The following is a 57,058-nucleotide window of genomic DNA, read 5'->3' on the forward strand; positions in this document are numbered from 1 at the left end:
ACCACACCGGCGACGCGCACGAGTGGTTCACCCGGGCCGCCTCCGACGTGTCCGCGCCCGAGCGGGAGCTGTACTACTTCGACGAGGTGACCGGCTGCGACCGGGAGCCGTCGTACGAGTCCTGGAACGGGGTCAGGTCGCTGCCGAAGCTGAACTGGGGCAGCGCCGAGCTGCGCCGGCGCTTCGCCACCGCCGACGACTCGCTGCTGCGCCGCTGGCTGCGGCCCCCGTACGGGCTGGACGGCTGGCGGGTGGACGTGGCGAACATGACCGGCCGGCGGGGGGCCGACGCGTACACCCACGAGGTGGCGGCGCTGCTGCGCGAGGTGGTGGCCGACACCCGGGCCGACGGGCTGCTGATGGCCGAGCACGGCCACGACCACACCGGCGACCTGGACCGCGGCGGCTGGCACGGCACGATGAACTACGTCGGCTTCACCGACCCGGTCTGGTCCTGGCTGCGGCACGGCGACGAACCGGTGCCGAACTTCCTCGGCACCCCGGGCGGGGTGCGGCGGCGGGACGCGGACGCGGTGCTCGCGACGATGGACACCTACCGGTCGCTGATCTCGTGGCGGTCGTACACCCACTCGTGGCAGTTGCTCGGCTCGCACGACTCGGCCCGGATCCGCACCGTCGTCGGGGACGCGGCCCGGCAGGAGGTGGCCGCCGGCCTGCTCGCCACCATGCCCGGCACCCCGGTGATCTTCGCCGGGGACGAGTTGGGGCTGACCGGCGCCAACGGCGAGGGCTCGCGTACCCCGATGCCGTGGCACCGGCCGGAGAGCTGGGACGCCTCGACGTTCGCCTCGTACCGCGCCCTGATCGCGTTGCGCCGCGCGGAGCCCGCGCTGCGCCACGGCGGCCTGCGCTGGCTGCACGCCGACGCGGACACGCTGGTCTTCCTGCGCGAGGCCCCGACCGGTGCGGTGCTGGTGCTGGCCCGCCGCGCCGCCGGTGATCCGGTCCGCCTGACCGGCCTGCGGCCGGCGGAGAACATCCACGGTGGCGCCCCCGCCCTACGCCCCGACGCGGACGGCACGATCACCCTCCCGGCCGACGGCCCCACCTTCCAGGCCTGGCGCCTAACCTGACCCACCCCATCCCCACCCCTACCCACCCCGCTCAGCCTTACCCCGTCCCGCCCCAGCTGCGGCGTCTTGGCACTCGCGGCCCCGACAAGATGCGCATTCCACCCAGATCGCGGGCACAAAGTGCACGATCGCGGAGCGGGGTGGCGGGGACGGGGTGGGGTGGTGGTGGGGTGGGGTGGGTGGGTAGGGGTTAGTTAGGGGGGAGGAGGGCGCGGACGCCTGCGAGGTAGGTGGCGCGGTCTGGGCGGCCGGTGAGCAGGCGCTGGAGGAACCAGCCGGGGACCAGGCCGAACAGCGCGGAGGCGACGGCCGCCGGGTCGGCGTCGGCGGGCACCTCGCCGGCGTCCTGGGCGCGCCGGACGAGCGCCTCGAAGTGCCGGCGGAAGCCGTCGTACTTGGCGGCGACGAGCTCGGCCAGCACCGGGTCCCGCTGTGCCTCGCCCCAGACCTGGACCGCGATCCGCAGGGCGCCGTCGTCGCCGACCTGGGTCTCCACGTACGCCAGCGCGCGGTCGAGCGCCTCGATCAGGGGCAGCGGCGGCTCCCGGTGGCGCAGTTCGTCGAAGACGATCTCGGCCCCGCCGACCGCCTCCTCGGCGATCGCGTTGATCAGATCCGCCTTGCTCGGGAAGTAGCGGTAGACGGCGCCCACCGAGAGGCCGGCCTCGGCGATCACGTCCTGCATCGTCGTGCGGTGGAAGCCCTCGCGCAGGAAGCACCTGCGGGCCGCGTCGACGATCTGGCGGCGGCGGGCGGCGAGGTGTTCCGGCGAGACGCGTGGCACGAAATACATCCTAAAGCGAACGTTCGTTCTTGACGTGGCGCGAGCGGAGGGGGAGCCTGAACTTAAAGAGAATGAGCGTTCGTTTTAGGAGTTGACCCCATGTCGGACCGCACCCGGCCGCCCCTGCCGACCGCCCTCGGGATCGCCGCCCTGGCAGCCGTCCTGATGGCGTTGCTCGTACCCCTGTTCGCGGGTCCGGCGGCCAACCTGGCGCCGCGCGACCTGCCTGTCGCCGTCGCGGGCCCGGCGCCCGCCGTCGACGAACTGGCCGGCCGGCTCGCCGCCGCGCGGCCGGGCGCATTCGAGGTGACCACGCTGCCGGACGCCGCGACCGCCGACCGGGCGCTGCGCGACCGGCAGGTGTACGGGGCCTTCGTCGTCGGTCCGCAGGGGGTGGCCCTGCACACCGCGGCGGCGGCCAGCCCGACGGTCGCCGCGCTCCTCACCGAGGCGGCGGCCCGGTTCTCCACCGGCACCGGCCGCCCGGTGCCGGTGGTCGAGGTTGTCCCGGCGGACCCGGACGACCCCCGGGGCGCCGGGTTCGCCGCCGGCTTCCTGCCGTTCGCGATGGCGGGCATGGCGGCCGGCGCGCTGCTCACCCTGCTGGTCGCGAGCCGGGTCGCCCGGCTGCTCGGCCTGGTGGCCTTCGGCGTCCTCGCCGGGGGAGGCGGTGTCGCCGTGCTGCACGGCTGGCTCGGCGTGATCGCCGGGAACCCGCTCGTCGAGGGGGCGGCCGTCGGGCTCTTCGCGCTGGCCGCCGCAGCCACGGTGGCCGGCCTCGGGGCGCTGCTCGGCCGGGCGGGAATCGGCCTGGGCGCGCTGCTGGTCTTTCTGGTCGGCAACCCGATCTCGGCGGTCGGCGCGGCCCCTGAGCTGCTGCCGCAGCCGTGGGGTGCCGTGGGTCAGTTCCTGCCGGTGGGCGCCGGCGGCACCCTGCTCCGCTCGGTGGCCTTCTTCGACGGTGCCGGCGCCGGCCGGCCCGTCGCCGTCCTGGCCGGGTATGCGCTGGTCGGGCTCGTGCTGGTGCTGGCCGCCCGCCGCCCGGCCGGCGGGGTGGCGCCCGATGACGGCGACGTGGCGGGGCCGGTCACCGACACGCGCTGATTCGCCCACTACTACGATCTGTCGTTGATAGGGGAGGATGGTCAGGTGGAAACTCTGAGACTGATCCTTCGCTACGCCCACCTGATCGGGTTCGCCCTGCTGCTAGGCGGCACGATCGCCCAATACGTCAGCGGCCGGCTGCGGATCAACGCGGCCATGCTCTGGGGGTCGGTCATCGGCCTGCTGACCGGAATCGGGCTGTCCGCCCCGTTGCGGGACGGCGACGAACCGGCCCCCGCAAAACTTGTTACCAAGTTGGTGCTCGCGCTGCTGATCTTTGTCATGGTCTTCTTCTCCCGTAAGCGGGAATCGGTCAACCGTGGCCACTTCCTCGCCATCGCGGGCTTGACCCTGGTCAACGCAGCGGTGGCAGTTTTCTGGCGGTAGCGTCCTGACCAGGGGACAGGCTGCGGGAAACGGACGTTCGCGACACCGATCGGCCACGGCCAGGGCGACAAGTGATCTGCCGCACCCGAAGGATCACGTAGGGGTAACAGGCGCTCAACAGTCGTGCACGATTGTCGGCCGGTGGGTGGACGCGGGCGTACGCTCCCGTCCGTAACGTGGGACGCCGGCGGCGCAGCGCAGGCCGGCTCAAGGGCTGCCACCGCGCAGAGCGGTGTGCAATGGGAAGGAGACGTCTTGCGCTCTGTGCGTGGGATGCGGATCGCCTCCGCCTTCGTGGCGGGTGGGCTCGTGCTGGGCGCCGCCGCGTGTGGTGAGGCCCCCGAGGACGACAAGGACGCCGGGAGCACCGGTGCCAAGAAATACAGCGCCTGCATGGTGACCGACGTCGGCGGCATCGACGACAAGTCGTTCAACACCTCGGCCTGGAAGGGCCTGCAGGAGGCCAAGAAGGCCAACGACAACATCGACATCAAGTACGTCGCGTCGAAGGCCGAGGCGGACTACGAGGTCAACCTGACCGGGTACGTCAACCAGAAGTGCGACTTCGTCCTGGCCGTCGGCGGTCTCATGACCGACGCCACCAAGAAGATCGCCCAGGCGAACCCGAACCAGCAGTTCGGCATCGTCGACTCGAACCCGGGTGTGGCCAACGTCTACCCGATGCAGTTCGACACCGCGCAGGCCGCGTTCCAGGCCGGCTACCTCGCCGCCGGGATGAGCAAGACCGGCAAGGTCGGCACCTACGGTGGCCTGCCGATCCCGCCGGTGACCATCTTCATGGATGGCTTCGCCGACGGCGTGGCGCACTACAACAAGGCCAAGAGCAAGAACGTCCAGGTGCTGGGCTGGGACAAGGCGACCCAGAAGGGTTCCTTCACCAACGACTTCGGCAAGCAGGACGAGGGCAAGAAGGTCTCCGACACGCTGGTCGCCCAGGGCGCGGACATCATCATGCCGGTCGCCGGCGGCGCGGGCCTCGGCACCACCTCGGCGGCCCAGGCCTCCGGCGGCAAGTACTCGGTCATCTGGGTCGACGCCGACGGCTGCGAGAGCACCCCGAGCTGCTCGGTGCTGCTGACCACCGTGGTCAAGAACATCACCGACTCCGTCAAGGAGGCCGTGGTCAAGGCCGCCGGTGGCGAGAAGCTCCAGGCCACCCCGGGCTTCGTGGGCAACCTGGCCAACAACGGCGTCTCGCTCGCCCCGTACCACGACTTCGAGAGCAAGGTCCCGGCGGACCTCAAGGCCGAGGTCGAGAAGCTCAAGGCGGACATCGCCGCCGGCACCATCACGGTCACCTCGAAGGCCCAGCCGACCAAGTGACCGCTCCGTCGGCCACCGCGGTGCGATCATCGACCGCGGGGGCCGGCGGGCCCCACGCCTGACGACCGGCCGCCTCGACGTACGCGGGGAGCACCCCGCGGAAGCGGGGCGGCCGGTCCGCGCCACCCGACGCCCGGCCCGGCCGGCGACCGGCCCCGCGGCGGCCCCGCCGCACCATCGCTCGCACTCCAGGAGGTTGCGCTGAAACTCGAACTGCGCGGCATCACCAAGCGGTTCGGTGATCTGGTCGCCAACGACCACATCGACCTGACGGTGGAGCCTGGAGAGATTCACGCCCTGCTCGGTGAGAACGGTGCCGGCAAGTCGACCCTGATGAACGTGCTCTACGGGCTCTACCAGCCCGACGAGGGCGAGATCCTGGTCGACGGGAAGCCGTTGAAGCTGAGGGGCCCCTCGGACGCGATCGCGGCCGGGATCGGCATGGTGCACCAGCACTTCATGCTGGTGCCGGTCTTCACCGTCGCCGAGAACGTCATGCTCGGCGCCGAGCAGGTCAAGGGCGGCATCGCCGGTTTCCTGGACCGGCGGCGGGCCCGGCGCGAGGTCGCCGAGGTCTCCGAGCGGTACAACCTCCGGGTCGACCCGGACGCGGTGATCGAGGACCTGCCGGTCGGCATCCAGCAGCGGGTGGAGATCGTCAAGGCCCTCACCCGCGACGTCGACCTGCTGATCCTCGACGAGCCGACCGCCGTGCTCACCCCGCAGGAGACCGCGGAACTGCTCACGGTCATGCGGTCGCTCAAGGCCGCCGGCAAGTCGATCGTCTTCATCACCCACAAGCTCGGCGAGGTCAAGGCCATCGCCGACCGGATCACGGTGATCCGGCGCGGGAAGACCGTGGGCACCGCCTCGCCGACCGCGAGCCGGGACGAGCTGGCCGCCAAGATGGTGGGCCGCAGCGTCCGGCTGACCGTGGAGAAGCCGCCGGCCACCCCGGGCCGGCCGATCCTGGAGGTCGCCGGCCTGGTCGTCGACGACGACCGGCAGATCCGCGCCGTCGACGGGGTCGACCTGACCGTGCGCGCGGGCGAGGTGCTCGGCGTGGCGGGCGTGCAGGGCAACGGCCAGACCGAGCTGATCGAGGCCATCATGGGCCTGCGTCCGGTCCTCGCCGGCACGGTCACCCTGGACGGCCAACCGGTGCACGGCTGGTCGACCAAGAAGGTGCTGCGCGCCGGGGTCGGCTACGTCCCCGAGGACCGCAGCGTCGACGGCCTGGTGAAGGAGTTCTCCGTCGCCGAGAACCTGGTGCTGGACATCTACGACCGCCCGCCGTTCGGCAAGGGGCTGTCCCTGAGGCCGGACGCCATCGCGAAGTCGGCGCAGGAGCGGATCGAGCAGTTCGACGTCCGTACCCCGTCGGCCGAGGCGGCCGTCGGCACCCTCTCCGGCGGCAACCAGCAGAAGGTGATCGTGGCCCGGGAACTGTCCCGGCCGCTGAAGCTCTTCATCGCAGCCCAGCCGACCCGTGGCGTCGACGTCGGCTCCATCGAGTTCATCCACTCCCAGGTGATCCGGGAGCGGGACGTGGGCACCGCCGTCATGGTGGTCTCCAGCGAGCTGGACGAGGTGATCGGCCTGGCCGACCGGATCGCGGTGATGTACCGGGGCCGGATCATCGGCATCGTCGGCCCGAACACCCCGCGCGAGGAGATCGGCCTGCTGATGGCCGGCATCACCCCCGACGCGGCCACCGAAGCCGAGGGCGCGGCCACCGGCAGCACCGCCCCGGCCGCCGGCGCGGCGATCGAAGCCACCGGCCCGACCGCCGGCGGCACCGCCCCGGCCGACGGCGCGGCGACCCCGGCCCCCGAGGGCCCCCGTAACGAGGACGAGGCATGACCAACCCCAACCCGGCGTCGGGCTCGCCCGACAAGGAGCCGGCGACCGAGGCGCAGGCCGCGCAGGTGGCGGCCGGTGGCGTCGACCGCGCCGCGACGGCGACCACGCCGAAGCGGGAGCCGGAACCGGACCGACCCACCCTGGGCCGGCTGTTCCTGGACAACCTGTGGGCGGCCAACACGGTCACCGTCACGGTGCTCGCGGTGCTGCTGGCGATGCTCGTCGGCGCCGTGCTGATCATCGTGTCGGACCCGGAGGTGCTGGCCACCTACGCCTACATCACCGCCCGCCCGGTCGACGCGCTGAACGCGAGCTGGACGGTGGTCAGCGAGGCGTACGCGAACCTGTTCAAGGGGGCGATCTTCGACCCGGAGGCGTCCGGGTTCACCGCGGCGCTCAGCCCGATCTCCGAGACGCTGACCTACACCGCGCCGCTGGTCTTCACCGGACTGTCGGTGGCGCTCGCCTTCCGGGGCGGCCTGTTCAACATCGGCGCGCAGGGCCAGGCCACCATCGGCGTCATCCTCGCCGCGCTGGCCGGCTTCCTGCTGCCGCTGCCCCCGGTGCTGCACCTGATCGTCGCGCTGATCGCCGGCGCGGCCGGCGGCGCGCTCTGGGGCTTCATCCCCGGCATCCTGAAGGCCCGCACCGGTGCCCATGAGGTGATCAATACGATCATGCTCAACTACGTCGCGGTGTACTTCCTGGCCTGGATCATCATTCAGAGCGGCGTGCAGAACCCCGACCGGGCCGACGCGATCAGCAAGCCCGTCGACTCCTCCGCCCAGTTCCCCCGGCTGCTCGGCGACGACCTGCGGGTACACGCCGGCATCCTGCTGGCCGTGCTGGCCACCTGGTTCATCGCCTGGCTGCTCAACCGCTCCACCTTCGGCTTCGAGCTGCGCGCGGTCGGTGCGAACCCGGACGCCGCCCGCACCGCCGGCATCAGCGTCGCGAAGACGTACGTGCTGATGATGGCGATCGCCGGCCTGCTCGCCGGGCTCGGCGGTAGCCAGATGGTGCTCGGCTCGACGGCGAACGCGCTCACCCCGCTGGTGGTCGCCCAGATCGGGTTCGACGGCATCCTGGTGGCCCTGCTGGGCCGGGTCAAGCCGTGGGGCGTGCTGCTGGCCGCGCTGCTGTTCGGCGCGCTCCAGGCCGGCGGCAACCGGATGCAGTCGTACTCGGGGATCTCGCTGGAGCTGGTCACCGTGCTCCAGGCGCTGATCGTCATCTTCATCGCCGCGCCGGCCCTGGTGAAGGCGATCTTCCAGCTCCGGGCCGCCCGTGCCGCCCGTTTGCAGACGAGCCTGGCGAAGGGCTGGTAACGCATGTCAACCATGGCTGTTCCGGACGTCGCCGTGGCCCAGGTCGACGAGGGCTTCTGGACCCGTACCCGCAAGATCGGCGGGGTGCTGCTGGCGCTCGGCGTGCTCGCGGCGGTGCTCTTCGGGGCGCTCGCCACCGACCGGCAGGCCCGCTTCACCCTCAGCGAGACCGAGGGCGGCGCGGCGCTGGAGATCCACGGCACCGTCGGCGCGATCCTGTTCGGCATCATCGCCGCGGCGGCCGGCGCGGCCCTGATGGCCGGGGTGCCGAAGCGCTGGTTCACCGTGCTGCTCGGCGTCGGGCTGGCCGCCTTCGTGCTGTCGTTCCTGTGCTGGCAGGTCTCCGCCGCCCCCGAGGGGCGGAACTTCATGCCCCTGGTCAACATGGTGCGCGGCACCTTCATCCTGGCCCTGCCGCTGATCTTCGGCGCGCTGGCCGGGGTGCTCTGCGAGCGCTCCGGCGTGGTCAACGTGGCCATCGAGGGACAGTTGTTGATGGGCGCGTTCAGCGGCGCGCTGTTCGGCAGCCTCTCCGGCAGCGTCTGGGTGGGCCTGGTCGCCGCCGCGATCGGCGGCGCGTTCATCTCGCTGCTGCTGGCCGTGTTCGCCATCCGCTACCTGGTGGACCAGGTCGTCATGGGCATCGTGCTGAACCTGCTGGCGGTCGGCATCACCGGCTTCCTCTACGAGCGGCTGATGCAGACCAACGCGGAGAAGTACAACTCCGCGCCCCGGTTCAGCAACTGGGAGATCCCGCTGCTCAGGGACATCCCGGTGCTCGGGCCGGCGCTGTTCCGCAGCAACATCTTCCTCTACCTCGGCCTGCTGCTGGTGCTGGTGATCCACATCGCGCTGTTCCGCACCCGCTGGGGCCTGCGCACCCGGGCGGTCGGCGAGCACCCCACCGCCGCCGACACCCTCGGCGTGAAGGTGCTGGGGCTGCGCTACCGCAACGTCCTGCTGGCCGGGGTGGTGGCCGGGATCGGCGGCGCGTCGTACACGCTGGCGCTCTACTCGTTCACCAAGAACATGATCGGCGGCAAGGGCTTCATCGCCCTGGCCGCGCTGATCTTCGGCCGGTGGAGCCCGACGGGAGCGCTGCTCGCGGCGCTGTTCTTCGGCTTCGCCGACCAACTCGGCACGTACCTCGGGGCGATCGGCAGCAGCATCCCCAGCCAGTTCCTGGCCATGCTGCCGTACCTGGCGACCATGCTGGCGGTGGCCGGACTCGTCGGCAAGGTCCGCGCGCCGGCTGCCGACGGCAAGCCGTACATCAAGGGCTGAGCCCGCTCGGATCCGTGCCCGGCGGGGCCTCCCCGCCGGGCAGGGCCGGCTTCGGAGCCGTGCCGCCTGGATGATCCGGCGGATGCGGCAGAATCACGGGATGACCGACATCGACTGGGAGCGGCTGCGGGCCGCCGCCACCGAGGTGATGCGACACGCGTACGTGCCGTACTCGAAGTTCCCGGTCGGGGCCGCCGCCCTGGTCGACGACGGCCGGATCGTGGTCGGCTGCAACGTGGAGAACGCCGCGTACGGCGTGGTGCTCTGCGCCGAGTGCGGGGTGGTCTCCTCGCTGCACGCCACCGGCGGGGGCCGGATCGTGGCGCTCTCCTGCGTCGACGCCACCGGCGAGCCGCTGATGCCGTGCGGCCGGTGCCGGCAGCTGCTCTGGGAGCAGGGCGGCCCGCAGTGCCTGGTCGAGGCCAAGGACGGCCCGCTGAGCATGGCCGAGCTGCTGCCGCACGCCTTCGACGTGGCCGACATCGAGGCGGTGACCGGCGAGCGGCCGGTGCCGGTGGTGCCGGACCGACTGGCTGCCTGGCGGGGGCGGGGCAGCGTCTTCGTGCACCCGGACCTGTCCGCCGGGCAGCAGGTGTGGACGGCGTACTGGGAGCGGTCGGCCGGGGACACGGAGGGCGCCGAGACCGGCGTGCTGGAGGAGGGCCCGAGCTGGGGCGACCCGGCCGAGGCGATCGCCTGGGGGCACGCCCGCACCCCGCGCGTGGTGGTGGTCGACGCGACCGGCACCATCTTCTGGGCCGGCGAGGGCGAGCCGCCGATGGAGGTGCCGGTCCGCTGGGCGGGCTGAGCCGGGTGCTGGCGGGCCGCGGTCCGGAAGCTGCGAGGACGAGAAGAGGAACTCAACGGTGAGTGCTTTCACGGCGGTCGACGTCATCCGGGCCAAGCGGGACGGCGGCGTGCTGAGCGACGCCCAGATCGACTGGGTGGTCGACGGGTACACGACGGGTCTGGTGGCCGACGAGCAGATGTCGGCGCTGGCCATGGCGATCCTGCTGCGCGGGATGAGCGCGCCGGAGATCGCCCGGTGGACCGCCGCGATGATCGCCAGCGGGCAGCGGCTGGACCTGTCCGCAGTCGACCGGCCGACCGTCGACAAGCACTCCACCGGCGGCGTCGGTGACAAGATCACCCTCCCGCTCACCCCGCTGGTCGCGGCGTGCGGCGGCGCGGTGCCGCAGCTTTCCGGGCGGGGCCTGGGCCACACCGGCGGCACCCTGGACAAGCTGGAGTCGATTCCCGGCTGGCGGGCCGCGCTGACCAACGACGAGTTCATCCGGCAGCTCCGCGAGGTGGGCGCGGTGATCTGCGCGGCCGGCGATGGCCTGGCCCCGGCCGACCGCAAGCTGTACGCGCTGCGCGACGTCACCGGCACCGTGGAGGCGATTCCGCTGATCGCCAGCTCGATCATGAGCAAGAAGATCGCCGAGGGGACCGGCGCGCTGGTGCTGGACGTGAAGGTCGGCTCCGGCGCGTTCATGAAGTCCGTCGACGACGCCCGGGAGTTGGCCCGCACCATGGTCGAGCTGGGCGGCGCGCACGGGGTGCGGACCGTCGCCCTGCTCACCGACATGTCCACCCCGCTCGGGCTGGCCGTCGGCAACGCGGTCGAGGTGACCGAGTCGGTCGAGGTGCTGGCCGGCGGCGGCCCCGCCGACGTGGTGGAACTGACCCTGGCCCTGGCCCGGGAGATGCTCGACGCGGCCGGGCTGCCCGACGCCGACCCGGCGGCGGCACTGCGCGACGGCCGGGCGATGGACTCCTGGCGGACGATGATCCGCGCCCAGGGCGGCGACCCGGACGCGCCCATGCCCACGGCGAACGAGATCGAGGTGGTCACCGCCGACGCGGACGGCTTCGTCTCCTCGGTCGACGCGTACGCGATCGGGGTGGCGGCCTGGCGGCTCGGCGCGGGCCGGCCCCGCAAGGAGGACCCGATCAGCGTGCCGTCCGGGGTGGTGCTGCACAAGCGCCCCGGCGACCCGGTGCGGGCCGGCGAGCCGCTGTACGAGCTGCGCGCCGAGCACGCCGCCCGGATCCCGGCGGCGCTGGCCGAGGCGGTCGGCGCGGTACGGGTCTCGGCCACCGCCCCGGCCACGAAGCCGCTGGTCATCGAGCGGATCGGCTGAGCCGGACGAGCGAAGGGGGCCGTGGTGCCGCCCACCGGGACCGGCTATCCTCCCAGGCCACGGGGGACGACCAGCGCTGAGCCGATGCGACTGACAGGGATCTGAGCCGTGCGCATACCCGCCCCTGACCCGCGAGAGGTCCGAGAGGCCAGCCTGGACGAGCTGTCCCGGTTGGGACTGCCCCTGCCCCCGAGCCAGTTCCCCCTGGTGTGGGAGCCGGGCGACGAGATCGAGCTGCGGCCGACCGTTGAGATCGAGGCCAGGATCGCGGTGCTGCACCTGATCCTGGCCCGGTGCTTCGGCATGCCGCCGCAGGCCGCGATGGGCTGGCTGCTCGCCTCGCACCTGGTCGACATGGTCACCCCGCCGGAGGGGCAGTTCGTGATGGGTGGCCGGGGCGACCACCGGTCGTTCGTGCTGCACCACGACGCGCTCTTCTCCCTGGCCTGGGTGCTCGGCCTGACCAAGCAGCTCGACCCGACCATGCCGGTGGAGGACCGGCTGGTGGAGCGGCTGCCGCAGATCGCCGCAGGGGAGACGTTCACCGAGTGGCGTTCCCGCATCCTCGCCGCGCCCCAGCACCCGGCCGACGCGGCGGCCCTGCTCGACCTGCACTACTGCCTCGACTGGGCGTACCTGGAGTCGGAGCGGTCCGGCCGGTCGCTGCCGGGGCTGGTCGACGCGAACGCCATCGGGCAGCGCCGGTGGGCGCTGGAGTGGGCGGTGGTCCTGCGGGGGCCGTACCACGACGAGCCGCCGGGCTGGGAAGAGGTCGACCTGTCGACCTGAGCCGCTCAGCGGGGGCGGTGCACGCTCAGCCGGACCGCGAGGGTCACCCCGACCGGTTCGGGCAACGCGGCGGTCCGCGCGGCGCGGGCTGCCGGGTCGGCGTGCCAGGCGCTGGGCCCCATCCCGACCAGGGTGGCCACCTCCGGGTGGGTCAGCTCCAGCCGGGCCCGCAGCACCGTCGTGGCGACCTCGTCGAACTGGCCGGCCAGGCTCCCGGCGACCCGATCGGCCTTGGCCGGGTCGACCCTCAGCAGGTCGAGCGCGTCGACCAGTTCGGTGAGGTGGTCCTCGGCCGGGGTGACCACCAGCAGCGCGCCGGCCGGGTGCAGCACCCGGCGGAACTCGGCCCCGTTGCGCGGGGCGAAGACGTCGAGCAGCACGGCGACGCTGCCGTCGGCCAGCGGTAGCCGCTGCCAGGTGTCGGCGAGGGCCGCCGCCGCGCGCGGATGCGCCCGCGCCGCCCGGCGCAGCGCCGGCTTGGACACGTCGAGGGCGAGGCCCACGGCGTCGGGCAGCGCCGCCAGCACCGCCGCGAGGTGCCGGCCGGTCCCGGCGCCGGCGTCCACCACCAGCGGGTACGCCCCGTCCGCCGCCCCCGTCGGCACGTCGCGGGCCGCCTCGGCGAGCGCGGCGGAGACCGGGTCGTAGTGGCCGGCGGCCAGGAAGTCGGCGCGGGCGGCCACCATCTCGGCGGTGTCCCCGACGTGCGGGGTGCGGCCGGCGAGCAGGTTGACGTACCCCTGGCGGGCCACGTCGAAGCTGTGCCGGCGCGGGCAGCGCAGCACCCGGCCGGTCCCGGCGGCGGCCTCCGCGAGTGGTTCCGCGCAGACCGGGCAGCGCAGCCGGTCGACGATGCGGGGATCGGTCACCGGGGTCACCGTACCGACCGGGCCTCGTCGGTCAGGTGGTCGACCACCCGGTGCGTGAGCGCGTCCAGCGCGGCGATCTCGTCGGGGGTCAGCAGGTCGATGAGGTGCCGGCGGACCGCCGCCACGTGCCCGGGGGCCGCCGCCTCGACGGCGTGTCGGCCCTCGGCGGTGAGCGCGACGATCGCGCCCCGCCCGTCCGCCGCGCACTCCTCGCGGGTGACCAGGCCACGCTGCTGCATGCGGGTCAGGTGGTGGGAGAGCCGGCTGCGCGACCAGAGCATCCGGTCGGCCAGCTCGCTGAGCCGCAGCCGCTGGTCGGGCGTCTCCGCCAGGTCGGAGAGGACGTCGTAGTCGGGCTCGGAGAGCCCCGCGTCCCGCATCAGCTCGCGGGCCAGCTCCAGGTCGAGCAGGCGGCGCATCCGCCGGTATCCGCGCCAGGCGCTCTGCTCCCGCTCGTCGAGCCAGCGTGGTCGTTCCATGCCGGCCATCCTAGCCATCTGGTTGACATGTCATCAATCCGCCTCCTAGGGTGGGTGACATGTCAACCAGATGGTCGAGCCGGCTGGCCGCCGCCCTCGCCCCGCCGCGGGTGCCGGCGTGAACGCCCGGCTGTGGGAGCTGTTCGGGGAGCGCGGCCGGGGCGTGCTGGTCACCCTGCGGCGCGACGGGCGGCCCCAGCTGTCCAACCTCGACTTCCTCGCCGAGCCCGGCATGATCCGCTGCTCCACCACCGCCGACCGGGCCAAGGTGCGCAACCTGCGTCGCGATCCCCGGGCCAGCCTGCACGTCACCACCGCCGACGGCGGGGCGTACGCGGTCGCGGAGGGCGTGGTCACGGCGACCCCGCCGGCAGTGGCCCCCGACGACGCCACCGTCGAGCAACTGGTCGAGGTCTACCGGCGGATCCGTGGCGAGCACCCTGACTGGGGCGAATACCGGGCGGTGATGGTCGCCGACGGTCGGCTGGTGCTCCGGCTCGCCGTCGAGCGGGTGTACGGCTGGCGTCCCTGACCGGGCATGGGGCCGGCCGCTCGTTTCGGCCGGGCGACCCGGGGCGCCCGGCCGGGCCGGACCACGGCGCCGGCCCCGCCCGGATCGGCGGCACGCCGACCGCCGATCCCCGCCCGTCCCATAGGCGGGCCCGGCGGGGCCGACTAGGGTCTCAGCATGGTCGCGACAATCCGTTACGAGGACATCGTCAAGGTCCCGAAGGCGCTGCTGCACGATCACCTCGACGGCGGCCTGCGGCCGGCGACGATCGTCGAGCTGGCCGCCGAGGTGGGTCACGAACTGCCCACCACCGACCCCGATTCGCTGGGCCGGTGGTTCGTCGAGGCGGCCGACTCCGGCTCCCTGGAACGCTATCTGGAGACGTTCGCGCACACCGTCGCCGTCATGCAGACCCCGTCGTCACTGCGGCGGGTGGCCAGGGAGTGCGCCCAGGACCTGGCCGCCGACGGGGTGGTCTACGCCGAGGTGCGGTTCGCCCCCGAGCAGCACCTGGAGCGGGACCTGACCCTGGACGAGGTGGTGGAGGCCGTCGTCGCCGGGTTCACCGAGGGCGCGGCACTGGCCGCGGAGGCCGGCACCCCGATCCGGGTCGGCACCCTGCTCACCGCGATGCGGCACGCCGCCCGGTCGCAGGAGATCGCCGAGCTGGCCGTCCGGCACCGGGACGCCGGGGTGGTCGGCTTCGACATCGCCGGTGCGGAGGCGGGCTTCCCGCCCACCCGGCACCTGGACGCCTTCGAGTACCTCCAGCGGGAGAACTTCCACTTCACCATCCACGCCGGCGAGGCGTTCGGGCTGCCGTCGATCTGGCAGGCCATCCAGTGGTGCGGCGCGGACCGGCTCGGCCACGGGGTACGCATCGTCGACGACATCACCCCCGGCGAGCGCCCGACGCTCGGCCGGCTGGCCGCGTACGTGCGGGACAAGCGGATCCCGCTGGAGCTGTGCCCGTCGTCGAACGTGCAGACCGGGGCGGCGGCGTCCATCGCCGAGCACCCGATCGGGCTCCTACGCGACCTGCGCTTCAGGGCGACGGTGAACACCGACAACCGGCTGATGAGCGGCACCTCGATGTCCCGGGAGATGGCGCTGCTGGTGGAGGCCTTCGGCTACGGCTGGAAGGAACTCCAGTGGTTCACCATCAACGCGATGAAGAGCGCCTTCATCCCGTTCGACGAGCGGCTGGCGATCATCGACGAGGTGATCAAGCCCGCGTACGCGAAGCTGCTGGGCTGATCAGTGGTGGTGCGGGTGGCCGGCGAGCAGGTCGGCCACCCGGCGCAGCACCTCGCCGGCCGGGGCCGGGTGCGCGCCGAGCCCCGCCTGCCGGCGCAGCACCGCAGGCTCGGCGCGCAGCAGGGCCAGCCCTCGGCGCAGCAGTACGCCGGGGGCCTTGCGCTGTTCGGCGAGGTCACGGGTCAACCGGCGGAGGAAGGTGGTCCCCCGCGGGCGGCGCAGCGCGTACGCCCCGGCGAGCAGCCCTCGGCGTCGACATTCCTCGACGATCTCGGCGGCGAAGATTCCTTCGGCGATGAAGAATGGCGACCCGGCGACCTCGAATGGCCGGGTGGCCACCCGGCGGTCCGCACCGATCGCATAAACCGGCACTTCGGCCTTTCCGTGCCGGGACAGTCTGGCAATCGTCTCCACGGCCGCCTCGGCGTCCCACGACCGCGGTGAGTCCCAGTCCACAAGGTTGTTCTGACGTGGCAACGTAGGGTCATCGCCGTCTTTGTAGAAGTCGTCGAGGCATAGCACCGGGAGCCCGGTTCGTTGCGCGATGTACGACTTTCCGGAGCCGGATGGGCCAGCGAGCAGGACGACGCGGTGGGGATGATCCATTACTTTGTGTGACTCCGGCCAGACGGATTGCGAGCAAATTGCATCAACATCTCATCACACCCCCGGCAACCGCCAACCTGGGCTTTCTCTTTGGAACACGGCGTGATGGAATCTCGGAGGTCCGACCCACCGGGTCGATCGCTGGGCGTTGCCCGGGGCAACGCGCGGACGCTGTGATCGCGAGGGCGGTGACGTGAGCAAACGGCCGAAGACGGCGGGCTCCTTCCTGTCGCGACTGCGTCGGCCGGCCGGCCGACTCCGCGACATGCCGATCTGGTCAAAGCTCGGTCTCATCATGATCGTGCCGACCATCGCGACGGTGGTCGTCGGTACCAGCGGCCTCGTCGACAACCTGGGCACCCTCAACAACGCCAACCGCTCCGGCGACCTGGCCAACCTCGTCGGCTACTCAGGCGAGCTGGTCAACAGCCTCCAGAACGAGCGCACCTCGGCGGTGCTGCTGCTCGGGGCCGACGGCGAGCAGTCCAGGGCCCGGTACCAGGAGTCGTACAACCGGGTCAACGGCCGGGTGGACCAGGACACGAGGCCCTACCTGCAACAGCGGAACAAGATCGAGGATCTGCCGGCCAGCCTGGACGGCCTCCTCGACGGGATCGACCAGAACCTGAAAGACCTGCCCGGCACCCGCAGCCAGGTGTTCAACGGCAAGCTGAAGATCATCGACGCGATGCAGGCGTACGAGGGTCTGATCAACGACCTGCTCGCCGTCCGCGACTCCGCCACCCAGCTCGCCGGCGACAACGACCTGAGCGACCGGATGCGGGCCTCGGCCGCCGTGGCCCGCGAGAAGGAATACCTCTCGGTCCGCCGGGTCGTGGTGCACCGCGCGCTGATCCAGCGCGAGTTGACCCCGGTGCTGCGCACCGACTACATCGCCAGCGGCACCGGCCAGCAGCAGGCGCTGCAGAGCTTCAAGGCGGTCGCCAACTCCGCCGAGGCGGACCTGCACGACCAGACCGTATCCGGCGGTGACCGGCGCGAGGCGCAGAACTACACCGGCTGGATCGACGGCAACATCAACGGCAGCATGAGCGAGGCGCCGTTCGCGGCGGACCAGTGGGACGCGGCCATGGTGGCCAACGCCGAGCTGATCCGCACCGTCGAGGCGAAGCTGGACGGCGACGTGGTCCGGCAGGCCGACGGGTTGCGCGCGGACGTACAGCGCACGGTGTTCCTCCAGACCGGTCTGCTGCTCAGCATGCTGCTGCTGGCCATCCTCTTCGCCTACCTCGTCGCCCGGTCGATGGCCCGCTCACTGCGCGACCTGCGGGAGGGCGCACACAAGATCGCCCAGCACGGGCTGCCCCAGGCGGTCGCCCGCCTGCGCGACCCGCAGCTCTCCAGCCATCTCTCCCCGGTCCAGTTGGCCAACCAGATCGCCGAGCCGCTGCCGGTCCGCAGCAAGGACGAGTTCGGTCAGGTGACCGAGGCGTTCAACGCGGTCCACCTGGAAGCCGTCCGGACCGCGGCCGAGCAGGCCGCGCTGCGCGCGTCCGTCGCGACCATGTTCGTCAACCTGGCCCGCCGCTCGCAGATCCTGGTCGACCGGCTGATCGGCCACCTCGACCGGCTGGAGCGCGGCGAGGAGGACCCGGACCGGCTGGCCGAGCTGTTCCAGCTCGACCACCTGGCCACCCGGATGCGCCGTAACGACGAGAACCTGCTGGTGCTCGCCGGTGCCGACTCCACCCGCGTGCAGCGCGAGCCTGCGGCGCTGATCGACGTGCTCCGGGCCGCCCAGTCCGAGGTCGAGCACTACACCCGGATCGAGTTCGGGGTGATCGACCGGGACATCGAGGTCGCCGCGCACGCCGTCAACGACCTGGTCCACCTGGTCGCCGAGCTGTTCGACAATGCGACCGCCTTCTCCCCGCCGGACTCGCAGGTGATGGTGGAGGCCCGCCGCGTCGGCGACCGCGCCTCCCTCTACGTCGAGGACCGGGGCATCGGCATCAGCGGCGACCAGCTCAGCGAGTTGAACGAACGGCTGGCCACGCCGCCGCAGGTGGACGTGGCCGTCTCCCGGATGATGGGTCTGGTCGTGGTCGCCCGACTGGCGTCCCGACACAGGGTCAAGGTCGAGCTGCGGCCCGGCGCCGACCGAGGCACCGTCGCCGACGTCACCCTGCCCACCTCGGTCCTGGTGCCCCGCGCGCTCTCCGGCCGGGTCCAGCAGCCGTCCGCGCTGTCGGCCGCCGGCCCGCAGCCGTCCGCGCTGCCCCCCGGCCCGCAGTCGGCCGGGGCGCCCCCGGCCCTGGGTGCCTTCGCCGCCTTCGGCGGCGGCCCGTCGGCTTCCGCGCCCACGCAGCGGCCGGGGCACTCCGGCAACCAGGTCACCCTGGGCGGCCGGACGTTCGACCCGGCCTCGCGCAACGGCCAGGGCACGCCCGCCCCGGCCGGCGGTTCCGCCCGGTCCATGCCGGCCTGGTCCGACCTGACGGGGGCCAGCGGGGTCAGCGGCGGTGACACCCGGGGCCCGCGCACCTCGAACGGGCAGCCGATCGACCCGCTGCCGCAACGGCGTGCGCCCGGCGACGCCGACCCGGACAGCACGGTTCAGCAGCCGGTGATACCTCGGCAACTGCCGAGCAGCCCGGAGGCCCGGGGTTGGACCCCGCCGCCGGTCTCCGCCCCTCCGGTCTCGGGCGCGCCGGTCTCCGGCCAGCCGATCTCGGCTGCCCCGTTCCCAGGCCAGCCGGTTTCCGGCCAGCCGTACTCCGCAGCGCCCGTCTCCGGTCAGCCGTTCTCCGCGCCGCCGCTGCCGAGCCGGCCGACGCCGCCGGCTCAGGGGCCGGCTGCTCCGCCGGCCTGGCCGCCGGTGGCCCCGCCGGCGCGGGAGCCGGCCACCCCGCCGGTGCCCGAGCGCCTCGCCGCCGCCCTGGACATGACCACGGAACTGCCGCGGGTGCCGCGCACCGACGTGCCGCCAGGGCCGTACGCCCCGGTCGCCCAGCCGGCCCCGGGCCGGCCAGGGCAGCCGCAGGCCCAGAACCAGCAGCGGTACGCCGACGAGACGATGGAGCTGCCGATCTTCCGGGAGCTGGAGTCGGCGTGGTTCCGCACCCGCCGGGCGGGCTCCGAGGAGGGCGCCGCCCAGCCGGCGCAGGCCAACGGAGCCACGGACCGGGCCAACAGCGCCGTGACCCAGCAGTTCTCCGCGGTCGACGTCGCCGACCGGGCCGTTCAGACATCAGGACCCCGGACGACAGGTAACGCACCGATGGCAGACATCCCGATGGCCGCAGGAATGTCCCGCGACAACGGGCTGACGACCAGCGGTGGCACCCAACGCGGTCCCGCCGTCGACCCGTCGACGGGCCGCCGGCCGGGCAGCGCCTGGCAGACCTCGGCCGACGACGGCTGGCGGGCCGCCTCGGCGGCCACCGAGGTTCCGGTCGCGGAGACCACCCGCCAGGGCCTGCCCAAGCGGGTGCCGATGGCCCAGTTGGTGCCGGGCGCGGTGGAGAAGCCAGCCGTCTCCGCCCAGCGCCGTACGCCGGAGGGGGTCCGTGGCCTACTCTCCGCCTACCATCGAGGCGTCCAGCGCGGGCGTACCGAGCCCGACGGTAACTCGACCAGCCCGGACGTGACTCCGGGAGGGCAGCAATCCTCGCAGTCTGGCTCAGGCCCGGTGGCCGGGAGCGGGCAGAAGGAGCAACAACGATGACAACTACGCAGGATCTCGGTTGGCTGCTGGCCAACTTCGCCGACCGGGTGCCCGGTGTCGCGCATGCGGTCGCCGTCTCCGCGGACGGCCTGCTCCTCGCGTCGTCACGAGACCTTCCGCGTGACCGGGCCGACCAGTTGGCCGCGATCGCGTCCGGTTTGGTCAGCCTGACCCAGGGAGCGGCCCGTTGCTTCGAGGGCGGCGCGGTGTTGCAGACAGTGGTCGAGATGGACAACGGCTTCCTGTTCCTGATGTCCATCTCGGACGGTTCGTCCTTCGCCGTGCTCGCAGCTCGCAGCTGCGACGTCGGGCAGGTCGGCTACGAGATGGCCCTCCTGGTCGACCGGGTGGGCGACGCGTTGACCCCGCAGCCGCGTGCGGCTGTGGGAATGATGGGCTGAGCTACGCGCTGACCGGTCGGTCAGGCGGGTGGCAAGGACAACGACGAGGGGTTCCGTTTAGGGACCAGCCGGTGTCAGGGACGAAGGGAGGTGAGCGGCGAGATGGTCGATCGTGACGAGCCGACCGGAGCGTTGGTCCGTCCGTACGCCGTGACCCGCGGTCGTACCCGCCCCCGGCTGGACATCGCCCTGGAAGCGCTCGTCGAGACGACGGTGCGCGGCCGTACGGCTGCCAGCAGCAATGGCAGCCAGGGTCGTGAACACCAGTACATCGCCGCGCTGTGTGACGGACGTGTACAGTCGCTCGCCGAGATCGCGGCGCGGCTGCAGCTTCCGCTCGGCGTGGCTAGGGTGCTCATCGCCGACATGGCGACGGACGGCCTGGTCGCGGTCCACGAGCCGACCATTTTGGGCGACTCCGACGACTCGGTGGGCACTGAACTGCTGGAGAGGGTGCTGAGTGGACTTCGCAGGCTCTGACATGTCGCACCGCCCGCCCGCGCCGAGCGGCCGGGTGACGTCGGCGAAGATCGTTATCGCCGGTGGGTTCGGCGTCGGCAAGACGACGCTGGTCGGCTCGGTCTCGGAGATCACTCCGCTGACCACCGAGGCCATCATGACCTCGGCCGGCGTGGGCGTCGACGACACCCGGCAGGTGCCGGGCAAGACGACGACCACGGTGGCGATGGACTTCGGTCGTATCTCAATCGACCGGGACCTGATCCTGTACCTGTTCGGCACACCCGGCCAGACCCGGTTCTGGTTCATGTGGGACGAACTGGTCCGGGGCGCCATCGGCGCGGTGGTGCTGGTCGATACCCGACGACTGGCCGACTGCTTCGCGGCCATCGACTTCTTCGAGCACCGGCGGCTGCCGTACCTGGTGGCCATCAACTGCTTCGACGGGATGCAGTACCACAACCCGCAGGACGTCCGGGACGCGCTGGCGATCTCTCGGGAGGTGCCGGTGGTGGCCTGCGACGCCCGGAACCGGGAGTCGACGAAGCACGTGCTGATCTCGCTGGTCGAGTACGTGTTGACGATGCGCCGCACGCGCGCCGTCACGCCGGCCTGAGATTGGCCCCAGGTAGCGCCCGGTGACCGGCACGCCGCCGGGTCACCGGGCGCTATCTGCTGTCCGAGAGCGCCCGCAGGCCAGGCCCGCAGCCTGCCCCGCAGGCTGTCCGAGACCCCCGCCCGCTCGCCGGCCGATCCGGACCGCCTCTCGGCGGGCCAGCGGGGTGGGGCCGGCTGCCCGGGCGACTTGCGGATCGGGTCAGGACACCCGGACCCAGCCGCCGTGGTCGACCCGGTAGATGCCGAGGGAGTTGCGGTCCATGCCGCCGTGCCGGATCGGCGCGAACGCGTACGCCCCGGCGATGCCCTCGGTGACCTGGTTCTGCAGGTACGCCCGCAGCCGACCCCGGTCCACGCTGGCCGCCGACCGGGCCGCGTTGGCGATCAGTTGCAGCGCGTCCGAGGCGTACGGGGCGAAGCCGCTGAAACCGCCGTGTCGCTGGATGTAGCGGTACACGAAGTCCCGCCGGGCCAGCGCCGCCGTGGTGGTGTTGGTGAGAGTGGACCCGCCCAGGCAGATCGGGTGCACCGCGTACGCGCCCTCCAGGGCGGCCACGTTGGCGTCGGCCAGGGTGTCCTCGGCGACGCCGCCCGCGTCCAGGTAGAGCGGCCCACGGTGGCCGGCCCGGCGCAGCGCCAGGACCGCCCCGCCGGTGTCGGGGGCCGTGCCCCAGACCACCACGGCGTCCGGCTCCGCCGCCACCACCCGCTGCGCGGCCCGCAGGAAGCTCTCGCCGGCCCGGGGCAGCCGGACGACCTCGACGGGCCGCAGCTCGACGGCCCGCAGGGCCGCTGACATCGCCCGTACGCCCGAGTTGCCGTGCAACCCGTCCGCCGACAGCACCACGACCCGTTTCCGCCCCTGCGAGGCGATGAGGCGGGCCAGCCGGCGGGCCACGTCGGAGGCGTCCGGGGTCAGCTTGTAGACGTACGTCCGCTGGGCCAGCGGCAGCACGATCCCGTCCCCGTACGCCAGCGAGACGTACGGGGTCCGGAGCCGCTGGGCGACGCCGACGATGGCGGCGGAGGTCTCGGTGACGGTCCCGCCGAGCAGGGCGTGCGCCCCGTCCCGCTGGATCAGCTCGGTGGCGTGCCGGGCGGCCAGGTTCGGGTCGCTGGCGTTGTCGCGTACCTCCAGCCGGACGGTCCGGCGCAGGTTGCCGACGGGCACACCGTCGGCGTTGAGCGAGTCCAGACTGATCCGCAGGGCCCGCTCCTGAAGCACCCCGAGCACCGCGCCGGCACCGGTCAGCTCCAGGCTGACGCCGAGCACGAGTTCCCTACCGTCGGTCCGGTCGGCGCCACTGGTGGGACCGTCCTGGGCCCCGGTCCGCCCGCAGCCGGCCAGCAACAGGACGCCCGCCGCAGCCGCGAGCACCCCCCGCCGGTTGGGTGTGGCCGGGTCGATCGCCGGTGTCGCCATGTTCCAGTCGCCTTCCCCACCCGGCGATACCTGCCGCCGGCCGTTACCGTCCGGTATGTTCCCGGCCGCCGCGACCCGGCGTCAACTTCTCCGGGTGTGGGCATGAACACGCAGGTGGGAGGCGGTTTTCGGGGGGGTCGACGGCGGTGCTGGCGGGGTCCTTCCCGGGTCGCTGCCGTCCGGCGTGCCGACTGACCCGCCACGGGGCGTGGCGGGTCAGGGGGCCGGCGTCGCACCGGCGCGTCGGGCCGCCCGGATCGGGCGTGCGGGTCTCAGGACCGGTATCCGGCGGACCGGTACTCGTACTCCCGGTCGTCGTCGCGGTCCCCGGTGTCCCGGGTGAAGTCCCAGCCGCCGGCCGCCTCCCGTCCCGGACGCCCGCCGACCGCGAAGCCGCCGATCTCCTGCCCGCGACGCCAGCCCCGGAAGTAGCCGGTGGTGTTCTCGGCCAGGCTGGCCGCATCGCGGACGATCCGTAGCGGACGCTCCTCGCGCAGCGGTGAGCCCGGGACCAGGTTGGCCTGCGGCACCCGCTTCGGCAGCCCGGCCTTCGTCTCGACGCCCACGGCCGGGCGGGCGGCCTGCTCGGCGGCCTGCCATCCGGTGTCCGCGGTGCTCGACCAGTCGACCTCGGCCTCTTCGTCCTGGCCCACGAACCAGGCCGACTTGGCGGCGGCGAAGATCAGCAGGTCGCCGTCGCCCTCGTCGGAGATCGGCGGAGTCCGCCGCTCCATCGGCGCGGCACGCGGCGGCTGGACCGGGGCCGGCCGGTGCTCCATGGCCGGTCGGTCCAGGCGGTGTTCCATGGCGGGACGCTCGGGCCGGTGCTCCATGGCGGGCCGCTCGGGCCGGTGTTCCATGGCCGGTCGCTCGGGACGGTGCTCCATCGCGGGCCGGTCCGGGTGGGGCTGCGGGGCCGGCCGGTCGGTGCGGACGGACTCCCCGCGGTCGACGAGCCGCAGCGGCGGTGTCTCCAACTGTGGGTCGCCGGACGGGGCCGACCCCCCGCGCAGCGCCCGGTCCGCAAGCGGCTGCGGCTCGACCAGCCGCAGCATCGGCGGCTCCTGAGGCAGGTCGTCGGCGAGCCAGGGCGGGGTGACCCGACCGTCGGTCGGCACCAGTTCCGTCGGCCCGTCGATCTGTCGCGGCCCCCGGTCCTCGAAGGACCGGACGACCGGGTTGTCGGCGGCGCTGTCGGACGGGTCCTCGGGGTTGTTGATCAGCGGCCAGTTCGCCCGCGAGCCCGGGGGAGCTGCCTCCTGGCCGGGCCGCGGGGTCGGGACCGGCACGCTCAGGTCGGTGGCGCTGAACCCGCCGGCGGGTCGGGCACCCTCGCCAGTGGTCTTCGGCCGGGGCGGGATGACGGTGCGTTGCCGCTCCGCCCGGGCGTGCTGGATCGCGGCGGTGGTCAGCGTCGGCCGGAACGGCTCGCCGGCCTCGGCCGGCGGCACCGAGCCGCGATCGCGCTGGGCCGGCGCGAACGGGGTCATCCCCGGCGGCGGTGGCGGCGGCGCGGACACCGGCCGGTTGGTCGGGCCGTCCACCATCCGGCGCGGCTCGCCGGCCGAAGGCGGTGCGGAGACGGGCGGGGTGGCGGTGGCGGCCGGGGCCATCGGGCGTGGGGCGATCGGCTCCGGTGCGATCGGCGGCGGGCCGAGGGGCCGGGGTGCGGGCGGCATTCCGCTGCCGGGAATCGGCTCGGGGCGGCTGCGGCGGCTGACGGGCTCGGGTTCGGTGGGCCGCAGCGCGCGCAGCCCGGTGCCGGTGCCGCCGAGGCCGGTCAGTTCGGCGACCGGCTCGCCCCGGCGAGCGGCGGCCCGCCGGCCGGGTGCCTGGGCCGGGTTGGTGACCCGGGCGCCGAGCGCGCTGACCAGCGCCTCACAGCCCGCGTCGCAGGCCCGCACCGAGGCGACCGCCTGGCGGACCGTCTCGGCCACGGCCGAGGTGAGCGCCCGGCTGACCGCCGCGCGGCGTGGCGTCTCGGAGATGGCGACCTGCAGGGCGGTCACCGCGTCGTTGATCTCGTCGGCGTCGGCCACCCCGTCGGCCGCGAGGTGGGCGGCGATGGCGTCCGCCGCCACCGACACCTCCCGGCCCCGGGCGATCGTGCCGCCCAGCATGCCGGGCTCGGGCAGGGCGTCGAGCACGGCCAGCGCGACCGGCTCGGCCGGGTCCGGGTACGCCCGCAGCGCGGCCGGGTAGAGCTCCCGCAGCACCTCACGCAGCGCCACGGCTGCGGAGTGCCTGCCGCTGGCGAGCGCGGCGTGGGCAGCGAGGACCTGCTTGTAGCCGGTGAGGTCCCGGGGCGCCGGCAGGGTGACCGCGGAGAGCGCCCCGGCCTGGAGGGCCCGGGCCAGCCCGACCGCCTGCCGCTCGGCCGGCGGGGACTGCATCTCCTCCAGCGAGTCGTCGTCGGCGAACCGTTCGGCGAAGTCGTCCACCGAGTCGTCGTCGGCGATGGCCAATGGACGACCGGCGGCGCTGAGCAGCGCGGTGACCGTGTGGTCATCGCTGTCGGCCGCGATCGCGGCGCCGCTCGGCCCGCCCGACCGCTCCACGAGCAGGGCGACCAGCTGGGCGTATCCGGCCGGGTCGTCGCCGATCTCGCAGACATGGAGCAGCCGGCCTGCGTCGTCGACGACAGCAGACATCAGCGTCGAACCGGCCGAAGTCGGTTGGTCGGCTGGATCCGCTGAGGCCAGACCGCAGTACACGCGCACGAGCGCCACGGCGTCGTCCTCCTCCCGGGACTGAGGTCTTTCTCTGCCAGTGACTGATGCTCCCTGGAACGCGTCAGTCGCGCCAGTCCACGATCGCAGAGATCTTGCCGACAATGGTGCGCCAACCGAGACTGGCCGTCTGCGCCCCGATCTTCTTCAGCCGCCGCCGGCCGAGGAAGCCGCCGATCCCGCCGTTGACCGTGGACCGCAGCGCTTCGTCCAGATTGTCCAGGCTGGAGCCGGCGGAGAGCATGTCCAGCACAGCGGGCAGACGCAGCGCGTACGCGACGTCCCGGGCCGCCTCGCCGGCCTCGATGAGCAGGGGAGCGTCCCAGGTGTCGTGTCCGCCGCGCAGGTTCTCCACCACCAGGTCGAGCTCGTAGGTGTCCTCGTCGAGGGGCGCGATGTCGGCCGGGGTCAGCCGATCGGACAGTTCATTCCAGCTGTCCAGCTGGGACATGTCGGTGGGTGCGCCGGACCGGACGAAGCTGACCAGCGACTCCGGCGTCTTGAACAGCAGCAGCTTGCCCCGGTGACTGAGGAAGACAGGAACCTCCTCGTCGCCCTCCTCGTCGGCCTCGTCCTCGTCCTCGTCCTCGGCGTCCTCGTCGGTCTCGGCGCCCTCGTCCCCGTCGGCCTTGGTCGAGGAGTCGTCGGTGTCCCGGCGTCGGGACTTCCCGCCGTTCTTCTCCTCCTCTTCGGCCTCGGCGAACTCGGCTGCCACCTCCTCGTCGAGGATCACGACCTCGTCGTCGTCCTCGTCGACCTCGATCGCCTGACGGCGGGCCAGGAACGGGTCGTCGGCGTCGCGGTCGGCGACGTCGGTGGGGGTCAGCTCCCGCGCCGGCCGGTACGCCCGCAGCGTGTAGCCGGTGCCGGAGGGCAGTGCGATCTCCACCGGGTCGATGCGCACCTCGTCCCAGAGCGAGCGGTCGGCGTCCCGCGCCGACGGGCGCTCGACCTCCTCCTCGACGTCTTCGACGGTGCCGTCCTCTTCGAGGGTGCCGTCGGTCTCGTCGAGCTCGGGCTCGTCGGCGTCGGGCCGTTGGGGCGACTGGCGGGCCACGCTGACCTCCGTGTGCTTCGGGTTGCCCACCCGGCGGCGTCTCCGGCCGCCGAGTGACTCTGGGCACATACCCTAGTGGGCGGCTCACGGGGACCGGTGCCCGCACCCCGGTGGCGGTCGGGCGGGCGGACAAGTAGCGTTGCTACCTATGAAGGCCCAGGCGCTGCACGGACACCTCGACGCGCTGCTGCTCGCGGTGCTGGAACGGGGCGCGCTGCACGGCTACGCGATCATCGAGGCGCTCCGGGCGCGCAGCGACGGCAGCCTCGATCTGCCGACCGGCACGATCTATCCCGCGCTGCGCCGGTTGGAGCGGGCCGGGCACGTGGCCAGCGCCTGGAGCACCGTCAACGGCCGGGAGCGCCGCACCTACGAGCTCACCGACTCCGGGCGTCGGGCACTGGCCGGTGAGCGGGCCGGCTGGCGGGAGTTCAGCGTCACCGTCGGCCGGTTCCTCGACGACACCCCCGCCGCCCCGGCCTGACCGCCGCGCGACCGTGACACCGGCCGTCCCCGCTCGGCCTGCCGGCCGTTCGGCCGCGACTCCGGTCGCCCCCGCTCGACCGGTCGCCGCGCTCCTCGTCAGCGAGCCGCGAGCAGCCAGGACCGGGCCGCCCGGCCGATCCAGAGGAAGCCGGCACCGGTCACCAACCCGCCCACGATCATGGGGGGCCAGGTGAGGGCCGCCTTCCACAGCCCGATCGACCAGCCGTACAGGGCCCCGCCACTCAGCACGCCGAAGGCGAGCGCGGTGGTGAGCCCGAAGCCGGTCAGCCGGGCAAGCCGGGGCAGGGCCGGGTGGGCCGACCGGGCCGAGGCGGCCACCAGTAGCAGCCCGGCTACCGCCAGCAGCGCGGTGACGATCCACAGGCCGTTCAGCGAGGCGGACAGGAGGCGGTAGCCGGCCGGCGGGACGGACCCACCACTCCAGCTCGACCCCTTCCAGGTCAGGTCGCCCGCCACGACCAGAACCCCGGCCACCGCCAGCACCCGCAGGGCCAGGCCGCGCAGCGAGCCGGCCGCCAGCTCCGCCTGGTAGGTCGGGACGAGCCGGGAGGCGTCGCCGAACTCGGCCACCGCCCGCCGCTCGGCCTCCGCCGCCGGCAGCCCCCCGTCCTGGTACGCCTCGACGGCGTCCTGCAACGCGTGCCGCGCCTCGGTCAGCAGGTCGGCCTTGAGCCGTGGCGGACCGTGCAGCCGGTCGTCCAGCTCGCGCAGCCGGTCCTCCACGCGTACGACGTCGCACCGGGACATGGGACCGAGCCTGCCACGGCGGTGCCCCGTCCGCGTCGGGGAGATTCCCGGAGCCGGCGCTCAGGGGCGGGGGGTCAGGGCCAGGTAGCCGCGTTCCGCCGCCTCCTGGAGCAGCCACTGGTCCCGGTACCAGCCCGGCACGGCGATCAGTTCGGCGTGCCGGCCGCGCTGCACCACCCGGCCGGCGTCGAGCACCACGATCTCGTCGAGACCGGCCAGCCCGCTGAGCCGGTGGCTGATCAAAAGCACCGAGTGCCCCGCCGGGGTGGCGGCCAGCGCCGAGGCGAGCACCGCGTCGGCCGCGGCCGGGTCGAGGCCCTCGGTCGGCTCGTCGAGCACCAGCACCCCGGGCGCGGCGAGCAGCGCCCGGGCCAGCGCGAGGCGTTGCCGCTGACCACCGGAGAGCTGCCCGCCCTCCTCTCCGACCACGGTGTCCCAGCCGGCGGGCTGGGCGCGTACCCAGTCGAGCAGGCCGGCGGCCCGGGTCGCTGCGGTCAGCTCGTCGGTGTCGGCGGCGGGCCGGCCGAGCAGCAGGTTCTCCCGCACCGTGGTGTGGAAGACGTACGCCTCGGCGAGCAGCCCGCCGACCGCCCGGGGCAGTTCCTGCGCCGGGTACGCCGACAGATCCACCCCGTCCAGGGTGGCCCGGCCGCCCTCGGGGCGCACCGTGTCGGTGAGGACGGCCGCGAGCGTGCTCTTGCCGGCGCCGCTCGGGCCGACCACGGCGACCCGGCGGCCGGCCGGCAGGTCCAGGGTGACCCGGTCCAGCGCCGGTGCCGCGCCCGCCCGGTACCGCACGGTCACCTCGTCCAGGCGCACGTCGTGCGGGGCGGCGGCGGTCACCGTGGCGGGGGCCTCATCGGTGCGGGCTTCCTCGTCGGGGGCCGGGGTGGGACCGGCCTCGGGGGCGGTCAGCAGGGCGGCGACCCGGACCAGGCCGGCCCGGAGTTGGGTGCGCTGCCGGGCGGCACCGACCAGGGCGAGCGCCACCTCGACGGCGGCCAGGGAGCCGACCGCCAGCACCCCGACCAGCACCCCGCCGACCCCGGCGCGCAGCGCGGCGACCACCACCCCGGCGGCGGTCGCCCCGGCGACCAGCACCCCGGCCGCGTCCACGGCGAAGCCGGTCGCGGCGAGCCGCCGCTCCAGCCGGGCCAGCCGCCGGGCCCGCCCCCCGGCAGCGGCCAGCGCCTGCCGGGTGGCGCCGAACGCGGCCAGGTCGGCCGCGCCGTGGGTCAGGTCGACCGCGTCCGTGGCGAGCGCGCCGCGCAGCGGGGCGACCTCGTCGGCGGCCCGGCGGGTCAGCGCCGTGGCCGCCAGCGGCAGCGCGACCCCGGCGACGAGCAGGCCCAACGTCAGCACCCCGGCCGCCGGCAGCGAGACGAGACCGGCCCCGGCCACGGCCAGCACACTGACTGCGGCGGCGGCCGACCCGGGCACGAGCACCCGCAGCAGCAGATCCTGCACGGCCTCCACGTCGGAGACCAGCCGGCTCAGCGCGTCCCCGGTGCGTCCCCGGGCGGCGTCACCCCGGGCCGCCAGCGTGGCGAACACCCGGGCCCGCACGTCGGTGATCATGCGCAGCACGGCGTCGTGGCCGGCCAGCCGCTCGGTGTAGCGGAACACGCCCCGACTGATCGCCAGTGCCCGGACCGCGACGATCGCCACGGTGAGCCGGTCCAGCGGCGGCCGGCCGGCGGCGCTCATCAGCAACCAGGTGGCGGTGGCCATCAGGGCCAGCCCGGCGAACTCGGTGGCGGCGGCGAGCAGCCCCGCCCCGACCAGCCGCCCCAGGTACGGCCGGGCCAGCCGGAGCACGGTCCGCTCGGCGGCCCGGACGCTCCGGCCGTCGGGCGGCGGGGCCGTAGCGGCGTCCGCGCCCGGGGTCGGCGGTGTGATGGGCGCGCCGTCGGCGGGACCGGTGCTCATCGGGCCACCTCCGCGACCGTCGCGCGGGTCAGCTCGGTGACCCGGCCGTCCTCGACCCGCAGGATCCGGTCGGCGTCCTCGAGCAACGCCGGCCGGTGGGCCACCAGCAGGGCGGTCCGCCCGGCGACGAGCCGGCGGGTGGCGGCCAGCACCACGGCCTCGCTGGCGGTGTCGAGCCGCGCGGTGGGCTCGTCGAGGAGCACCACCGGGGCGTGCCGGAGGAACGCCCGGGCCAGCGCCACCCGCTGCCGCTGGCCGCTGGACAGGCCGTGGCCGCGCTCGCCGAGCATCGTGTCGAGCCCGTCGGGCAGGGCGGCGACCACCTCGTCCAGCGCGGCGGCGGTGACCGCTGCGGCGAGCGCGTCGTCGTCGGTGTCGGGCGCGCCGAGCCGGATGTTGTCGGCCAGCGTCGCGGCGAACAGGTGGGCGCGCTGCGGCACCCAGGCGAGCCGGCTGCGCCAGCCGTCCGGGTCGACGCCGGCCAGGTCGACCCCGCCCACGGTGATCCGGCCCCGGGTCGGGGCGACGAAGCCGAGCAGCAGGTTGAGCAGGGTGCTCTTGCCCGCGCCGCTGGGCCCGACGACGGCGATCCGCTCGCCCGGCCGGATGGTCAGCGTGACGTCCCGCAGTGCGACCGTCCGCTCGTACTCGACGGTGACGCCCTCGAACCGGATCTCGCCCCGCCCGTCGGGGGCCGGCGACGGCTCCGCCCGGTCGGCGGCCGGCTCGACCGCGGAGAGGGTGAGCGCCTCGTCCAGCGCGGTCAGTCCCTCCATGCTGGCGTGGAACCGGCTGCCCGCCGCCCGCAGCGGCAGGTACGCCTCCGGGGTGAGCAGCAGCACCAGCAGCGCGGTGGAGAGGGTCAGCCCGCCACCGAGCAGCCGGATGCCCACCGGCACCGCGACCAGCGCCACCGACAGCGTGGCGACCAACTCCAGCACCAGCGCGGACAGGAACGCGATCCGCAGCGTCTTCATGGTGGCCGCGCGGTGTCCGTCGGCGATCCGGCGTACCACCTCGACCTGCCCCCGTACCCGGCCGAACGCGCGCAGGGTGGGCAGCCCGGCGACCATGTCGAGGAAGTGCCCGCCGAGCAGCGACAGCCGCCGCCACTGGCGTTCCGTGGCGGCCTGCGCCTGCCAGCCGAGCAGCGCGCCGAAGACCGGGATCAGCGGCAACGTCAGTGCGATGATCACCGCCGAGCCCCAGTCGGCGAAGACGATCCGGGCCAGCACGGCCACCGGCACGGTGACGCTGAGCACGAGCTGCGGAAGGTACCCGGTGAAGTACGCGTCCAACGCGTCGAGCCCGCGCCCGGCCAGGGTGGCGAGCTGGCCGGCCCGCTGGCCGGCGACCCAGCCGGGGCCGTGCCGGCCGACGGCCGCGAGAAGGTCCTCCCGGAGCGTGGCCTTGACCGTCGCGGCGACCCGCGCCGCCACGGTGCCCTGCGCCCAGGTGACCAGCGCCCGCCCGGCCACCGCGGCGAGGAACCCGGCCAGCGCCGGCCGGTCCAGCCGCCCGTCGATCGCGGTGGCCAGCAGCATGGCCAGCGCGGTCGCCTGCCCCACGACCAGCAACGCCGTCGCCCCGCCGAGCAGCGCGAGCACGGCGAGGTCGCGCCGGGCCGCAGGGACCCGGCGCAGCAGACGCGGGTCGAAGGGACGGCGGTTCACCAGTACACCGGTGCCCTGCCGTCGGTCCGTCCCCGGAACACCCACCAGCACATTGCCTGAAAGCCTAGTAGGGCCGGCAGGAGCGGCACCGTCAGCCAGCCCAGCAGGGCCAGGGTCGGCCCACTGGCCGCCCCTCCGATCACCGTCAGTGATGCCGCCGGATCGGTGGTGGAAACCAGCGCGTAGGGCCAGAGCGCCGCCCCGACCAGCGCCACCGGCAGCGCCAGCGCCGCCGAGGTGGCGGCGAAGGCCACCCCGGGCCGCCGCCGCGCGAGCGCCGCCCGCGCCACCAGAAGCGCCGTGACCAGCACGATCGGCAGCAGTGCGGCGAACAGCGGGCGCTGCGTCGCGGCGCGTACCCGATCGGAGAGGCCGCCCGCGACGGCGGCCAGCGCGACTGCGGCGAGCGCCACCGCGACCAGCCTGCGGGCGGTACGCGCCAGCGGCGCGGCGTCGGCGGCCGGGAGCCGGAGGGTGAGGAAGGTCGCACCGTGCACGGCCACCAGGGCCACCATCGCGACCCCGGCAGCGGCCACGAACGGGGTGGCCACGTGCCCGAGCCCCGCCACGTGCCCGGCGGCGGTCAGCGGCACGCCCTGGAGCAGACCGGCGAGCAGCCCGCCCCAGCCGAGCGCGGCGAGCAGGCTGCCGGCGACCACCACCCGGTCCCAGGCGGCCCGGGCCCGGACGTCGGTCGGGCGGCTGCGCAACTGCACACCGACGGTCACCGCGACCACCCCGGCCAGCGCGGCGGCGACGACCGGGTAGAACCCGGAGAGCAGTTCTCCCTCCAGGGTGGGGAACGCGCCGAACAGGATGCCGACCGCGGCCACCAGCCACACCTCGTTGCCGAGGAAGAACGGGCCGACGGCGGTGAGGGCGGCCCGGCGGCGTTCCGGGGAGTCGCCCCGGGCGAGCAGCAGCCCGACGCCGTAGTCGTAGCCGCCGAGGACCAGGTAGGCGGCGAAGAAGAGGCCGAGCAGGGCGTACCAGGCGAGTTCCACGGTGGCTCCCTCAGGCGAGGACGGACACGGGGCGGGTCGGCTCGGGGGCCGGGGCGGGCGGGCGGCCGAGCGGCGGGTCGGCGGCGCCCCGGGCGGCGTGCCGGGCGAACAGCATCCCGTTGGCGACGGCGAGCGCGCCGAGCAGCAGGGTGAAGCCGATCAGCGAGGCGAGCATCACGCCCGGCCCGACGGGGGAGACCGCCTGTCCGGTGGGGAGCAGGCCGTACGCGACCCAGGGCTGGCGGCCCACCTCGCGGGCGATCCAGCCGAGCAGCACCGCCGCGAAGGGCAGCGGCAGCGCCACCAGGGTGATCCAGAGCGGGACGCGGAGCCGGATGATCCAGTCCCGCCAGAGCAGCGGGAGCAGCAGCCAGACGCAGCCGAGCAGCATGCCAATCATGATCATGAAGCCGAGCCCGACGTCGGCCAGTACGGGCGGGGCGTAGTCGCCGGGCCCGAACCGGGCCGTCCACTCGGCGATCAGGGTGTCCCGGCCCGCGCCGCCGCCGAACTTGGTCGGCTGCGCCTGCCCGACCGGCCCGAACTGGGCGAAGCCGAACCCCTGCACCAGGCTGACCGCGAGCGCCGCGGTGACCAGCCCGATCCGCAGCGAGGTGCGGAACAGCGCGAAGTCGGGGGTACGCCGGAGCAGGTGCCAGGCGCTCACCGCGGCCATCAGCATCCCGCCGGTCAGCAGGGCGGCGGCGATCACGTGACCGAAGGCCATCCCGAGGGTGGGGTTGGTGAGCAGGGCGCCGAAGTCGGTCAGGTGGGCCACCCCGTCGCGCAGTTCGTAGCCGACGGGGTGCTGGAGCCAGGAGTTCGCCACCATGACCCAGAACGCCGAGGCGTACGCGGTCAGCGCCACGCCCCACAGCAGGGCGAGGTGCACGCCCCGGCGCAGCCGGTGCCACCCGAAGATCCACATGCCGAGGAACGTGGACTCCAGGAAGAACGCCACCATGGTCTCGATCGCCAAGGGCGCGCCGAACACGTTGCCGACGTAGCGCGACAGGCCGCTCCAGTTCAGTCCGAACTGGAACTCCATCACGATCCCGGTGGCGATGCCGAGCGCGTAGTTGATCACGTAGAGCTGGCCCCAGAACCGGGTCAGCCGCTCGTACGCCGGGTTGCCGGTGAGCACCCAGGCGGTCTGGAGCCCGACCAGCAGGGTGACCAGCCCGAGCGTGACGGCGACGAAGAGGAAGTGCAGCGAGGTGGTCGTGGCGAACTGCAGACGGGCGAGGAGCAGGGAGTCCATGGCCGCTCTCCGGGGGTAGGCTCGCTTTTAGTAGGGAGCCTACACGTAGACCGTCTACCTATTGAGGGGTGTGCGGCGGCGGTCGGATCAACGGGCGTCGGTCCGGTGGGCCGTCAGCTCAGGAAGAGGGAGATCGGCAGCGCGACCAGGGTGGCCGCCACCGCCAGCGCGGTGGCCCCGATCAGCCGGGGCGGCCGGTCGACGACCATCAGCCGCTGGACCCGGACGTCCAGGTCCCCCTCGCCCATGCCGAGCGTGCCGGCCGGGGTGACCCGGTGGCCGGCCTCGGCGAACCGCCGCAGCGCGCCCGCGAGAGGCGCCTCGGCGTGCAGCTCCCGGGCCTTGTCGTCGGCGCGCATCTCGACCAGCAGCGCGACCCGCTCGTGCGCGTCACGCACCCAGCGGAACCAGGGCAGCGCCCGACACAGCGCCGTGAACGGCAGCAACACGAGGTCGTGCCGCTCCTGCGCGTGCGCCCGCTCGTGGGCGAGCACCGCCTCCAGCTCGGCCCGGTCGAGCATGCTGAGCGTTCCGACGCTGACCACCACCCGGGGCCGCACCCCCGGCAGGCAGTACGCCGCCGCGCCCGGATGGTCCAGCACCAGCGCCCCCGGCACCTCGGGGTCCCGGCGGGCGACCAGGGTCAACAGGTCCCGGTGCCGGCGCTGGGCGCGGACGGCCGAGTGCAGGCTGCGTACCGTCGTGCCGAGCAGCACCGCCCCGATGCCGAAGCCGACGCCGACCAGCCCGAGGTGGATCGCGCCCATCCCGGCGGGAAGGGTGCCGTGGGCCAGGTCGGAGCCGAGGGCGAGCAGCGCGCCGCCCGTCGGCCGGTCGTACGCGGTCAGCCCGAGCGCCATGGGCAGGCCCATCGCGGAGAGGCCGAGTGCGAGCCCGACGGCCTGCCAGCAGACGATCGCCACCCGGGGGCTGCGCCACGTCCAGGTGGAGGCCGCGAGGACCTGGGCGGTCAGGTAACAGGCCAGGACCGTCGCGGCGAAGTGCGCGGCGTACGCCATGACGGCGCCCTACCGGTCCGTGGCCTCGTCGGCCAGGGCCGGCTGCCCGGCCCGGTCCGTACGCGGATTCTCGACCCGATCGGTCAGCGACCCGGCAGCCTCGGCGCCCAGGGCGGCCCGCAGCACGTCGGCCTCGGTCCCGGTGACCGAGCGGGCGAAGCGCACCAGCGCGGCGTCCCGGCTGCCACCGAGGTCCAGCGCGTCGAGCATGAGCTGGGCGATGTACGCCTCGCGGCTGGCCGCGGGCCGGTACCGCCAGGCCCGCCCCTCCCGCTGGCGCCGCACCATGCCCTTGCCCGCGAGCCGGTCCAGCACGGTCATCACTGTCGTGTACGCCAACTCGCGCCCGTCGAGCGCGTCGGCGACCTCACGCACGGTCACCCCGTCCGACGTGCCCGGGACGCTGTCCCACAGCACATCCATCACCGCACGTTCAAGATCACCAAGCCGAGTCACCCATCAATCCTACCCCCCGTAGTAGACCCCCCCGCCCCGGCCGCCCCCGCCGGCCAATCCCCGGCAGGGCAGGGCGTGGCGTGGGCGGAGGTGGGTTCGGCGGGTGGGGTCAGGTGCCCTTGGGGTGCCAGACCGTCTTCGTCTCCAGCAGAGCGGTCATCCGGGTGATGCCGGGGTCGGCGGACCAGTCGTGGTCGGCCGGGGCCGGCCGGAGCACCCGCTTCAGGTTCTCCGCCGCCTTCACCTCCAGCTCGGTGGCGAGCGAGGGGTCAGTCACCCCGGTCAGGTCGATCGCGTTGACGTCCATGTGGCCGGCGAGCGCCGGCGCGGTCTCGGTGATCTTCCCGGTGAGGATGTTGACCACCCCGCCGGGCAGGTCGGAGGTGGCCAGCACCTCGGCCAGGGTCACCGCCGCCAGCGGCTGCGCCGGGGAGGCGGCCACCACCACCGTGTTGCCGGTGACGATCGCCGGGGCGATCACGCTGACCAGGCCGAGCAGCGCAGGCTGATCGGGGGCCACCACCGCCACCACGCCGGTGGGCTCGGGCGCGGACAGGTTGAAGTACGGGCCGGCGACGGGGTTCGCGCCGCCGTACACCTGGGGGAGCTTGTCGGCCCAGCCGGCGTACCAGACCCAGCGGTCGATGGCCGCGTCGACCTCGTCGGCCGGCACACCGAGCCCGATGAACTGCTCGCGGCGGCCCTCCAGCATCTCGGCGACCCGGTAGAGGATCTGGCCCCGGTTGTACGCGGTCGCCCCGGCCCAGCCCTTCACGGCCGCGCGGGCGGCGACGACGGCGTCCCGGGCGTCCTTCCGAGAGGCAAGAGACACGTTCGCGGATTGCACGAGATACGACCGTCCCGACTCGCTGCGCGGGAACTTCCCGCCGATGAAGAGCTTGTACGTCTTGCGTACCGCGACCCGCTCAGCCATTGAGGTAGCCCTCCAGCCCGTGCCGGCCGCCCTCGCGACCGTAGCCCGACTCCTTGTACCCGCCGAACGGCGAGGTGGGGTCGAACTTGTTGAACGTGTTGGCCCAGACCACCCCGGCGCGCAGCCGGTCGGCCATCCACAGGATCCGGGAGCCCTTGTCGGTCCAGATCCCCGCCGACAGCCCGTACGGCGTGTTGTTGGCCTTCTCGACGGCCTCGGCCGGGGTGCGGAAGGTCAGCACGGACAGCACCGGGCCGAAGATCTCCTCCCGGGCGATCCGGTGCGCCTGGGTGACCCCGGTGAAGATCGTCGGCGCGAACCAGAAGCCGCGCTCGGGCAGCTCACACGGCGGCGACCAGCGCTCGGCCCCCTCGGCGGAACCGGCGTCGGACAGCTCGCGGATGCGGGCGAGCTGGGCGGCCGAGTTGATCGCCCCGATGTCGGTGTTCTTGTCCAGCGGGTCGCCGACCCGCAGCCGGGCCATCCGCCGCTTCAGCGACTCCAGCACCTGCTCGGCGACGGACTCCTGCACCAGCAGCCGGGAACCGGCGCAGCAGACGTGCCCCTGGTTGAAGAAGATGCCGTTGACGATCCCCTCGACGGCCTGGTCGATCGGGGCGTCGTCGAAGACGATGTTCGCCGCCTTGCCGCCCAGCTCCAGGGTGAGCTTCTTGCGGGTGCCGGCGACCGACCGGGCGATGGCCCGGCCGACGTCGGTGGAGCCGGTGAAGGCGACCTTGTCCACGCCCGGGTGCTCGACCAGCGTCCGGCCGGTGTCGCCGGCGCCGGTGACGATGTTGACCACGCCGGCCGGCAGGTCGGCCTGCTGGCAGATCTCGGCGAACAGCAGCGCGGTCAGCGGGGTGGTCTCGGCGGGCTTGAGCACCACCGTGTTGCCGGCCGCCAGCGCCGGGGCGATCTTCCACGCCAGCATGAGCAGCGGGAAGTTCCACGGGATGACCTGGGCGGCCACGCCGAGCGGCTGCGGGTCCGGGCCGAAGCCGGCGTGTGGCAACTTGTCGGCCCAGCCGGCGTAGTAGAAGAAGTGCGCGGCGACCAGCGGCAGGTCGACGTCCCGGGACTCCCTGATCGGCTTGCCGTTGTCCAGCGACTCCAGCACGGCCAGCTCGCGGGAACGCTCCTGGATGATCCGGGCGATCCGGAACAGGTACTTGGCCCGGTCCCGGCCCGGCATCGGGCCCCACACCTTCTCGTACGCCTTGCGGGCGGCGCGGACCGCGCGGTCCACGTCCTCGCTCCCGGCCTCGGCGACCTCGGCGAGCACCTCCTCGGAGGCGGGGTTGACCGACTTGAAGGTGCCGCCGTCGGTGGGGTCGACGAACTGCCCGTCGACGAAGAGCCCGTACGAGGGCTTGAGGTCCACCACCGAGCGGGACTCGGGGGCGGGCGCGTATTCGAACATCACTCTCAGTCCAGGGTGAAGTAGTCGGGACCGGAGTAGACGCCGGTCGTCAGCTTGGTGCGCTGCATGAGCAGGTCGTTGAGCAGGCTGGACGCGCCGAACCGGAACCAGTCCGGGTCGAGCCAGTCCGCGCCGACGGTCTCGTTGACCATGACCAGGTACTTGATCGCGTCCTTGGTGTTCTTGATCCCGCCGGCCGGCTTCACACCGACCTGCCGCCCGGTGGCGTCGCGGAAGTCGCGGACCGCCTCCAGCATCACCAGGGTCACCGGCAGGGTGGCGGCGACCGGGACCTTGCCGGTGGAGGTCTTGATGAAGTCCCCGCCGGCCAGCATGGCCAGCCAGGAGGCCCGCCGCACGTTGTCGTACGTGGCCAGCTCGCCGGTCTCCAGGATCACCTTGAGGTGGGCGTCCCCGCAGGCTTCCTTGGTGGCCACGATCTCGTCGTAGACCTCCTTGAAGCGCCCGGCCAGGAAGGCGCCCCGGTTGATCACCATGTCGATCTCGTCGGCGCCGGCCGCCACGGCGGCCCGGGTGTCGGCGAGCTTGACCTCCAGCGGCGCCTGCCCGGAGGGGAACGCGGTCGCCACGCTGGCCAGGTGCACGCCGCTGCCAGCCAGCACCTCGGCCACGTGCGGGACCATCGCCGGGTAGACGCAGACCGCGCCGACGTGCGGGCAGGACGGATCGGCCGGGTCGGGGCGCAGCGCCTTGGCCGCGAGTGCCCGTACCTTGCCGGGGGTGTCCGCCCCCTCCAGGGTGGTCAGGTCGACCATCCGGATGGCCAGGTCGATCGCCTGCGCCTTGGCCGTGGTCTTGATGGAGCGGGTGCCGAGCTGCGCCGCCCGCTGCTCCGCGCCCACCTGGTCCACGCCGGGCAGGCCGTGCAGGAAGGTCCGCAGAGCGGTCTCGGATCGTCCCAGCCCGGAGAGATCCGACCGGTCCGACGTCGCTGTCGCCGTCATGCCGGGGAGTCTACGCATCCACGGATGTTGTGAAACCGGTCACGGTACGGCCGCCGCGGGCGTCGCCGCGCCACCGCAGCGTCGTCGGGGTGCCGTCGAGGCATCGCCGGGGTGAGCCGGGTCGCTGCCGCGCCCGCTCCCGCACTGCGGGATCCGACCGTTCGGTAGGTTGAGCGATCGTGGACGTACACGTCATTGACCACCCGCTCGCCCAGTCGCGGCTGACCGCCATGCGGGACGCCCGCACCGACTCCTCTTCGTTCCGGGCCGCGCTGCACGAGCTCACCACCATGCTCGTGTACGAGGCCGCACGCTCCTTCCCCGTCGAGAAGTACCCGGTGCAGACCCCGGTGACCGGCGCCGAGGGCACCCGGCTGGCCAACCCGCCGCTGCTGGTGCCGGTGCTGCGGGCCGGCCTCGGCATGGCCGACGCGGCGCTCGGGCTGCTGCCCGAGTCGTCGATGGGCTTCGTCGGCCTGGCCCGGGACGAGGAGACGTACGAGCCGCGGGCGTACATGGAGTCGCTGCCCCGCGACCTGGCCGGCCTGCCGGTGCTGGTCCTGGACCCGATGGTGGCCACCGGCGGCTCCCTGGAGCACTGCTGCCGGCTGCTGGCCGACCGGGGCTGCACCGACATCACCGTGCTCTGCGTGCTGGCCGCGCCGGTCGGCATCCAGCGGCTTGAACAGTCCGGCCTGCCGCTGCGGCTGGTCACCGCCTCGATCGACGAGGGCCTCAACGACAAGATGTTCATCGTCCCGGGCCTCGGCGACGCGGGCGACCGCCAGTTCGGCGGCATGCCCCGCTTCTGACGGCGGTCCGGCGGTCGGTGCCGTTCGGGGTGCCACTCGGGAAGGCCCGGCCGTGCCGCTCGATGGGGCCCGGCCGGTGCCGCTCGGGAGGGGCGGGAAGGGCACCCTTCCCGCTCCTCAGGCATCGACCGGGGGCCTTCCCGCCACGCCGGGCGGGTTGGGGACACGCCGGGTACGCGCAGGCGCTACCGTCTCCGGCCATGACTGGTGTTGCGCTTGCCGAGGAGTTGCTGCTCCTCGCGTACGACGACGAATCCGGCAAGGCGACCATGCCGCGGATCAGCCTCGACCTCGGGATGGCCGCCGCGGTGCTGATCGAACTGGCCCTGGCCGGCCGGATCACGTACGCCGACGGGAACCTGGTGGTCGCCGACCCCACCGGAACGGGCGAGCCGACCCTCGACGAGGTGCTGGCCCGGATGGCCGCCGACACCCCGCACACCCCCTCCTCCTGGGTGCAGCGGCTGCGCCACGGCCTGCGCGACCGGATCCTCGGCGACCTGGTCGCCCGGGGCGCGGTGCGCGACGTCGAGGAGACCGAGCTGGGCTTCATCAACGTGCACCGCTACCCGACGGCGGACGCCTCCATGGAGGAGGACACCCGCCGCCGGCTCGCCGAGGCGCTGGCCGACGGGCAGCTCCCCGACGAGCGGACCGCCGCGCTGGCCACCCTGGTCGCGGTGCTCCGGATGGAGCCGGCGCTCGGCCTGACCGGCGACGCCGCCCGGGACGCCCGGGTACGGCTGGAGGAGATCGCCGGCGGCGCCGGCTTCTCCGGCACCGTCGGCCTGGACGACTCGGTGGTCCGCCCCTCGGTGGCGCTGGTCGTCACCGCACTGGGCGCCGCCGTGGACGCCGCCCTCGGCAAGCGCACCTGACCCCTCCGGCTGGGCCGGCCGGACGACGCGGGCGGCCTGTCCGCCCATCGGACCGCTCCGATCCCGCCTGCCGCCTGCCGCCTGCCGCCTGCCGCGTGCCGCGTGCCGCCCACCGCGGGCCGTCCGCCGGGCATGATCGCGCTCAAACATGGAAAGAGTGGCCTCGCAGCAGTTCGAGGCCACTCTTTCCATGTTTGAGCAACAAACCCGGTCCACCCCACCCCGCCTATCCCGCGTTGATCAAGAAGTTTGCGGCAGCGAGCGCGTCATCGGCGACGCAAGCTTCTTGATCAACTTTGCGGCGGGGTGGTGGGTCAGAGGTTCAGGGTGGTGGCGATCTCGGTGCGGAGGGTGGCTGCGGTTGTGGCCGCGCGGGTGCGGGCCGCCGGCACGTCGCCGTCCGTGACCGGCTCCACGACCTCCAGGTACGCCTTGAGCTTCGGCTCGGTGCCCGACGGGCGGATCACCACCCGGGCCGTGTCGGTGCGCAGGATCACCACGTCCGCCTCGGGGAGCAGGTCCCGCGCCTCGGTGACCGGGTGCCCGAGCAGCGTGGTCGGGGTGGCCGCCCGGACCCGGGCCATCGCGTCGGCGATCACCCGCAGGTCGTCCACCCGGACGGAGAGCTGGTCGGTGTGGTGCACGCCGAACTCGGCGGCCAGCTCGTCCAGCCGGTCGGTCAGCGTGCGCCCCTCCGCCTTGAGGCCGGCGGCCAGCTCGGCGATGGTCAGCGCGGCGGTGATGCCGTCCTTGTCGCGCACGTGTTCCGGGGCGACGCAGTAGCCCAGCGCCTCCTCGTAGCCGTACACCAGCGGCGCGGACCCGCCGCCGGCCCGGACGATCCACTTGAACCCGGTCAGCGTCTCGTCGTACGGCAGGCCCCGGGCGGCGCACATGGCCCGCAGCAGGGACGACGACACGATCGTGGTGGCGTACAGGCCCTGCACGCCCCGGCGCATCAGGTGGTCGGCGAGCAGGACGCCCACCTCGTCGCCGCGTAGCATCCGCCAGCCGCCGCGCTGCTGTTCGGCCGTGACCGGAGGGCCCGCAGGCGCACTCCTCGCACTCGCCGGGCCGCCGTCGCGGACGGCCACCGCGCAGCGGTCGGCGTCCGGGTCGTTGGCGATCGCCAGGTCCGCGCCGGTCCGCTCGGCGAGCGCCACGAGGCGGTCCACCGCCCCCGGCTCCTCCGGGTTGGGGAAGCTCACGGTCGGGAAGTCCGGGTCGGGCTCCGCCTGCTCGGGCACCACGCCGGGGATGCCGAACCCCGCGTGGGCGAAGGCGGCGGTCAGCACCGCCGCGCCCACCCCGTGCAGCGGGGTGTACGCCACCTTCAGGTCCCGGGGGCCGGCCGGGTCGATCACGGCGGCGGCCCGGTCCACGTACGAGGCGACCAGGTCGTCACCGAGCACCTGGCCGGCCGGGCCGAGCGGCACCTGGGCGAGCGGGCCGACCGCCCGGATGGCCGCCTCGATCCCGGCGTCGGCGGGCGGCACGATCTGCGCCCCGGCGCCCAACTCGCCGCCGAGCCGGGCGCCCAGGTACACCTTGTAGCCGTTGTCCTGCGGGGGGTTGTGGCTGGCCGTGACCATCACACCGGCCGCCCCGTCGAGCTGCCGCACCGCGTACGCCAGCACGGGGGTGGGCAGCGGGCGGGGCAGCAGCAGCGCCGGACGGCCCGCGCCGGTGGCGACCTGGGCGGTGCGCTCGGCGAACTCCCGGGAACCGTGCCGGGCGTCGTACCCGATCACCAGCGGGCCGGTCGCGCCCTGGGCGGCGAGCCAGCCGACCAGCCCGGCGGCGGCCTGACTGACCACGGCGAGGTTCATCCCGTTCGGGCCGGCCCGCAGCGGGCCGCGCAGCCCGGCGGTGCCGAAGGTCAGCGGCCCGGCGAACCGGTCGGCCAGCTCGGGCGCGCTCGCCGGCAGCCGGTCGAGCACGGCTCGCAGCTCCTCGCGGGTGGCCGGGTCGGGGTCGTCGTCGAGCCACCGCCGGGCCTGGTCGCGAATGTCGTCAAGGTCAATGGGTTCCGCCGCCATGCCTCTTGATAGCAGGCGGCGGATCACCACGTCTCGTCGGCCTCGCTCCGGTCGGCCCGGTGGGGCTCAGTTCGCCCCGCCGAGCTTGAACGACTCCACCATCCGGTCGAAGATCGGCTTGCTCTCCGCGAACCGGGCGTCGGTGGAGGAGAGGTAGAACGAGTAGACCTTCCCCTCGTGCACCACCCCGCGCCACACGCCGTGCCGCATGCTGTCGCCCTCGCCGCAGGTGTACTCGAACTCGGCCGCCGCCTGACCGTCCAGCTTCTGTTCGGTCATCGACACCCGGTTGTACGGCTTCGGGCAGGAGGTCGACTTGGTCCGGAGGCCCTTCTCGGCGACCTCAGCCCAGCGCATCGACGACGTGCCGCCCCAGTCCTCGGAGAGGATGCGCACCTTGCGGCCGCTGTCCTCCGGGTCGACGAAGTCGACCCACACGCCGGCGCTGTTGCGCTGCCAGCCCTTGGGCACCTGCACCGTGACGCCCCGGGCCGACTGCTCCTGCATCTCCACGGGCGCGGGGGCGGCGGCGGTGGGCTGCGCCGAGGGGGTGGTCGGCCGGTCCGGGTCGCCGCCGCCGAACAGGACGACCGCGCCGACCACCAGCAGCACGACGAGGCCGCCGGCCGCTACGAGCTGCACCTTGCGCGGCCAGCCCTTGACGGTGGCGACGAGACCGCCGATCCCGCCGGGTGCGCCGCCGCCGGCCGGGGCGGGCGCGGTGGCCGGGGTGGCCCACGGCTGGCCGGTGCCGGGCACCGACCACTGGCCGCCGCCGTACGTCCCGCCCATCCGCTGGTTCGCCTCGGGCGGGCCACCGAAGCCGGGCACCGCCTGGGTCGCCTCGGGCGGGCCACCGAAGCCGGGCACCGCCTGGGTGGCGTCGGGCTGGCCGACCCGCTGGGTGGCGTTCGCCCCGACGCCGAACGGGACCTGCTGGGTGGCGTCCGGGCGGGGCCCGAACGGGACCTGCTGGGTGGCGTCAGGCGATGTGCCGTACGTCACATTCTGGGTGGCCTCCGGCGCGCTGCCCGCGTCGACCCGCTGGGTGGCTTCCGAAGACCCGCCGTACATCCGACCGGCCGGCGACGTCGGCGCCTGCGTGGGCATCGCCCCGGTGGGGGTGTGCAGCGGGCCGGCGAGCGCGTCGGCGCTGGTGTCGTCCAGCGCGGCGGCGCTCGCGGCGGCGGCGGTCTTCTTCTTCGCCTTCTCGCCCCGGCGCAGCGCGGCCAGCCGGTCGGTCAGCGACTCCTCGGGGGAGAGCATCGCCCGGCCGCCGATCTGCCCGCTCGGCTTCGGCTCCGGGCCGGGCGGCGGTGGCGGGGCGACCACCGGCCGCTGCACCGGCACCACCGCGTACGGGTCGGTGACCGAGTTGACGGCGGTCGCGGTGCTGGTCAGCGGCCCGGCCAGCAGCTCACGCAGCATCGCCCGGGAGGTGTGCACGTCGAGCCGGCGGGACGGGTCCTTCTCCAGCAGGCCCATCAGGACCCGGGTCAGCGGACCGCTGCGCTGCGGGGTGGCCGGCGGATCCTCGACCACAGCGTGCATGGTCTCGATCGGGTCGCCCTTGTCGAACGGGGGGCGGCCCTCGACCGCCGTGTACAGCGTCACGCCGAGGGAGAAGAGGTCGCTGGGCGGCCCGAACTCCTGACCCATGGCCCGCTCGGGGGAGATGAAGTGCGGCGAGCCGAGGACCATGCCGGGGGTGGTGAGCTGCACGTCGGTGGGGAGCTTGGCCACCCCGAAGTCGGTCAGCACGCACCGGCCGTCGGTGCAGATCAGCACGTTGGCCGGCTTCACGTCGCGGTGCAGCACGCCGATCGCGTGCGCCACCTCCAGCGCGCCGAGCAGGGCGATACCGATCTTGGCGACCGCGCGGGGCGCGACCGGCCCGTCCTCGATCACCATGTCGGCCAGGCTGCGGGCGTCCAGCAGCTCCATCACGATCCAGGGGCGGCCACCTTCGGTGACCACGTCGTACACCTGGACCACGGCAGGGTGCTGGATGGCCGCGGCGGCGCGGGCCTCGCGCAGCGTCCGCTCGTACATCGAGTCGCGGTCGCTGGGGGCGAGGCCCGGCGGAAGGATTACCTCCTTCACCGCCACGTCGCGCCGCAACAGGGTGTCTGTGGCACGCCAGACCGTGCCCATGCCGCCGTTGCCCACTGCGGACCGGAGCGAGTAGCGACCACCGATGGTGGTGCCGGGCGCCGCGCGTCCGTGGGGTGGACTGACCGGTCCGCCGCTCCACGTCGGGATCTGAGTCACAGAAAAGCCACCGGGGGAAATCGAGGGGGCTGGGACACAACTCCCCTATCTTGCTGGTTCCGACGCCCGATGCGAAACCCGACGCGACGGACGTTTACCGAACTCCACGGTACGTGTCCGGTCGCTCACTATGAGGTCGCCGGAAGTCAAGGGCCCTGTGCGGAATCCCTCACCCGTCGATGCATCGGCGCGTCCTACCATCCGGGGATGAGCGAACGGCGGTCAAGCGAGTCCGGCTTCCCCATCAAGGGCCTCTACACGGCGGATGACCTGCCCGAGGGTCTGGACTCCCGGCTGGGCGCCCCCGGCGAGTTCCCGTACGCCCGCGGGGTCTATCCCACCATGTACACGTCGCGCCCGTGGACCATGCGCCAGTACGCCGGCTTCGGCACCGCCACGGAGTCCAACGCGCGCTACCACCAGCTCCTGCGGGCCGGCACGATGGGGCTGTCCGTCGCCTTCGACCTGCCCACCCAGATGGGGTACGACTCCGACGATCCGATCGCGCACGGCGAGGTGGGCAAGGTCGGGGTGGCCATCGACTCCGTCGAGGACATGCGGCTGCTCTTCGCCGGCATCCCGCTGGACAAGGTCTCCACCTCGATGACGATCAACGCGCCGGGCTCGGTGCTGCTGCTGCTCTACCAGCTCGTGGCCGAGGAGTCCGGGGTCGAGGGTTCGGCGCTCAACGGCACCATCCAGAACGACATCCTCAAGGAGTACATCGCCCGGGGGACGTACATCTTCCCGCCGAAGCCCTCGCTGCGGTTGGTCGCCGACACGTTCGCCTACTGCCGCAAGGAGGTGCCGAGGTGGAACACCATCTCCATCTCCGGCTACCACATGGCCGAGGCCGGCGCGACGCCCGCGCAGGAGATCGCGTTCACCCTGGCCAACGGCGTCGAGTACGTCCGGGCCGCGCTGGCCGCCGGGCTGGCCGTGGACGATTTCGCGCCCCGGCTGTCGTTCTTCTTCGTGGCCCGGACGACCCTGCTCGAGGAGGTCGCGAAGTTCCGCGCCGCCCGGCGGATCTGGGCCCGGCTGATGCGTGACGACTTCGGGGCGAAGAACCCGAAGTCGATGATGCTGCGCTTCCACACCCAGACGGCGGGCGTGCAGCTCACCGCCCAGCAGCCCGAGGTCAACCTGGTCCGGGTGGCGGTGCAGGGGCTCGCCGCCGTGCTGGGCGGCACCCAGTCGCTGCACACCAACAGCTTCGACGAGGCCATCGCGCTGCCCACCGAGAAGGCCGCCCGGCTGGCCCTGCGCACCCAGCAGGTGCTGGCGTACGAGACGGACCTGACCGCCACCGTCGACCCGTTCGCCGGCTCGTACGTGGTGGAGGCGATGACCACCGAGATCGAGGCGGCGGTGGTCGAGCTGATGGACCGGGTGGCCGATCACGGCTCGGTTGTCGACGCCATCGAGGCGGGCTTCCAGAAGCGGGAGATCGAGCAGTCCGCGTACCGGTTCGCGCAGGAGGTCGACTCGGGTGAGCGGGTGGTGGTCGGGCTCAACCGATTCACCATCGACACCGACGAGCCGTACGAGCCGCTGCGGGTCGACCCGGAGATCGAGGCGGCCCAGGCCGAGCGGCTGGCCACGCTGCGCGCGGAGCGCGACGGGGGCGCCGTCGAGCGGGCCCTCGCCGGGCTGCGCGCCGCCGCCGAGGGCACGGAGAACGTGCTCTTCCCGATGAAGGAGGCGCTGCGGGCCCGGGCCACGGTGGGCGAGGTCTGCGGGATCCTGCGCCAGGTCTGGGGGACGTACCGCCCGAGCGACCGGTTCTGACCCCTGCCGGCCGCCCGGGCACGCGTGTGCGGCCCGGGGGCGATGGGTAACCCGTCCGGGTGAACGGGACGGACAGCGTGTGCGCGAGCGTCGCGTCCCGTCGTGTCACCGTCGGTGTCGCCCCGCCGCCGTGGGTGGTCGGCTAATTGTCCGAGTGGCGGGTAACCGAAGCGACTAATGCGACAATTTGGGAAACGGCTGCCCCGGATCGACGGTGATTTCGGAACGCCGACTCGGTTACGGGTTGTAGGAGGTGTGGGGCAGATGACGACGTTCGACCGTGATCTACCTGCTGTCCCGCAGATTGTCGAGCCCTTCCACCAGGGCTTTCGTGACGCTGAGCCATCCGATCGCTACAGGAATGAAGTTGCACAGCGTCACCGTCGGAGGTCTAGGCTGTCTGCTGTCATCCCCGATGATCCATCCATTTCTAGTGATCGAGATATCGACGTGACGAGTGCGTTGACGCTGCCGAACGGCAGCAAACTGGCGTTGTCGGACTCGCTGGAGGCGCCGTCCGGGTCCCAGCCCCTGCCCGCCGAGCTGGACCACCTGCTCGCCCTGCGGGTTCCCGGGCTCATCGCCACCCGCCGGCACATCCACTCCCATCCGGAGCTCTCCGGCGAGGAGTTCGAGACCGCCGCCCTGATCGCCCGCGAGCTGTCCCTCGCCGGGCTGAACCCGCGCATGCTGCCGAAGGGCAACGGCGTGATCTGCGACATCAACGGCCGCCCCGACGGCCCCGTCGTCGCGCTCCGCGCCGACATCGACGCGCTGCCGCTCAACGATGTCAAGGATGTGCCGTACCGGTCCACGAAGGACGGCGTGTGCCACGCCTGCGGGCACGACGTGCACACCACCGTGATGCTCGGCGTCGGCATGCTGCTCGCCCAGCTCGCCGACCTGGGTGAACTGGACGGCCGGGTCCGGCTGATCTTCCAACCGGCCGAGGAGATCCTGCCCTGCGGCTCGCTGGAGGTCATCGAGGCCGGCGGGCTGGACGACGTGGTGCAGATCTTCGCTGTGCACTGCGACCCCAACCAGCCGGTCGGCAAGATCGGCCTGCGGGTCGGCCCGATCACCGCCGCCGCCGACAACGTCACCGTCAAGCTCACCGGACCGGGCGGGCACACCGCCCGCCCGCACCTGACCGTCGACCTGGTCGACGCGCTCGGCCGGCTGGTCACCGAGGTGCCCGCCCTGGTCGCCCGCCGGGTGCCGGCCAACAGCGGGTTGCTGCTGGTGTTCGGCCAGGCCTTGGCCGGCACCCGGAACAACGTCATCCCGTCCGAGGCGAGCGCCTCCGGCACCCTGCGGGTGATGGACCGCGACACCTGGGCGCAGGCTCCCAAGATTGTCGCTCAGGTGGTCCGGGACGTCATCGCCCCGACCGGCGCCACGGTCGACCTGGAGTACCTGCGCGGCCGCCCGCCGGTCTGCAACGACGCCGGGGCGATCCAGGTGCTCACCGCCGCCACCGTGGCGGCGCTCGGCCCGGACGGCGTGGCGGAGACCCCGCAGAGCATGGGCGGCGAGGACTTCTCCTGGTACCTGGAGCACGTCCCCGGCGCGCTGGCACGCCTCGGCGTCGGCCGGGCCGGCCCGAACGTCGACCTGCACCGGGCCACGTTCGACGTCGACGAGCGGGCCATCCCGTTCGGCGTCCGACTCATGGTGCAGACCGCGCTGCGGGCACTGGCGGCGACTCGCTGAGCGCCGGCGCCGGCCTGCGCCGGCGTCGGCGCAGCACCGCCACCAGCAGCGCCACGGGCACGCCCAGCGCCACCGCGAAGGGCAGCAGCGCGCCCAGCACGGTGAGCAGCACGCCCAGCGAGGCGACGAACGCGTCCCAGCCGCCGCGCAACCCCACCAGGAATCCGGTCCCGTCCTTCTCCTCGTCGGAGGAGGTGTCGGCGTCCGACCCGACCAGGGTGAGGGTGATGGTGGAGAGCGCGGTCAGGTCGGCCAGCCGGCGCTTCTTCGCCTCCAGCGAGGCGAGGTCGGCCTCCCGCCGGGCCACCTCGCCCTCCAGCGTCACCAGGTCGTCGATCGAGCTGGCCCGGGCCAGCAGCTTGCGGCCGCTCTCCACCCGGGCCCGCTGCGTGATGATCCGGGCGTCCAGGTCGACGGTCTCCTCGGTGACGTCCTCCGTACGGATCGAGCGGCGCTCCTGCCGGCCCAGCTTGGCCAGGTCCTCCACCACGGCGGTGAACCGCGCCGCCGGCACCCGCAGCTCCAGTTCGGCGCGGGCGTTGTCGCCCGTGCTGCTGCGTTCGTCGCCGCCGACGAAACCGCCGACCGCGGTGGCCGCCGTGACGGCGGACCGGGCGGCGTCGTCCACATCGTCCACCCGCACCCGGATGTTTCCCGTGTAGATGATCGACCGCTGGTCGACCCGTAGGTCCGGGGCGGCGCCACCGGTGCCGGCCTTCGCCCCTCCCGCCTCGGCCGGGCCTGCACCGGCCGGCGCCGCCTTCTCCGGCGCCGATGCGGCCGAGTCCTCCGATGATTTCCCACCGCTGAGGCCACCGCACCCACTGACCGCCAGCAGGGCCGCCAGCCCCACCGCGGTCAGCAGTGCACCTCGTGCGCGTCCGTCCATTCCCGCTCCCCCTGTTCCTGGCCCGTCGGGCGATACGTCAGACGTGACGCGAAGACCCGTGGGTTCCGGCAGACTGCGCTATGGGACGTCACGATTTGGTAATCAGGGGGTCATGATGCAACTCACCAAGTACGCCCACTCCTGCCTCCGGGTCGAGCACGACGGCGGGGTGCTGGTCGTCGACCCGGGCGGGTTCAGCGACCCGGCGGCGCTGGACGGGGCGGACGCGGTGCTGATCACCCACGAGCACCCCGACCATCTCGACGTCGCGGCGGTCACCCGGCAGCTCGACCGCCGGCCGTTCCGCGTTTACGGCCCGGCCTCGCTGGCCGGTCTCCTCGGCGACGCGGCCGAGGCGCTGGATCCGGTCGCCCCCGGGCAGTCGTTCACCGCGGCCGGCGTGCCGGTCCGGGCGTACGGCGGGCGGCACGCCGTCATCCACCCGGACATCCCGGTGGTGGACAACCTGGGGTACCTGCTCAACGACGTGGTCTACCATCCCGGCGACTCCCTCGTGGTGCCCGAGGACGTCCAGGTGGACACCCTCTTCGCGCCGATCCACGCCCCCTGGTCGAAGTTCTCCGAGGTGCTCGACTTCATCCGCGCGGTCGCCCCGCGCCGCGCCTTCGCCGCCCACGACGGGCTGCTCAACGACAACGGCCTCGCGGTGCTCAACCGTCAGTACACGGCGCTGTCCAAGACCGACTACCAGCGCCTCGAACCGGGCAGCCGGCTGGACGCCTGACCCGGTGCCGCCCCCTCGGGACCTGGTCCGACGGCTCTACGAGGAGCCGCCGGACCGGTTCGTCGCCACCCGGGACGCGGCTGTCGCCGAGGCCCGGCGGGCCGGCGACCCGGCCACGGCCCGGGAGATCGCCCGGCTGCGCCGCCCGACCGTGGCCGCCTGGCTGGTCAACCTGCTCGCCATCCGGCGCCCCGAACTCGTCGCCGATCTGGGCCAGCTCGCCGAGGCGCTGCGGGCGGCCCAGCGCGACCTGCGCGGCCCCCGGCTGCGGGAACTCTCCGCCCAGCGGCGGGCGGTGGTCGCCGCGCTGGTGGCCGAGGTGCGCCGGCTGGCGGCCGACGCCGAGGGCGGCCCGCCGGGCGGGAAGCTGCCCCTGGCCGAGGTGGAGGCGACACTCAACGCCGCCCTGTCCGACACCACGGTCGCCGAGCAGGTGCGTACCGGCCGGCTGCTGCGGGCCGCCAGCTACGCCGGCTTTGGCGAGGTGCCCCGCCCCCAGCTACGGCTGGTCACCGACGACGCGGAGCCCGCACCGGCCACCCCGGACCGGGCCGCCGACCGCGATCGGGCCGCCGGCCAAGACCGGGACCGGGCCGCCGACCGGGATCGGGACCGGCGGGAACGCGACGAGCGGGCAGCGGAACGCGTCGCCCGGGCCGAGCGGGTCCGGCAGCGCCGGGCGCTGGAACGGGAACTGGCACGGGCGCGTACCGACCAGGGCCGGGCCGAGGCGGAGCTGGCCGGCGCGGCGGACGCCGAGCACGACGGCACCGAGGAACTGGCCGACATCGAGCGCTCGCTGGCCGAGCTGGAGCGGCGGCGGGCCGAGGCCGAGCAGGAGCTGAGCCGGCGGAAACTGGCCCGGCGGGCGGCGGAACGGGCCGTCACCGCCGCCCGCCGGCGCACCGGCGAGGTCGAGGGGGCGATCGAGGCGATCGACGCCGAAGAGGGGACTGACGCCGGTGGCGGCGGCGGGGCAGACTGATTGCGATGACGCCGGAGCAGGTCGCCGCCGCGAGCAAGCCGTTCGTGCTGGAGCTCGGGGAAACGTTCACCCGCTGCCCCGGCACGCTGCGCAGGGCCCGCCTGCTGGGCATCTCCGGCTGGTCCTTCTACATCACCGGCCGGGCCGGGGCGCTGGGTGACGTCCGGGCCCCGACGGTGGCAGCCGCCCTCGGCTTCATCGCCCCGGACGCCGTCGCCGACGGCTGGGACGCCGCCGCGCGGGTGATCCGTCCGCTGGAGGTGGCAGCCGCGAACCTCGCCGAGTGCTGCCGCTGGGGCGACGAGCATCTCGCCGCCCTGCCCGGGGCGCGCCGGCTGGGCGCGCTGCTGACCCGGGTGGTCGGCGCGGCGGACGCCAGCGGCATGCCGCTGTTCGCCGCCTGGCGGGCCATGCCGGTGCCGAAGGACTCCCCGGGTGCCCGAGCCGCCGCCGGGCTGCTGCTGCGTGAGCACTTCGCCGGGGCGTACCTGATGGCGGTGCGGGCCGGCGGGATGACCCCGCTGGAGGCGGTGCTGGCCGGGCCGGAGGGGGAGGCCGGCGCGCTGGCCTGTGGCTGGCCGCCGCCGTACCCCCGGGTCGGGCCCCTGGTGCGGCGGCGGTTGTGGGCGGAGGCGGTGACCGACCGGCTGGCCTCGGCGGGCTTCCGCGCCCTCGCCCCCGGCGAGGGCGCCGAGCTGCTGGACCTGCTGGCCGCCACCCGCGCGCAGGTGCAGGGACGGCCCACCCAGCGAGATCCCGACCGGCCGGGGCCGAGATAAATGGGCGGCGGCGGGCGGTGGGCTGCTGCCAGGATCGCCGGATGACCCTTCCCGTTGGCTGGAGCGCCCGCCGCCCCACCCTCGACGACGTGCCGGCGATCCTCGCGGTGGTGCACGCCGCCGACACCTTCGCGATCGGCCACCCCGACTTCGACGCCGAGGACGTCGAGGCCGCGCTGACCGCCCCCTTCGTCGACCCGGCGGTCGACTCCTGGCTGGTCAGCGACCCCGACGGGAGGGTCGTCGGGTGGACCGTGGTGGACAACCCGACCGGGGTGGGCCGGGAGTTCGTCGACGTCTGCGTCGACCCGGTGCGCGCCGAGGCGGTGCGCCTGCCCCTGCTCGCCCGGATGCTCGACCGGGTCGCCGAGCGGGCCGCCGAGCGGGGCCTGTCCGCGCTGACCGTCCGCACCGCCGCCTTCGCGCCGGAGACCCGGTGGGCGGCGGAGCTGGCCGAGGCCGGCTTCACCCGGGCGAAGCGGTACGTGCGGATGAGCAGGACACTGACGGGCCTGCCCGCCGAGCCGCCGTGCCCGCCCGGGGTGACGATCCGCCCGCTGCACGCCGGGGACGAGGCCGACCTGCGCCTGTTCCACCGGATCTTCGACACGGCGTTCCGGGACACCCCGGACTACGAGCCGGTCGGGTACGAGCAGTGGCGGGAGCACCTGCCCTCGTACGCCAGGACCTGGGACGAGTGGTTCGTCGCCGAGGTCGACGGGGTGCCGGCCGGCGCGTTGCAGTCGTCCGACCAGGCGTTGGAGCAGGACCAGGGGTGGGTCCGCACCCTGTCGGTGCTGCCGGCGTACCGGCGGCACGGGGTGGGCGCCGCGCTGCTGCGGCGGGCCTTCACGGTCTACGCCGCGAAGGGCAGGCGGTCCGCCGGCCTGGGTGTCGACCTGGCCAACCCGACCTCCCCGGCGACGCTCTACCGCTCGGTGGGGCTGGGCGAGGTGCGATGGACCGACATGTACGAGCGGGTGGTTCCGGCAGTCGGTGTGTGACCGGAGCCGCCCGCCGGGGGGCGGCTCCGCGCGCCGCCACCCACCCGGAGCAGACTGGGGGCGTGGTAGACGCGCTACGCCGACGCGGTGCCGGTGGGGCGGGCCCGCAGCTCGCTGACGTAGTCGTCGGGCGCGCCCGCCTTCTCTGCGGCGTTGGCGATCTCCGACAGGTACCACGCCGTCGGCAGGCCGCCCTCGTACCCGTCGAAGACGTAGACCCAGGCGGTCACGTCCCCGTCGAGGGTGGAGACCCGGACGTGCAGCTTGCGGTACGTCCCGGAGGTCACCCCCTCGATGTCGTCGAGCTGGCCGGCGTCGTACGGGTTGATGTCGTAGAGCGCCACGAACACCCGCTCGCCGGGGGACTCGACGATGGTGCTGACCGCGCCCTCCCAGCCGATGACGCCCTCGCCCGCGAATGTGAGCCGCCAGCCTTCCAGCCAGCCGATACCAACCATCGGCGAATGCGGACAGTAGGCACGCATCCGGGCGGGGTCCAGGTTTGAGCCGTAGGCGGCGTAGTGACGCACGGCGATGACGATAGCCCTACGGACGGGTGGGGGAGAATACGACGGTGCGTGTCGGACGCGTCGGGGAGAAGAAAGTCACCGTGAGCATGGACGAGGGGCGATAGCTGTGAGCCAGATTGTGATCATCGGCGGGGGGCCGGCCGGGTACGAGGCGGCCCTGGTCGCCGCCCAGTTGGACGCTGAGGTCACCGTGGTGGAGGCCGACGGGGCCGGCGGTGCCTGCGTGCTGTCCGACTGCGTCCCGTCCAAGACCTTCATCGCCAGCTCCTCCGTGGTCACCGGGTACCGGGACACCGAGGAGTTCGGGGTGCACTCCGACGGGCTGGAGGCGGTCACCGTCGACGCCCGGACGGTGCACGAGCGGGTCAAGCGGCTCGCCCTTCACCAGTCGGCCGACATCCACGCCAAGTTGCTGAAGGCCGGCGTCACCTTCGTGGCCGGCACCGCCCGGCTCGGCGAGGACACGCTCGGTCACACCCACCGGGTCGTCGTCGCCCCCGCCGACGGGGCCGAGGAGTACTCGATCGCCGCGTCGACCGTGCTGGTCGCCACCGGGGCCACTCCGCGTCAGCTTCCCACCGCCGTGCCCGACGGCGAGCGCATCCTGACCTGGCGGCAGGTCTACGACCTGCCCGAGCTGCCCGAGCATCTGATCGTGGTCGGCTCGGGCGTCACCGGGGCCGAGTTCGCCAGCGCGTACCTGGCCATGGGGGTCGAGGTCACCCTCGTCTCCAGCCGGGACCGGGTGATGCCGCACGAGGACGCCGACGCCGCGATGGCCATCGAGCGGGTCTTCCGCTCCCGGGGGATGACCATCCTCAACAACTCCCGTGCCGAGGGCGTCCGCCGCACCGCCGACGGGGTGGAGGTGGAGCTGGCCGACGGCCGGCTGGTGCAGGGCTCGCACGCGTTGATCGCCGTCGGGTCGATCCCCAACACGGCCGGCCTCGGCCTCGACGAGTACGGCGTCGAGCTGGCCCGGGGCGGCTACGTCACCGTCGACCGGGTGTCCCGGACCAACGTCCCTGGCATCTACGCCGCCGGCGACTGCACCGGGGTGCTGCCGCTGGCCAGCGTCGCCGCGATGCAGGGCCGGATCGCGATGTGGCACACGCTCGGCGAGGCGGTCCGGCCGCTGCGGCTGCGTACGGTCGCGGCGAACGTCTTCACCGACCCGGAGTTGGCCACCGTCGGCGTCTCCCAGGACGAGGTGGACGCCGGCAAGACGCCCGCCCGCGAGGTGATGCTGCCGCTGGGGGGCAACGCCCGGGCGAAGATGGACGACCTGGCCGACGGCTTCGTCAAGCTGTTCTGCCGCCCGGCCAGCGGCCAGGTGATCGGCGGCGTCGTGGTGGCCCCGAAGGCGAGCGAGCTGATCCTGCCGATCACCCTGGCGGTGGAGAACAACCTCACGGTCAACGAGCTGGCCCAGACGATCACCATCTACCCGAGCCTGTCGGGCTCCATCACGGAGGCCGCCCGCCAGCTCATGCTGCACGAGCTGGAGTAGCCGCGGGGCCGGGGCGTCAGCGGAAGGTGTCGGCGTGGTTGGCCGCCCATTCGCTGTACGGGCGGGCGGGGCGGCCGGTGACCGCCTCCACCGTGGTGGTGACCTGCTCGGGGTGGTCGACGAAGGCGGCCCAGCCGTCCAGGGCCGACGCGGCGAAGGCGGCGTTGCCGAACGCCCCGGCCAGCAGCGCGTGGGCCTCGTCGCGGGGCATCTCCGCCCAGCTCAGCTTCCGGCCGAGCGCCCGGCCGATGGCGTGCACCTGCTCCTCCTGGGTCAACGTCGCCGGGCCGCTGAGCAGGTGGCGGGTGCCCAGGTGCCCGTCCGAGGTCAACGCGGCGACCGCCACCTCGGCGAGGTCCCGCTCGTGGATCAGCGAGCGGGCAGCACCCCCGTACGGCCAGCGCACCACGTCGCCGGCGCGGATCTGGTCGGCCCACATCAGCGTGTTGGCGGCGAAGCCGGTCGGGCGCAGGAACGTCCACCCCGCCCCGGATTCCTCGACGGCCCGCTCCACGACCGCCCAGAACGACTCCGGCTGGTCAGCCGCGCCGGGTGCGGAGAGGTAGACGATCCGTGGCACTCGCGCCGCGATCACCCGCGCCACCTCCGGGGCGGCTCGGCGGGCCAGCGCCGGGTCGGCGGAGGGCCAGATCAGGAAGACCGCGTCGACGCCGGTCAGGTGCGGGGCGAGCGACGCCGGGTCGGTGAGGTCGGCGGCCACCACCTCCACCCCGGCCGGCAGGTCGGCGGCGGCGGGATTCCGGCTGACCGCCCGGACCGGTTCGCCGCGTGCCGTCAGGATCGACACCACTTCCCGACCGACCGTGCCGGTCGCCCCCGTCACCAGGATCATCTCCGCCTCCTCGCCTGACTCCGGGCGTCGCCCGCCCGCTTCCTCAGACGGTAGGAGCTGAAGCGAAGTTGAGGTCAACTTCTCGCCTTCGGCCTTGTGGTCTCACGCGACGTTGCGCCGGATGTTCCCGATCCGGGCGACCACGTCGAGGTGTCTGCCCAAGCCGGTGACGTCAGACCTATCCGGCGGAGTCCGAGGTCCGCCGGGGTCATTCCGTAGGGGCCCCGGGGCGGGCGTTGCGGGCGCCGAACGCCGTCATCGCCCAACCGGCGGCCGCGAAGCCGGCTGCCGCCGCGCCGGCGATCACCAGCAGCTGCCACGCCGACTCGGTCAGCGCCGTGCCGCCCAGGTGCCCGACCAGCGCCCCGTACGTGGCCCAGCCGGCCGCCGCCACCGCCTCGTACGTGAGGAACAGCCGGTACGGGTACCGGCTGCGGCCGGCGGCGAAGCAGGCGGCCATCCGGCCGCCCGGCACGAACCGGCAGAGCAGGATCACCAGCGGGCCGGGCCGGCGCAGTCCCTGGGTCATCCGTCCGGCCATCCGGCGGGCGCGGCCCGGCTCGGCCTGCCGGCCCTCTCTGCGGTCCGGTGCGCCCCGGCCGATCAGGTAGCAGGCCAGGTCGCCGACGAAGACGCCGAGCGCGCCGACCCCGATGGTCAGTGGGAGGCTCAGCCCGCCGTACACGGTGAGCGCGCCACCGGTGATCATGATCGCCTGGGTGGGGATGACCGGCACGAACGCGTCGACCGCCAGCAGCCCGAGCAGCGCCAGGTACGCCCACAGCGGCGACGCCATGTGGGTGAGTAGCTCAAGCACGACTGACACCTCGCCGGGTCCGGCAGATCGGGTGCCCCGAGCCTGGCCCCGTGGCGGGGGTCACCGGAGCCCACCCTGGCCGCTGGTGACCCCCGACACGACGGTTCCGGCCCCGACGTGCCAGGATGCGGCGGCTCGGCCGCCCTGAGCGACCTCGGCGTCCGGGCCGAGCCGGGCGGCGGATCGGCTACGGGCGGCGTACCGTTGTCGGCGCGCGGCCTCGGGCGCGTCGGGCCCCCCGTTTCCGACGACCGGGCCGCCGCGGGCCGCCGGCAGGTCCCGTGCCGGCGGCCCGCACCTGCGTCGCGGGCCCGCCGCACGCCCGCCCGGGCGCGGTGCGCGCGGCCGGCGGGGCCCGAAATCGGATGCGTGCCGGCCCGCCGCCGGCCTACCGTCTCCCCATGCGCAGCGCGGTATGGACCACGACGCCGGGAAACCCCGGCGCGCCGCACTGACGTCACCGTCATCGAGGCCCCGGGGCGAACCGCCCCGGGGCCTCGCGGCGTTCCGGGCCAGTTCGCCTCCGGGCCGTACCCGAGGGAGAGCGACATGACCGACCACCGCAGGCTCGGCCGGGAGCTGGGGCTGTTCGTCTCCGATCCGCTGGCCGGGGCCGGCCTGCCCATCTGGCTGCCGGCGGGCGCCGCCGCCCGACACGCCGTCGAGGCGTACGTCCACGAACTGGAGCGACGGGCGGGCTACCAGCACGTCTACTCGCCGCCGCTGGGCAAGCGGGAGCTGTTCGAGCTTTCCGGCCACCTCGGCTACTTCGCCGACGATATGTTCCCGCCGATGCGGCTGAGCCCGGACGACGAGTTCGTGCTCCGTCCGGCGCTCTGCCCGCACCACGCCTTGGTCTTCCGGGCCCGGGGCCGGTCCTACCGGGAACTGCCGCTGCGGGTCGGCGAGCTGGGCGGGATGTACCGGGCGGAGCGCTCGGGGGTGCTCGGCGGATTGTCCCGGGTGCGCGCCATCTCGCTCAACGACGCGCACAACTTCTGCGCCCTGGACCAGGTGGGTGAGGAGGTCGCGGCGATCCTGGCGCTGATCCGCGAGGCGCACGCCGCGCTCGGCGTCCGCCCGGCCGGGTTCCGGCTGTCGCTGCGCGGTCCGGGCCAGCGGTACGTCGGCACCGACGAGCAGTGGCGCCGGGCCGAGGACCTGCTCCGGGGGGCGCTCACCGGGGTGGACGTCGTCGAGGCCCCCGGCGACGCCGCGTTCTACGGGCCGAAGATCGACATTCAGGTCGCCGACCCGACCGGCCGGGAGTCCACCCTCGCCACCGTCCAGCTCGACTTCGACA

49 protein-coding genes and 2 pseudogenes (2 of these 51 only partly in view) are annotated in these 57,058 nt (G+C 73.7%); 27 read left to right on the forward strand and 24 right to left on the reverse strand.

Annotation, left to right across the window (positions count from 1 at the left end; all coding sequences use genetic code 11):
- Positions 1–1,094: the 3' portion of a glycoside hydrolase family 13 protein gene (locus ACFYZF_RS13595; protein WP_387019597.1), read on the forward strand. Its footprint begins 733 nt before the window's first position; only the last 1,094 of its 1,827 coding nucleotides appear in the window; its start codon lies off the left edge, out of view; its stop codon occupies positions 1,092–1,094.
- A 190-nt stretch (positions 1,095–1,284) separates the two neighbouring features.
- Here the strand turns inward: ACFYZF_RS13595 and ACFYZF_RS13600 are convergent, their stop codons facing one another.
- Positions 1,285–1,878: a TetR/AcrR family transcriptional regulator gene (locus ACFYZF_RS13600; RefSeq protein ID WP_387019599.1), complete on the reverse strand. Its 594-nt coding sequence runs from the start codon at positions 1,876–1,878 to the stop codon at positions 1,285–1,287.
- Between the two features lie 99 nt (positions 1,879–1,977).
- Between ACFYZF_RS13600 and ACFYZF_RS13605 the strand changes: the two genes are divergently transcribed.
- The 9 genes from ACFYZF_RS13605 to ACFYZF_RS13645 all read left to right on the forward strand — a co-directional run bounded on the left by ACFYZF_RS13605 (position 1,978) and on the right by ACFYZF_RS13645 (position 12,124).
- Entirely contained in the window at positions 1,978–2,982 is a 1,005-nt protein-coding gene (locus ACFYZF_RS13605; RefSeq protein ID WP_387019602.1) for a hypothetical protein, read from the forward strand.
- Between the two features lie 45 nt (positions 2,983–3,027).
- Complete coding sequence (locus ACFYZF_RS13610) at positions 3,028–3,369, forward strand: hypothetical protein (protein ID WP_387019604.1); 342 nt, start codon at positions 3,028–3,030, stop codon at positions 3,367–3,369.
- 273 nt (positions 3,370–3,642) lie between these two features.
- A complete protein-coding gene (locus ACFYZF_RS13615) occupies positions 3,643–4,713 on the forward strand; it encodes a BMP family protein (RefSeq protein ID WP_387020384.1) in 1,071 nt (356 codons plus the stop codon).
- 261 nt (positions 4,714–4,974) lie between these two features.
- Entirely contained in the window at positions 4,975–6,576 is a 1,602-nt protein-coding gene (locus ACFYZF_RS13620) for an ABC transporter ATP-binding protein (RefSeq protein WP_387020387.1), read from the forward strand.
- Positions 6,573–7,904: an ABC transporter permease gene (locus ACFYZF_RS13625; RefSeq protein ID WP_387019606.1), complete on the forward strand. Its 1,332-nt coding sequence runs from the start codon at positions 6,573–6,575 to the stop codon at positions 7,902–7,904. Before ACFYZF_RS13620 ends, ACFYZF_RS13625 begins: the two co-directional genes overlap by 4 nt.
- Before the next feature lie 3 nt (positions 7,905–7,907).
- Positions 7,908–9,188 (forward strand): ABC transporter permease, encoded by a 1,281-nt coding sequence (locus tag ACFYZF_RS13630; protein WP_387019609.1) that lies wholly within the window; start codon positions 7,908–7,910, stop codon positions 9,186–9,188.
- A 100-nt stretch (positions 9,189–9,288) separates the two neighbouring features.
- Entirely contained in the window at positions 9,289–9,996 is a 708-nt protein-coding gene (locus tag ACFYZF_RS13635; RefSeq protein WP_387019611.1) for a cytidine deaminase, read from the forward strand.
- 58 nt (positions 9,997–10,054) lie between these two features.
- Entirely contained in the window at positions 10,055–11,335 is a 1,281-nt protein-coding gene (locus ACFYZF_RS13640; RefSeq protein ID WP_387019614.1) for a thymidine phosphorylase, read from the forward strand.
- A 108-nt stretch (positions 11,336–11,443) separates the two neighbouring features.
- Entirely contained in the window at positions 11,444–12,124 is a 681-nt protein-coding gene (locus ACFYZF_RS13645; RefSeq protein ID WP_387019617.1) for a DUF4272 domain-containing protein, read from the forward strand.
- Between the two features lie 5 nt (positions 12,125–12,129).
- On the opposite strand, the gene ACFYZF_RS13650 is transcribed toward ACFYZF_RS13645, so the two are convergent.
- Complete coding sequence (locus ACFYZF_RS13650) at positions 12,130–12,993, reverse strand: putative RNA methyltransferase (RefSeq protein WP_387019620.1); 864 nt, start codon at positions 12,991–12,993, stop codon at positions 12,130–12,132.
- Positions 12,994–12,998: 5 nt separating this feature from the next.
- Complete coding sequence (locus ACFYZF_RS13655; RefSeq protein WP_387019624.1) at positions 12,999–13,472, reverse strand: MarR family winged helix-turn-helix transcriptional regulator; 474 nt, start codon at positions 13,470–13,472, stop codon at positions 12,999–13,001.
- Between the two features lie 70 nt (positions 13,473–13,542).
- Between ACFYZF_RS13655 and ACFYZF_RS13660 the strand changes: the two genes are divergently transcribed.
- Both ACFYZF_RS13660 and ACFYZF_RS13665 read left to right on the forward strand, forming a co-directional pair.
- Positions 13,543–14,004, forward strand: coding sequence for a PPOX class F420-dependent oxidoreductase (locus ACFYZF_RS13660; protein WP_387019626.1), 462 nt, complete (start codon positions 13,543–13,545; stop codon positions 14,002–14,004).
- A gap of 156 nt (positions 14,005–14,160) precedes the next feature.
- Positions 14,161–15,240 carry an adenosine deaminase gene (locus ACFYZF_RS13665; protein WP_387019629.1) on the forward strand — a complete coding sequence of 360 codons (1,080 nt, stop codon included), beginning with the start codon at positions 14,161–14,163 and terminating at the stop codon, positions 15,238–15,240.
- Here the strand turns inward: ACFYZF_RS13665 and ACFYZF_RS13670 are convergent, their stop codons facing one another.
- Positions 15,241–15,579 (reverse strand): hypothetical protein, encoded by a 339-nt coding sequence (locus ACFYZF_RS13670; protein ID WP_387019631.1) that lies wholly within the window; start codon positions 15,577–15,579, stop codon positions 15,241–15,243.
- A gap of 460 nt (positions 15,580–16,039) precedes the next feature.
- Between ACFYZF_RS13670 and ACFYZF_RS13675 the strand changes: the two genes are divergently transcribed.
- The 4 genes from ACFYZF_RS13675 (at position 16,040) to ACFYZF_RS13690 (ending at position 21,010) form a co-directional block, all read left to right on the forward strand.
- Positions 16,040–19,534, forward strand: a complete 3,495-nt coding sequence (locus tag ACFYZF_RS13675; RefSeq protein WP_387019633.1) for a nitrate- and nitrite sensing domain-containing protein — start codon at positions 16,040–16,042, stop codon at positions 19,532–19,534.
- Positions 19,531–19,935 carry a roadblock/LC7 domain-containing protein gene (locus ACFYZF_RS13680; RefSeq protein ID WP_117671056.1) on the forward strand — a complete coding sequence of 135 codons (405 nt, stop codon included), beginning with the start codon at positions 19,531–19,533 and terminating at the stop codon, positions 19,933–19,935. Before ACFYZF_RS13675 ends, ACFYZF_RS13680 begins: the two co-directional genes overlap by 4 nt.
- A gap of 102 nt (positions 19,936–20,037) precedes the next feature.
- Positions 20,038–20,415: a DUF742 domain-containing protein gene (locus ACFYZF_RS13685; RefSeq protein ID WP_387020390.1), complete on the forward strand. Its 378-nt coding sequence runs from the start codon at positions 20,038–20,040 to the stop codon at positions 20,413–20,415.
- A 1-nt stretch (position 20,416) separates the two neighbouring features.
- On the forward strand, positions 20,417–21,010 hold the full coding sequence (locus ACFYZF_RS13690; RefSeq protein ID WP_387019635.1) for an ATP/GTP-binding protein: 594 nt from the start codon (positions 20,417–20,419) through the stop codon (positions 21,008–21,010).
- Between the two features lie 201 nt (positions 21,011–21,211).
- Here ACFYZF_RS13690 and ACFYZF_RS13695 read toward each other — a convergent pair whose 3' ends face one another.
- The 3 genes from ACFYZF_RS13695 to ACFYZF_RS13705 form a co-directional block, all read right to left on the reverse strand.
- Positions 21,212–22,435, reverse strand: a complete 1,224-nt coding sequence (locus tag ACFYZF_RS13695) for an ABC transporter substrate-binding protein (protein WP_387019638.1) — start codon at positions 22,433–22,435, stop codon at positions 21,212–21,214.
- A gap of 272 nt (positions 22,436–22,707) precedes the next feature.
- Positions 22,708–25,164 carry a transposase gene (locus ACFYZF_RS13700; RefSeq protein WP_387019641.1) on the reverse strand — a complete coding sequence of 819 codons (2,457 nt, stop codon included), beginning with the start codon at positions 25,162–25,164 and terminating at the stop codon, positions 22,708–22,710.
- Between the two features lie 64 nt (positions 25,165–25,228).
- Entirely contained in the window at positions 25,229–26,251 is a 1,023-nt protein-coding gene (locus ACFYZF_RS13705; protein WP_387019643.1) for a DNA primase, read from the reverse strand.
- Positions 26,252–26,369: 118 nt separating this feature from the next.
- Here ACFYZF_RS13705 and ACFYZF_RS13710 point away from each other — a divergent pair, with 118 nt between their 5' ends.
- On the forward strand, positions 26,370–26,705 hold the full coding sequence (locus ACFYZF_RS13710) for a PadR family transcriptional regulator (protein ID WP_387019646.1): 336 nt from the start codon (positions 26,370–26,372) through the stop codon (positions 26,703–26,705).
- A gap of 98 nt (positions 26,706–26,803) precedes the next feature.
- On the opposite strand, the gene ACFYZF_RS13715 is transcribed toward ACFYZF_RS13710, so the two are convergent.
- The 11 genes and pseudogenes from ACFYZF_RS13715 to deoC all read right to left on the reverse strand — a co-directional run bounded on the left by ACFYZF_RS13715 (position 26,804) and on the right by deoC (position 38,139).
- Positions 26,804–27,475, reverse strand: coding sequence for a permease prefix domain 1-containing protein (locus ACFYZF_RS13715; RefSeq protein ID WP_387019649.1), 672 nt, complete (start codon positions 27,473–27,475; stop codon positions 26,804–26,806).
- 60 nt (positions 27,476–27,535) lie between these two features.
- Positions 27,536–29,404, reverse strand: coding sequence for a thiol reductant ABC exporter subunit CydC (cydC, locus tag ACFYZF_RS13720; protein ID WP_387019651.1), 1,869 nt, complete (start codon positions 29,402–29,404; stop codon positions 27,536–27,538).
- Positions 29,401–31,077, reverse strand: a complete 1,677-nt coding sequence (gene cydD, locus ACFYZF_RS13725; protein ID WP_387019654.1) for a thiol reductant ABC exporter subunit CydD — start codon at positions 31,075–31,077, stop codon at positions 29,401–29,403. Before cydD ends, cydC begins: the two co-directional genes overlap by 4 nt.
- Positions 31,074–32,081: a cytochrome d ubiquinol oxidase subunit II gene (locus ACFYZF_RS13730; RefSeq protein ID WP_387019657.1), complete on the reverse strand. Its 1,008-nt coding sequence runs from the start codon at positions 32,079–32,081 to the stop codon at positions 31,074–31,076. Before ACFYZF_RS13730 ends, cydD begins: the two co-directional genes overlap by 4 nt.
- Before the next feature lie 10 nt (positions 32,082–32,091).
- A complete protein-coding gene (locus ACFYZF_RS13735; RefSeq protein ID WP_387019659.1) occupies positions 32,092–33,342 on the reverse strand; it encodes a cytochrome ubiquinol oxidase subunit I in 1,251 nt (416 codons plus the stop codon).
- Between the two features lie 140 nt (positions 33,343–33,482).
- A pseudogene (locus ACFYZF_RS13740) lies at positions 33,483–33,596 on the reverse strand (M56 family peptidase); the annotation flags it as partial.
- Between the two features lie 192 nt (positions 33,597–33,788).
- Positions 33,789–34,361 (reverse strand): annotated as a pseudogene (locus ACFYZF_RS13745) (M48 family metalloprotease); the annotation flags it as partial.
- A gap of 9 nt (positions 34,362–34,370) precedes the next feature.
- The gene (locus ACFYZF_RS13750; protein WP_387019662.1) at positions 34,371–34,817 is read right to left on the reverse strand and encodes a BlaI/MecI/CopY family transcriptional regulator; all 447 of its coding nucleotides are present in this window, start codon (positions 34,815–34,817) and stop codon (positions 34,371–34,373) included.
- A 109-nt stretch (positions 34,818–34,926) separates the two neighbouring features.
- Positions 34,927–35,751: an aldehyde dehydrogenase family protein gene (locus ACFYZF_RS13755; RefSeq protein ID WP_387019664.1), complete on the reverse strand. Its 825-nt coding sequence runs from the start codon at positions 35,749–35,751 to the stop codon at positions 34,927–34,929.
- Positions 35,744–37,174, reverse strand: coding sequence for an aldehyde dehydrogenase family protein (locus ACFYZF_RS13760; protein WP_387019667.1), 1,431 nt, complete (start codon positions 37,172–37,174; stop codon positions 35,744–35,746). Before ACFYZF_RS13760 ends, ACFYZF_RS13755 begins: the two co-directional genes overlap by 8 nt.
- A gap of 5 nt (positions 37,175–37,179) precedes the next feature.
- Positions 37,180–38,139 carry a deoxyribose-phosphate aldolase gene (deoC, locus tag ACFYZF_RS13765; RefSeq protein WP_387019670.1) on the reverse strand — a complete coding sequence of 320 codons (960 nt, stop codon included), beginning with the start codon at positions 38,137–38,139 and terminating at the stop codon, positions 37,180–37,182.
- Positions 38,140–38,318: 179 nt separating this feature from the next.
- On the opposite strand from deoC, the gene upp reads away from it, so the two are divergent.
- Positions 38,319–38,951, forward strand: a complete 633-nt coding sequence (gene upp, locus ACFYZF_RS13770; protein ID WP_161686960.1) for a uracil phosphoribosyltransferase — start codon at positions 38,319–38,321, stop codon at positions 38,949–38,951.
- A 200-nt stretch (positions 38,952–39,151) separates the two neighbouring features.
- On the forward strand, positions 39,152–39,829 hold the full coding sequence (locus ACFYZF_RS13775) for a GPP34 family phosphoprotein (protein ID WP_387019673.1): 678 nt from the start codon (positions 39,152–39,154) through the stop codon (positions 39,827–39,829).
- 314 nt (positions 39,830–40,143) lie between these two features.
- Here ACFYZF_RS13775 and ACFYZF_RS13780 read toward each other — a convergent pair whose 3' ends face one another.
- Together ACFYZF_RS13780 and ACFYZF_RS13785 are read right to left on the reverse strand one after the other, a co-directional pair.
- Positions 40,144–41,868: a phospho-sugar mutase gene (locus tag ACFYZF_RS13780; protein ID WP_387019676.1), complete on the reverse strand. Its 1,725-nt coding sequence runs from the start codon at positions 41,866–41,868 to the stop codon at positions 40,144–40,146.
- A gap of 66 nt (positions 41,869–41,934) precedes the next feature.
- Positions 41,935–44,139, reverse strand: coding sequence for a protein kinase (locus ACFYZF_RS13785; protein ID WP_387019679.1), 2,205 nt, complete (start codon positions 44,137–44,139; stop codon positions 41,935–41,937).
- Positions 44,140–44,346: 207 nt separating this feature from the next.
- On the opposite strand from ACFYZF_RS13785, the gene ACFYZF_RS13790 reads away from it, so the two are divergent.
- Together ACFYZF_RS13790 and ACFYZF_RS13795 are read left to right on the forward strand one after the other, a co-directional pair.
- A complete protein-coding gene (locus ACFYZF_RS13790; RefSeq protein WP_387019682.1) occupies positions 44,347–45,930 on the forward strand; it encodes a methylmalonyl-CoA mutase in 1,584 nt (527 codons plus the stop codon).
- 450 nt (positions 45,931–46,380) lie between these two features.
- Positions 46,381–47,643 (forward strand): amidohydrolase, encoded by a 1,263-nt coding sequence (locus ACFYZF_RS13795; protein WP_387019683.1) that lies wholly within the window; start codon positions 46,381–46,383, stop codon positions 47,641–47,643.
- On the opposite strand, the gene ACFYZF_RS13800 is transcribed toward ACFYZF_RS13795, so the two are convergent.
- A complete protein-coding gene (locus tag ACFYZF_RS13800) occupies positions 47,600–48,532 on the reverse strand; it encodes a DUF4349 domain-containing protein (RefSeq protein WP_387019686.1) in 933 nt (310 codons plus the stop codon). The genes ACFYZF_RS13795 and ACFYZF_RS13800 overlap by 44 nt on opposite strands.
- Before the next feature lie 115 nt (positions 48,533–48,647).
- Between ACFYZF_RS13800 and ACFYZF_RS13805 the strand changes: the two genes are divergently transcribed.
- Genes ACFYZF_RS13805 through ACFYZF_RS13820 form a run of 4 tightly spaced genes read left to right on the forward strand, consistent with a single transcriptional unit; the run spans position 48,648 to position 52,045 of the window.
- A complete protein-coding gene (locus tag ACFYZF_RS13805; RefSeq protein WP_387020393.1) occupies positions 48,648–49,277 on the forward strand; it encodes an MBL fold metallo-hydrolase in 630 nt (209 codons plus the stop codon).
- Between the two features lie 4 nt (positions 49,278–49,281).
- On the forward strand, positions 49,282–50,262 hold the full coding sequence (locus ACFYZF_RS13810) for a hypothetical protein (protein WP_387019689.1): 981 nt from the start codon (positions 49,282–49,284) through the stop codon (positions 50,260–50,262).
- Between the two features lie 5 nt (positions 50,263–50,267).
- Complete coding sequence (locus tag ACFYZF_RS13815) at positions 50,268–51,041, forward strand: hypothetical protein (RefSeq protein ID WP_387019692.1); 774 nt, start codon at positions 50,268–50,270, stop codon at positions 51,039–51,041.
- A 41-nt stretch (positions 51,042–51,082) separates the two neighbouring features.
- Positions 51,083–52,045: a GNAT family N-acetyltransferase gene (locus tag ACFYZF_RS13820; protein WP_387019694.1), complete on the forward strand. Its 963-nt coding sequence runs from the start codon at positions 51,083–51,085 to the stop codon at positions 52,043–52,045.
- A 74-nt stretch (positions 52,046–52,119) separates the two neighbouring features.
- Here ACFYZF_RS13820 and ACFYZF_RS13825 read toward each other — a convergent pair whose 3' ends face one another.
- Positions 52,120–52,575, reverse strand: coding sequence for a gamma-glutamylcyclotransferase (locus ACFYZF_RS13825; RefSeq protein WP_350880714.1), 456 nt, complete (start codon positions 52,573–52,575; stop codon positions 52,120–52,122).
- Between the two features lie 106 nt (positions 52,576–52,681).
- Between ACFYZF_RS13825 and ACFYZF_RS13830 the strand changes: the two genes are divergently transcribed.
- Complete coding sequence (locus tag ACFYZF_RS13830) at positions 52,682–54,085, forward strand: NAD(P)H-quinone dehydrogenase (RefSeq protein ID WP_387019697.1); 1,404 nt, start codon at positions 52,682–52,684, stop codon at positions 54,083–54,085.
- A 16-nt stretch (positions 54,086–54,101) separates the two neighbouring features.
- Here ACFYZF_RS13830 and ACFYZF_RS13835 read toward each other — a convergent pair whose 3' ends face one another.
- Together ACFYZF_RS13835 and ACFYZF_RS13840 are read right to left on the reverse strand one after the other, a co-directional pair.
- Positions 54,102–54,938: an SDR family oxidoreductase gene (locus ACFYZF_RS13835; protein WP_387019700.1), complete on the reverse strand. Its 837-nt coding sequence runs from the start codon at positions 54,936–54,938 to the stop codon at positions 54,102–54,104.
- Positions 54,939–55,146: 208 nt separating this feature from the next.
- On the reverse strand, positions 55,147–55,755 hold the full coding sequence (locus tag ACFYZF_RS13840; RefSeq protein ID WP_387019703.1) for a DedA family protein: 609 nt from the start codon (positions 55,753–55,755) through the stop codon (positions 55,147–55,149).
- A gap of 549 nt (positions 55,756–56,304) precedes the next feature.
- On the opposite strand from ACFYZF_RS13840, the gene thrS reads away from it, so the two are divergent.
- On the forward strand, positions 56,305–57,058 hold the 5' portion of the coding sequence (thrS, locus tag ACFYZF_RS13845; RefSeq protein WP_387019706.1) for a threonine--tRNA ligase. 467 nt of this gene lie beyond the right edge of the window; the window shows 754 of its 1,221 coding nt (coding positions 1–754); it begins with the start codon at positions 56,305–56,307; its stop codon lies off the right edge, out of view.

The organism is Micromonospora sp. NPDC001898, from assembly GCF_042891255.1.
Lineage (GTDB): Bacteria > Actinomycetota > Actinomycetes > Mycobacteriales > Micromonosporaceae > Micromonospora.

What these genes read in the sequence shown, in the direction of transcription:
- ACFYZF_RS13690 (WP_387019635.1), top strand. Translation starts at nt 20,417, where the DNA reads ATGTCGCACCGCCCGCCCGCGCCGAGCGGCCGGGTGACGTCGGCGAAG.
- ACFYZF_RS13695 (WP_387019638.1), bottom strand. Translation starts at nt 22,435, where the DNA reads ATGGCGACACCGGCGATCGACCCGGCCACACCCAACCGGCGGGGGGTG.
- ACFYZF_RS13635 (WP_387019611.1), top strand. Translation starts at nt 9,289, where the DNA reads ATGACCGACATCGACTGGGAGCGGCTGCGGGCCGCCGCCACCGAGGTG.
- ACFYZF_RS13710 (WP_387019646.1), top strand. Translation starts at nt 26,370, where the DNA reads ATGAAGGCCCAGGCGCTGCACGGACACCTCGACGCGCTGCTGCTCGCG.
- ACFYZF_RS13760 (WP_387019667.1), bottom strand. Translation starts at nt 37,174, where the DNA reads ATGTTCGAATACGCGCCCGCCCCCGAGTCCCGCTCGGTGGTGGACCTC.
- ACFYZF_RS13680 (WP_117671056.1), top strand. Translation starts at nt 19,531, where the DNA reads ATGACAACTACGCAGGATCTCGGTTGGCTGCTGGCCAACTTCGCCGAC.
- ACFYZF_RS13805 (WP_387020393.1), top strand. Translation starts at nt 48,648, where the DNA reads ATGCAACTCACCAAGTACGCCCACTCCTGCCTCCGGGTCGAGCACGAC.
- ACFYZF_RS13685 (WP_387020390.1), top strand. Translation starts at nt 20,038, where the DNA reads ATGGTCGATCGTGACGAGCCGACCGGAGCGTTGGTCCGTCCGTACGCC.
- ACFYZF_RS13815 (WP_387019692.1), top strand. Translation starts at nt 50,268, where the DNA reads ATGACGCCGGAGCAGGTCGCCGCCGCGAGCAAGCCGTTCGTGCTGGAG.
- cydC (WP_387019651.1), bottom strand. Translation starts at nt 29,404, where the DNA reads ATGAGCACCGGTCCCGCCGACGGCGCGCCCATCACACCGCCGACCCCG.
- ACFYZF_RS13605 (WP_387019602.1), top strand. Translation starts at nt 1,978, where the DNA reads ATGTCGGACCGCACCCGGCCGCCCCTGCCGACCGCCCTCGGGATCGCC.
- ACFYZF_RS13660 (WP_387019626.1), top strand. Translation starts at nt 13,543, where the DNA reads ATGGTCGAGCCGGCTGGCCGCCGCCCTCGCCCCGCCGCGGGTGCCGGC.
- ACFYZF_RS13780 (WP_387019676.1), bottom strand. Translation starts at nt 41,868, where the DNA reads ATGGCGGCGGAACCCATTGACCTTGACGACATTCGCGACCAGGCCCGG.
- ACFYZF_RS13820 (WP_387019694.1), top strand. Translation starts at nt 51,083, where the DNA reads ATGACCCTTCCCGTTGGCTGGAGCGCCCGCCGCCCCACCCTCGACGAC.
- ACFYZF_RS13800 (WP_387019686.1), bottom strand. Translation starts at nt 48,532, where the DNA reads ATGGACGGACGCGCACGAGGTGCACTGCTGACCGCGGTGGGGCTGGCG.
- ACFYZF_RS13665 (WP_387019629.1), top strand. Translation starts at nt 14,161, where the DNA reads ATGGTCGCGACAATCCGTTACGAGGACATCGTCAAGGTCCCGAAGGCG.
- deoC (WP_387019670.1), bottom strand. Translation starts at nt 38,139, where the DNA reads ATGACGGCGACAGCGACGTCGGACCGGTCGGATCTCTCCGGGCTGGGA.
- ACFYZF_RS13790 (WP_387019682.1), top strand. Translation starts at nt 44,347, where the DNA reads ATGAGCGAACGGCGGTCAAGCGAGTCCGGCTTCCCCATCAAGGGCCTC.
- ACFYZF_RS13775 (WP_387019673.1), top strand. Translation starts at nt 39,152, where the DNA reads ATGACTGGTGTTGCGCTTGCCGAGGAGTTGCTGCTCCTCGCGTACGAC.
- ACFYZF_RS13625 (WP_387019606.1), top strand. Translation starts at nt 6,573, where the DNA reads ATGACCAACCCCAACCCGGCGTCGGGCTCGCCCGACAAGGAGCCGGCG.
- ACFYZF_RS13655 (WP_387019624.1), bottom strand. Translation starts at nt 13,472, where the DNA reads ATGGAACGACCACGCTGGCTCGACGAGCGGGAGCAGAGCGCCTGGCGC.
- ACFYZF_RS13735 (WP_387019659.1), bottom strand. Translation starts at nt 33,342, where the DNA reads ATGGACTCCCTGCTCCTCGCCCGTCTGCAGTTCGCCACGACCACCTCG.
- ACFYZF_RS13835 (WP_387019700.1), bottom strand. Translation starts at nt 54,938, where the DNA reads ATGATCCTGGTGACGGGGGCGACCGGCACGGTCGGTCGGGAAGTGGTG.
- ACFYZF_RS13755 (WP_387019664.1), bottom strand. Translation starts at nt 35,751, where the DNA reads ATGGCTGAGCGGGTCGCGGTACGCAAGACGTACAAGCTCTTCATCGGC.
- ACFYZF_RS13630 (WP_387019609.1), top strand. Translation starts at nt 7,908, where the DNA reads ATGTCAACCATGGCTGTTCCGGACGTCGCCGTGGCCCAGGTCGACGAG.
- ACFYZF_RS13715 (WP_387019649.1), bottom strand. Translation starts at nt 27,475, where the DNA reads ATGTCCCGGTGCGACGTCGTACGCGTGGAGGACCGGCTGCGCGAGCTG.
- ACFYZF_RS13615 (WP_387020384.1), top strand. Translation starts at nt 3,643, where the DNA reads ATGCGGATCGCCTCCGCCTTCGTGGCGGGTGGGCTCGTGCTGGGCGCC.